The organism is Yersinia rohdei ATCC 43380, assembly GCF_000173775.1.
GTDB classification, from domain to species: Bacteria; Pseudomonadota; Gammaproteobacteria; order Enterobacterales; family Enterobacteriaceae; genus Yersinia; species Yersinia rohdei.
Genome location: NZ_ACCD01000025.1, coordinates 1 through 57,671 on the forward strand (window position 1 = coordinate 1; position 57,671 = coordinate 57,671).

Here is a 57,671-nt window from a genome sequence, read left to right on the forward strand (position 1 = left end):
AGCGGCTTTTTTAGCTTTCACTCGGGCAATGGCGGCGGCAACTGCAGCCTGGCGGGGATCAATTTCTGTGGTTGTTGCCGTGGCGTTGGCGGGTTGTTTTTCGGCCTGACGTGCTCTGGCCTGTGCCTTACGCGCTTCACGGGCGGCAATAGCCGCACTGTTATCTGGAGTTTGTCCGGCCACAACCTGAATCACTGAATCCCGCTTTTCTGGCTCCAGAGCCAAACGACTGACTGCCGCGTCCACGGTGTCTTTATCCACCTCTGTTAGCTTGACCGCCGCTTGTTTGTGGCGTAATTCGCGCGCCAGTTTTTCGCGCTGTAGGCGTGCTTGCTTAGCTTCAAAACGCGCTTTTGCTTCAGCGGCTCGGGTGCTTTCTAGATCGATCGCGCGAATTTCAGCTTTTTCCTGACGATAATATTGCACCAAAGGAATATTACTTGGGCAAACATAGGCGCAAGCACCGCATTCAATGCAATCAAACAAATTATGGTTGCGTGCCTTTTCATGTTCTTCGCCACGGCTAAACCAATAAAGTTGCTGCGGTAATAAACCCGCCGGGCAGGCATCGACACATAAACCACAACGAATACAAGCTTGTTCCGCCTCAGACAACCCCATCTCAGCCTCTGCAGGGGCCAAAATACAGTTACTGATTTTTACGATGGGCACATCAAGGCTGGGCAGAGTAAAGCCCATCAATGGGCCGCCCATAATCACCATCGGTTGGCTTTGCGGCTGAAAACCCGCCAAGGCCAACAAATGGCTGACGGGGGTGCCGAGTCTGGCCCAGAAATTTCCCGGTTTTGCTAAGGCGTCGCCCGTTAAGGTCACAACCCGTTCAATTAATGGCTCGTCATCAATAATTGCCCGCTTGATGGCGACAACCGTCCCGACATTTTGCATCAATACCCCAATAGAGGATGAATGCTTACCGAAGGGCACTTCCTGACCGGTCAGAATCTTGGTGAGCTGCTTGGCCCCACCGGAGGGATATTTAGTGGGAACCACCCGCAGCTGTATTTTATCCTGACCTTGTAGTGCTTGTTGCAGCGCCGCAATGGCTTCAGGTTTATTATCTTCAATGCCAATCAGCACCTGCTGCGGTTGCACCAGGTGGATTAAAATATGAATCCCGGTCACCACTTCTTCGGCATGGTCTTGCATCAGCCGGTCATCGGCAGTGATATAAGGTTCGCATTCCGCAGCATTAATAATGAGTGTGGTAACGCCGCTTAAGCCGCCTTGCAGTTTGCTGGCAGTGGGGAAACCCGCGCCACCTAAACCGGCAATCCCGGCCTGATGGATGCGGTCAAGCAGGGCGAGTTTATCCCGTTGCAGATAATCTGCCCAAGGTTGTTGTGCTCGCCAGCGGTCTTCACCATCAGGGGTGATATGCACACAAAGCTCCGCCAGACCTGAGGGATGCGCGGTGGTGTGGGGGGCGATGGCGCTAATGGTGCCGGATGTTGGGGCATGAACTGGCAGGGTGCGGCCCCGGCCAACAGTCAGCGGTTGCCCCTTTAACACCTGTTCACCTGCCGTAACGCACAATTCACCTTCTGGCCCCAGATGTTGCTGCAATGGAATTATCATTTGTGCAGGCAAAGACGCAATACGCATCGGTACCTGGCTTGATTGCAGCTTCATTTCCGGTGGATGGATGCCACCGTCGAAGTCCCAGATAAGGTTGTCAGGTTGACGGGCAGTAAACAGCTTAAACATGTTGCTCCACATCTATCATTTTTACCGGGATCATTTGCGATGCGGTTAACTGCGACGGCAGGTTTTTGACCGGAATGGTGTTTAAATCCCACTTCCAGTTAGCGGTGGTGGTCGCCACCGGGATCATTTCAATACAGTCGGTTGGGCAGGGAGACACGCACAGGTCACAGCCGGTGCAGAGGTCGGGCAACACGGTATGCATCGCGCGAGTGGCACCGACAATGGCATCGACTGGGCAGGCCTGAATACATTTAGTGCAACCGATGCAGTTTTCTTCATCGATAAAAGCGACTTTGCGCTGAGGATGGGCAGCCGTTTCATCCCCATCCAAGGGTTGTGGCTCGACGGCCAGCAACTCGGCCAGCTTCAGCATGACCTGTTCACCACCGGGCGCGCATTTGTTTATTTTCTCACTGCCACCGGAGACGGCTTCGGCATAGGGGCGACACCCAGGGTAGCCGCATTGACCACATTGGCTTTGCGGTAAAATCGCATCAATTTGTTCAACTATTGGGTCTTGTTCAACTTGAAAACGACGGGCAGCAAAACCCAGCACGACACCTGAAATCAGCGCCAATGTGCTTAATGCCCCTATAGCAATCCATAACGACATCATTAGAACTTCACCAATCCGGTAAAGCCCATAAAGGCCAGTGACATTAATCCGGCAGTAATCAGGGCAATGGACGAGCCACGGAAGGGCGCGGGCACATCAGCCACCGCAAGGCGTTCCCGAATCGCCGCGAACAACACCATAACCAGCGAGAAACCGGCGGCAGCACTGAAGCCATAAACCGCAGATTGCATGAAATTGTGAGATTGATTGACATTAAGCAAGGCCACACCTAATACCGCACAGTTTGTAGTGATTAACGGCAAAAATATCCCCAGCAAGCGGTACAGCGCCGGGCTGGTTTTGCGCACCACCAGTTCAGTAAACTGCACCACCACCGCGATAACTAAAATGAAGGACAACGTCCGCAAATAGACTAATCCCAGCGGCAGCAAAATAAAGCTGTTGACCATCCACGCGCACACTGAAGCCAGTGTTAGCACGAAAGTGGTTGCCAGCCCCATACCAATGGCGGTCTCCAGTTTTTTGGAGACACCCATGAAAGGGCACAGGCCAAGAAATTTGACCAGTACGAAGTTGTTTACCAAAACAGTACCGACAAACAGGAGCAGGTATTCAGTCATTGCGGAGCCTAAAAAAATAAAAGCCGCCTATTATCCAAAATTGGCGGCCTAACGACAACAGATGAAGTACAAGGTTATTGTCATTTTCCCTTATTTTATAACTGTTATTCGGCAAAATGATGCATTTCGGGCGGCCATTACTCCCCCAAGTCATTGAGTTACCTCAACTCCTTGGGTTTGTTTTGCTGCCGCCGCCCTATAATTCAAAATATGTTGGATAAAGGACGAAAATCGCACAATTACCTTATTTTTCGGTAAAAGTGTGTTTCACCCGCTGAGAACGCTTGAAATAGGGAACAAAAACAGCGGCGGCCAACAGCGGCCAACCCAAAGAACGCAAGGCAATATCATCGTTGATTGGTGAAAACGCGAACGCCTTCAGCGCTAATAATACGGTTAACAATAGCCACAGAATAAACCATTTAGGCAGGCGACATGAGCGGCTGCAAAATAGCCAAATAACCCACAATGTAAAAATCCACATTAATACCGTGGTAATTACCGAGAAATACCACTGCAGGGTAAACGCCTGAGAGTTAGCCAGCAGATATTCCCTGGATTCTGGTGTGAAAATGGCCATGGCATACAACACCAGCATCAAGCTGGCACTGAGTAATGTCACAATCAAATACGCCAGCGGGGCCAACAACCAGCCACCAATTCGTTGATATTCTTGCTTTTGAGACATAGTAAACCTTATTTATCTATCATGACTGCTGTGCATGGGGGCTAGCTTAACCCGCAAATGCGTCCTTCGTCATCTATATCAATATGGTAATAAGCTGGCAGGGTGCCAAGCCCCGGCATGGTCATAATATCCCCGGCATAAATGCGGACAAACCCGGCACCGGCGGATACTGCGGCGGCAGTGACCGGCAATACAAAATCCTGTGGCACATTTTTCAAACTGGGGTCTGCACTGATAGACAAAGGGGTTTTTGCCATGCACAGGGGCAAATGACCAAAACCGGCGGCGGTGATGGCGGCCAGTTGCTGGCGTGCTTGCGGGGTAAAACTGACCTCGCGCGCCCCGTAGTTATTCGCCAATAACTGTATTTTCTGCTCCAGTGACGCGCTATCAGGGTAAGGAAGTTTGGGTTCTGATGCCTCGGCACAGGCATTGATAACCTGCTGCGCCAGCGCGGTGGTGCCACTCCCCCCGTGGGCAAAAGCCTCACTGAGTTCACAGGCAAAGGCACCGGCAGACAGCGCATAATCAGTTAAAAAGGCCAGTTCCTCGGCACTGTCTTCGGGGAAGCGATTGACCGCCACCACCACCGGCAAACCATAACTCTTGGCATGATGAATATGCCATTTAAGATTGGCGCAACCTTGGCTCAGTAAGGGAATATTGGTGCGAAGGATCTCAGCGGGCAGTGGCTGGCCCGGCTTGATATCAAACACCCCGCTGTTGGCTTTGAGGCTGCGCAATGTCGCGACCAACACAATGCAGGCCGGGGCAATGCCGGATTGGCGATACTTAATATTAAAGAATTTCTCCATGCCCATATCGGAACCAAAGCCGGCTTCCGTCACTACATAGTCGGCTAACTGTAACCCCAGCCGGTCAGCCAGTACCGAGGAGTTTCCATGGGCAATATTGGCAAATGGCCCGGCATGGATAAGCACTGGCGTGTGTTCGCTAGTTTGCATTAAGGTTGGGTGGATAGTGTCCTTCATTAAGGCCGTCATCGCACCCGCGACCCCGAGATCCTCGGCAGTAATCGACTCGCCACGCAGGGACAGTGCCAAAATAATTCGGCCGATCCGTTGTCGCATATCTGGCAAGTTTTCTGATAGTGCCAAAATGGCCATCAATTCTGATGCGGCAGTGATTTCCACATGGTCATCGCGCGGCACACCTTGGGTTCCGCCACCCACCCCAACGTGAATATGCCGCAAGGCGCGATCGTTAAGGTCAACCACCCGTGGCCAGAGAATCTTTTGGATATCAATATCTAACAGTGGCAGGCCGGTGTGTTGACTAAATGCCGGCCCCAGCCGTTGTTCATGATAGAGGCGGGCATCCAGCGCGGCAGCGGCCAGATTATGGGCCGCACTAATGGCATGAATATCGCCGGTGAGATGCAGATTTAGTTTTTCCATCGGCAACACTTGCGCCGCGCCGCCCCCTGCGGCTCCCCCTTTGACACCAAAAACCGGGCCAAGGCTAGGTTGGCGAATACAGGCAACCCCGCGATAACCTAATTGATTTATCCCCTGACTCAGCCCAATGGTGGTGACGGTTTTACCTTCTCCCAAGGGGGTCGGTGTAATGCTGGAAACCAAAATCAGCTTACCTGTGGCATGACCGGGGCGTAATGCGCGGATATCGACTTTCGCCATATGGTGGCCATAGGGGATTAACTCATCTGCCGTCAGACCTAATTGTTGCGCAATATGCTGAATGGGTTGCAAGCTGGCATCATGATTCACAGTGGTTTGGCGGGCGAGTTCATCGGCAGTGGGGGAAATTAGGGCTGTCATGCTGGGAAAGTTCCTCTTATACCCGTCATTTTTCAAGATGCAGCGGTGTTGGCTGCCATCGGGTGGGTGTTTCAGTGATAAAACGGTGACAGTTAATCACGATGAATATAAAACACGGCGAAATTATCACACAAACTGTTAAGTCTGGGGCAATGCAAATCAATAAATGTGCAGTCAGCAGCAGTGCTAAACAGCAAGCCGGCGCAATTTATCTTGCTGAGCTTGAGAACAAGCTGACATTTTCAATGCCGAGTCTGGCGGGGCGACTGTCGCTATCGGCGCTCCAGCCACTTTCGCGGCCGCCTTCCTGCGGCACATTTCTACTCTCATCCACTTTTACTTTCATCCACATTGTCAGTCGCCTGAGTTTATATCCGCGGTGATTTTATTTTGTGTGTTTTTATTATCAATTGAATTCTTAAAATCGAATTAAAAGATATTTTGAGATGGAATACATTATAAAACCTTACTTTATAAAGGCGGTGTAGAAAAGGCGCGGTACAATTCCCAAGTTATATCTTGATTACATGAAAAATATCTGTTTTTCACGATGAAATAATAGGCAATATAATTTATGGAAAACCACGTTCATTCCTCTTTGGTTTGTGCTGCCCGATTACTTAGTTTAGCGGGTTTTAGTGCTGAGCCGGTAAAAGTCTTTAGGCAGAATACCCCCATTGATATGTCGACAATGGTCACCTTCAGGTTATTACAACAGCATTTATCCCAATTATCACGTTCCACACCCACGCGGTTTACCGTCAGAAAACAGCAATTAAATAAAATTAAAGCGGAACAACTGCCGCTGGCATTTCGGGATATGCAAGGGCGCTTTATCTTATTGGCCCGATTAAATGATGAACAGGCTTTGCTGCAGTACGCCGACAGCCAGCAACCCAAGATAGTCAGCCATCAGGAGCTAAGCGCCTTATGGAGCGGAGTGGTTTTCGTCTGTCGCCATTCGCGCTTTGATATTCGCTGGTTTATTCCGGTGTTACTCCGTCACCGAAAATCACTGACTCAGGTGCTGATATTGTCCTTAATGCTACAGTTTTTGGCCCTGATATCGCCGCTGTTCTTTCAAGTGATTATGGATAAAGTATTAGTTCATAATGCAATGACCACGCTTGATGTATTAATTCTCGTATTATTAGTGACGGGAATATACGAGGTGGTGTTGAAATTCTTGCGTGAATATATTTTTACGCACACCACCACCAGGGTGGATATTCTCTTGGGTGGGAAGTTATTTAACCATTTAATTAAATTGCCACTAAGTTATTTTAAGCAACGGCATGTCGGCAATATTGTCGCCAGAGTGCGGGAATTAGATAATATCCGTGATTTTATTACCGGCTCGGCCCTGACATTATGTGTCGATGTGGTCTTTACCCTGATTTTATTTATTGTGATGTGGTGCATATCGCCACTGCTAACCTTGATTGTGTTGGGCAGTTTACCGCTTTATCTGTTATTAGCCGCACTGAGCACTCGGCCACTGCAAAAAAAAGTCAGCCGGTTGTGTGGTTGCGCGGCGCAAAATGGCGCATTTCTTACCGAAACCCTCTCGGGTGTTGAAACAGTAAAAAGCCTGGCACTGGAACCGCAGATGCAGCAGCGCTGGGAGATACAAACGCGCGATTACGCCCAGGCAAATTTTCGGGTGCAAAATCTGCAAAATTTCAGCAGCCAAAGTGCCCAGTTGCTACAAAAACTGGCCGGTGCGCTGGTGATTGTCATTGGGGCGTATCAAGTGATGTCGGTACAGCTCAGCATCGGGCAACTGATTGCCTTTAACATGTTGGCAACACAGGCATTAATGCCGATGAGTAAGCTGGTGGATTTATGGCAACAGAGTGTGCGGGCGCAGGTCGGGCTGACACTGATTGCCGACATTTTGAGCTTGCCGATGGAACAGGCGGCCACCACTGCGCCAATGGATAGCCCTATTCGCGGTGATATCGTGTTGAAAAATGTCATTTTTCGCTATCGTCCTGACCTTGAGCCGGTGCTGCGCGATTTCTCATTATCACTGCGTGCAGGGGAGCACATCGGCTTGGTGGGGCCGTCAGGTTCTGGCAAAAGCACCGTAGCGCGGTTATTGCAGCGCCTGTATATCGCCGAACAGGGCATTATCAGTATTGATGCTTGCCCCATTAGTCATTTCTCCCCTAAAGGTTTGCGGCGGCAAGTTGGGGTGGTGATGCAAGAAAATCATCTGTTTAACCGCACGGTGCGAGAAAATATTGCTTATACCCGGCCCACTGCGTCTCTCAGTGAGGTGGTTGATGCCGCGGTGCTGGCGGGCGCTCACGCCTTTATTCTCGCGCTGCCGTTGGGGTATGACACCGTGCTGTCAGAGGGCGGTGCCTCTCTTTCCGGCGGGCAACGCCAACGTATCGCTATTGCCCGCACATTGCTGGCTAATCCCCGGGTATTGATTTTTGATGAGGCGACCAGCGCCTTAGATGATGAATCACAAGCTGAAGTGCAGAAGAATATGGCGCGCATTATTGCCAATCGCACCGTGATGACTATTGCCCACCGTCTTTCAACTGTGCGGCATTGCCACCGCATTGCGGTCATCACGCAAGGGCAGGTCACCGAGCTTGCCAGCCATGAGCAGTTGTTGGCACAAAACGGAATTTATGCCCAGCTGTGGCGACAACAGGCTGATTTTAGCTACGGGGAATCAAGATGAAATTAATGGATTATGTGGCTACATGGCCGTGGGTCAACGCCGTGAAAAATAGCTGGCGGCGCTATGCGGCGGCGGGAAAAACTCGCGATGAATATGATTTTCTGCCCGCCTATCTTGATATTGTCGAGCGCCCGGTGGCCCCGCTGGCAAGGCGTACCGCCTGGTTTTTGGCATTAACATTAGTGATGGTATTGGTTTGGTCAATTGTAGGAAGGCTAGATATTCATGCCTCTGCCAATGGCAAGGTGATTGTCTCGGAGCATTCGAAAGTTATCCAACCCTTAGAGCCGGGGATGGTGACCGCAATTCATGTGCGCGACGGTGACCGTGTCACGGCCAATCAGCTGTTAATCGAGCTCAATCCTATCGGGATTGATGCTGAAATAGACAATATAAAGCAACAAGCTATGCATCGCAGGCTAGAGGCGGCGCGCATGACTGCATTACTGACGGATACGCCGCTGGAGAATTTTAGGGTGCCCGCTGGCAGCCCTGATGAGATGGTTAACTCCGCTAAATCCCTGTTGATAAAAGAGTTTAATGGCCACAATGCCGAGCTGGCGCGCCAGGAGAGTGAGTTGGCGGTTAACCAGGCTCAATTGCAGTCCGCGTTGGTCAATATTGCCAACCAGAAAATCTTAATGAAAAACATTCATCAGCGGCTGCGGGCATTACAGACGCTGGCCAAATCGAAATCCATTGCGCAGGTGGAGCTATTGGTACAAGAGCGGGAATGGCTGAATGCGACGGCGGAAGCCAGCCGTTTTCAGAATGAATCCGCCATTTTACAGGCTAAGGCGCGTCATCTGACACAAACTCGCTGGCACTATGTGGCGGAAAAGAAAAGAGCCTATCAGGAACAATTAAATAAAAATCAGGAAGTTATCAATCAATTGCGACAAGAGCTGATTAAATTGAAGGAAAAACAGCGCCAGCAACGGTTGCGTGCTCCGGTCAGCGGCGTGATTCAACAGCTAGCGATACATACGCTTGGCGGCGTGGTCACCACCGCCCAACCGCTGATGGTCTTAGTGCCGGAAAACGCCCCCTTGGCACTGGATGTCATGATCCAAAATAAAGACGTGGGTTTTGTGCGGCCGGGGCAAGGGGTAGAGGTCAAAGTCGACAGTTTCCCTTATACCCGCTTTGGCACCCTGTCCGGCACGGTAAAACACATTTCTCAGGATGCAATGGAAGACCAACAGCAAGGGTTGGTGTTCCCGGCCCGCATTCAGCTTAACAGCGATACCCTGCTGGTGGAGGGCAAACCGGTGCGTTTGTCTGCGGGCATGGCGGTGAGTGTCGAAATTAAAACTGGCCGGCGGCGGGTGATTGATTACCTGCTCAGCCCATTGCAGCAGTATCAATCTGAAGCGATGCGGGAGCGTTGATATGACAACCTCTACCTCAAACCCAACTCAAGTTATTCCTGCATTAGCCGCATTGGCGCGTGCGGCTGGCTGTTTTGATCTTGCCGTCGAAGTCGCAGTGCTGGCCCATCAATTAGGTGTTGCCCCGGAAAAAATAGACAACATGGCATTGTGCCGCGCTGCGGGGTGGATTGGCTTGCGGGCCAGAGTCGTCAGCCAGCCCTTTGCGCGGTTGGCTCATCTGACATTACCCATCTTGTTCAGCAATGGCAGCGAGTGGTATGTGCTACTGGCGCTCAATGAGCAGGGGGCCATCATCCATGTGGCGACTGAAGGCCAGCAACAGCAAATAAGCTCGCAGGAATTGGCGCGTTTATGGCGTGGCGAGGCCATCTTACTCGCCAAGGCGGAGCCAACGGCACAACAGAACACCGCCTTTGGTTTTGGCTGGTTTATTCCAGTGATAACCAAGTATCGCCATCAGTTGCGCAATATTATTTTGGTTTCACTGTTATTGCAGGGCATTTTGCTGGTGACGCCGATGCTGTTTGAAACGGTGATCGACAAAGTGCTGGTCAGCCGTGGCGTGGGCAGTTTAATGGTGCTGGGCACGGCAATGATTGCTTTGGCGGTGGCAGAGCCCGGTTATACCTTTTTGCGCGGTTGGCTGTTCTCACATTTATCCAGCCGAGTGGGGGCGGAGCTGAATACCGGGCTTTATCGCCATTTATTGGGGCTGCCGCTGGGGTATTTTACCGCGCAACCAACGGGGCAAACTATCGCCAAAGTCCGTGAAATGGAGCAAATTCGCAGCTTCCTGACTGGTTCTGCTTTGACCATGCTGTTGGATTTACTCTTCGTCAGCACCTTTATCGCGGTAATGTTTTGCTACAGCACCATACTGACATGGATGGTTATCGGCTCTTTGCTGTGTTATTTGCTGTTTTGGTGGGCCGTCAGCGGGATGTTACGTAAGCGGGTGGAACGCCAGTATGAAGCCAGCGCGCATAACACCGCATTTCTGACCGAAGCCATCAGCGGGTTAGAAACCATCAAAACCTCCGCCACGGAGGCGTTGTTTAATCGCAGTTGGCGCGCGTCTCTGGCGGGGTATGTGCGGGCGTCATTTGCTTGCTCGCGGGCATCCAATATTGCGGAGCAAGGGGTTTCCCTGATCCATAAAGTGACTTCAGCCATTTTATTGTGGCGTGGCGTCACCTTGGTTTTGGCCGGGGAACTCAGCCCTGGGCAATTTATTGCCTTTACGTTATTCGCCGGATATGTCACTCAGCCTATCTTACGGTTGGCGCAAATCTGGCAGGATTTCCAGCATACCCAAGTGGCCCTCAAGCGCATTGGCACCATTATGGACAGCCCGGCTGAACCCGGCAGTGTGGGGTTATTATCCAACCATACAATGGCAGGCAGTCTGGCATTTAAACAGGTGCGTTTTCGTTATCAGCCCGATACCGCTGAAGTTATCCAAAACCTTAATCTGGATATTGCCGGTGGCGAGTTTATTGGCATTACCGGGCCATCAGGATGCGGGAAATCCACGTTGACCAAGCTGTTGCAGCGGTTATATACCCCGCAACATGGGCAGATTTTGGTGGATGGGCAGGATTTAGCCATTACTGATGCCACCAGTTTGCGCTGCCAGATGAGTGTGGTGTTGCAAGAAAGTGTGCTGTTCTCCGGCAGCATAAGGGACAACATTTGTCAGTGCCGACCCAGTGCGGATGATAACCACGTTGAGCAGATTGCGCGCCTGGCGGGGGCACACGATTTTATTGTGTCATTGCCGCAGGGCTATCAGACGCCAGTGGGTGAACGGGGCGGGATGTTATCTGGCGGCCAGCGCCAGCGGGTGGCATTGGCCAGAGCATTAATGGCCAATCCTAAAATATTGATTCTTGATGAGGCCACCAGTGCCCTGGATTATGAATCTGAGGCCGCCATTATGCGCCAGTTACCGGAAATTATTCGCGGGCGCACGGTGATTTGTATTGCGCATCGGCTAAATACCTTGCGGTTATGTCATCGGATTTTAGTTTTAAAAGAAGGTCAGGTGGTAGAGCAAGGGAGCCATCAGGCGTTGTTGGCACAGGCGGGGGCGTATGCAAAATTATGGCGGTTACAAACGGCGTGAACAGCATGTTTAATCGCGGGATAGCAAACCCATTATGTTAAATATTTGCAGGGGCGGGGCCGCCCCTTTGGTATATTCCCCTTCAATCAACCGGTGCAGAAGACTGAAGGGGATAACTTCAACTTAATGTTTTAGATGGTAATAAACTTCATTCCACCGGATTTCATTTTTAAATGACGGTAAGGTGGTGTCGTTATCAATAAGCAAGAATTCGATGCCGTGCATTTCAGCATACAAACGCAACTCATCAACCCCAATAGCTTGTGAGAACACGGTATGGTGTGCGCCACCGGCGACTATCCAGGCTTCGGCTGCGGTTGCCAGTGAGGGCTGGGCTTGCCAGATGGCGCGGGCCACCGGTAATTTAGGCAGTGGGTGCGGCTGTTCGACGGTATCAACCACATTGACCAATAAGCGGAAGCGGTTACCCATATCAATCAGGCTGGCATTCAGTGCCGGGCCTGCGGGGGTTGAGAAAATTAACCGCGCGGGATCGGCCTTGCCCCCAATCCCCAAATGTTGCACATCCAGCAGTGGTTTCTCTTCTTTAGCAATCGACGGGCAGACTTCCAACATATGGGAACCCACCACCAGATCATTGCCCGGCTGGAAGTTATAGGTGTAATCCTCCATAAAGGACGTGCCGCCTTTCAGGCCGGTGCCCATCACTTTCATAATGCGCAGCAGTGCCGCGGTCTTCCAATCACCTTCACCACCGAAACCATAGCCTTGTTGCATCAGGCGCTGCACCGCCAGACCCGGTAATTGCTTCAGGCCGTACAGGTTTTCAAAGTTAGTGGTAAAGGCTTTAAAACCGCCTTGTTCGAGGAAGCGCTTCATGCCTAACTCAATGCGCGCGGCATCGAGCAAGTTTTCACGTTTATTCCCATTGAGTTTCACCGCATCCGTCAAGCGGTAGCTGGCTTCATACTCTTCAACCAGAGTATCAATATCCGCTTGACTGACGGCATCCACGACCTGCACCAAATCGCCGATCCCGTAAGCATTTACCGAGTAACCAAACTGAATTTGCGCGGCGACTTTATCGCCTTCTGTTACGGCTACTTCGCGCATATTATCGCCAAAGCGCGCCACTTTCAGTTGCTGGCTTTCTTGTTTGGCTGCGGCGACGCGCATCCACTGGCCAATGCGCTGATGGGCGACTTTATCCTGCCAATGACCGGTTATCACGCTGTGTTGCTGGCGCATACGTGCGCCGATAAAACCAAACTCGCGGCCACCGTGGGCGGTTTGGTTTAAGTTCATAAAGTCCATATCCATGGTATCCCACGGGATTTGGGCATTAAACTGAGTATGGAATTGCAGCAGCGGTTTATTCAGGATACTCAAGCCACCAATCCACATTTTGGCCGGCGAGAAAGTATGCAGCCAGGTCATTATGCCAATACAGTCTGTCGCGTAGTTTGCTTCGCGGCACAGGGCGGTGATTTCATCTGGCGTGGTAACCAGTGGTTTCAACACCAGTTTTACCGGTAAACCGGCTTCGGTGTTTAAGCTGTTGACCACCTGATGGGCATTATCCATAACTTGTTGCAGGGTTTTAGGGCCATACAGGTTCTGACTGCCAATCACAAACCACACTTCTGACTGTTTGAATATGTCCATCTGAGACTCCGTTAAATAAGTGAGTGTTCGGTATTAAATCAGTGCTTAGCTTCAATTGCCGGTGCGTAGTGTGGTTCAGCGGATAAACACCACTGCTGATAGCGTTGATAAAGTTGTTGATAACGTGCAACTTGTTCGGCGTTTGGTGTCAGGGTGCGCTCAATCTTACACGCCATTTGGCTTTGTGCAGCAGGAACATCAGCAAACACGCCTGCAGCAACCGCGCCAAAAATGGCGGCCCCCAGCGCACAACATTGATCAGAGGCGACTATCTGTAGTGGCCGATTCATGACATCGGCACAAACCTGCATGATAACTGGTGATTTCCGCGCAATCCCGCCTAATGCCAGCACGTTCTCGACCGGAATATCTTGCTGTTCAAAGCATTCCATAATGGCGCGAGCACCAAATGCCGTGGCGGCAATAAAGCCACCAAACAGCGTCGGGGCATCGGTTCCCAGATTCAGGTCGGCAATCACCCCCTTGAGGCGCTGATTGGCATTTGGGGTACGGCGGCCATTAAACCAATCCAATACCACCGGCAGATGGTCAAGAGAGGGATTTTTGGCCCATTCGGTGGTGAGTGACGCCAGCAGGGTGGATTCAATCTGTTGTAGCTGAGGCTGTAATTCGGGCTGTGCCAATGCGGCCTGCTGCAATGGCCAACTCAATAAACGGCTAAACCAGGCGTACATATCGCCAAATGCCGATTGGCCGGCTTCCATACCAATCCAGCCCGGCACGACACTGCCCTCGACTTGCCCACAAATCCCGGCAATGGCCCGCTCACCGACTAACTTTTCATCGGCGATTAAAATATCGCAGGTCGAGGTGCCGATAACTTTGACCAAAGTATAAGGTTGCGCACCGGCACCGACAGCGCCCATATGGCAATCGAAAGCCCCGCCGGAAATCACCACAGTTGCCGGTAACCCCAGGCGCTCCGCCCATGCAGCGGTAATTAACCCCACCGGACGTTCGGCGGTATAGGTGTCAGTAAACAGCGGGTAATCAAGCTTGTCGACCAGACAGTTATCCAGTGCCGCCAGGAATTCGCGTGGCGGCAATCCACCCCAAGAAGGGTGCCACAAACTTTTATGCCCTGCGCTGCATCGGCCTCGTTGAATATCCTGCGGGGCGGTGGTGCCAGAAAGTAACGCCGGGATCCAATCACACAGCTCAATCCATGACACCGCAGTATCACGCACCGCTTTATCTGCGCGACTAACATGCAAAATTTTGGCCCAAAACCACTCAGAAGAGTAAACCCCGCCGATATAACGCGAATAATCGGCAAACTCGCCACTGCGACATAAGCGGTTGATTTCTTCTGCTTCTTCAATGGCGGTGTGATCTTTCCACAACACGAACATGGCATTAGGGTTATCAGCAAAATCAGGGCGCAGCGCCAGTATCTGGCCTTGTTCATCAATAGGGGCCGGTGTGGAGCCGGTGGTATCTACCCCAATACCAACAATATGTTGACGTTGCGTTTCCGACAGGCGGCTAACCACCTGACGAATGGCTTGCTCCATCGCTTCTATATAGTCGAGGGGATGATGGCGAAACTGGTTGTGTGCTGCCTGACTGTATAGCCCTTTCTGCCAGCGAGGGTAATAGACCACTTCGGTATCTATCTCGCGGCCATCTTGGCAATCCACCGCCAATACCCGGACAGAATCACTGCCAAAATCCAACCCGAGCGCGATAGCGCTATTTTTCGATACTGGTCTAACGTCGCCTGTCATGGGGTTGCTCCTAAGGATTGCAGAAAACAAGAATTCATTGGCAATAACCATAGGAGTGAGTGACGGCAAGTCGTGAGGAGCCAATAGCTGGAAGTATGCACTTTTCTGCTTCCTACAGCGATTTTGTGATGCCAGTCAAAAGTTGCAGCGAGGTTAAATTCGCTGAATATATGGATTATCAAACTGTAATCCTTGGATGTGATAGCGCTCTACATTCTGATGCGTAATTAACGTTAAAACTGTCATCGTCTTACTGGGTGTGGTCAGGTTAGGTGGCTTTCAATAAAGCCTATAACTGCACTACAGCTAAAAAATAACACTGATAACGTTTCCACTGAAAATCGGTTGATTAGGGTGGGTGACGATTAAATAAACAAAAAAACTCTCTTCCTACAAAAACAGTCCGGAGAACACTATGCATAAATTAACTAAGGCGCTGGCAGTGGTTGGGTTAGCGGCAGTTATGTCACATTCAGCTATTGCTGAAAGCATGAAACTGGGTTTTTTGGTCAAGCAGCCTGAAGAGCCCTGGTTCCAGACCGAATGGAAGTTCGCCGATAAAGCAGGGAAAGATTTAGGTTTCGAAGTGATAAAAATCGCCGTACCTGACGGTGAAAAAACACTGAACGCGATTGATAGCCTGGCGGCCAGTGGCGCGAAAGGTTTTGTTATTTGTACGCCAGATCCAAAACTGGGGCCGGCCATCGAAGCTAAGGCGCGCAGTTATAACCTCAAAGTGATTGCTGTTGATGACCAATTCGTCAATGCCAAAGGCAAACCGATGGAAAGCGTGCCATTGGTGATGATGGCCGCGACCAAAATTGGTGAGCGCCAAGGGCAAGAGCTGTGGAAAGAAATGAATAATCGCGGCTGGCAGCCGGGCGAAACCGCAGTGATGGCGATTACATCAGATGAGCTGGATACCGCTCGCCGCCGCACCAGCGGTTCGATGGACGCGCTGAAAGCTGCGGGCTTCCCAGAGAAACAAATCTATAAAGTCCCTACAAAATCTAACGATATCCCTGGGGCATTTGATGCGGCTAACTCCATGTTAGTGCAACACCCAGAAGTGAAAAACTGGCTGATTGTCGGGATGAATGACAACACCGTGTTGGGTGGCGTGCGCGCGACCGAAGGTCAGGGCTTTAAAGCACCGAATGTGATTGGTATTGGTATTAACGGCGTGGATGCGGTGAGCGAACTGTCCAAAGGCCAGGCCACCGGCTTCTATGGTTCTCTGTTACCAAGCCCAGATATTCATGGCTACAAAAGTATTCAGATGTTGCATGACTGGGTCACCAAAGATGTTGAACCGGCTAAGTTTACTGAAGTCACGGATGTGGTACTTATCACCCGCGATAACTTTAAAACTGAGTTAGAGAAAAAAGGCTTGATGTAATTTCGCACAAGCGAAAGCCATTGGCGCACTGGGGGCTGGCTGAGGCTGGCCCCAATTAACCACACAGTTAACTACACAGTGCCACCCAACTTTATAAGGGAGCCATCATGTCAGCACTGCATTCTGCGTTACAAGCCGAGCTGGAAGCCGAGCAGTCACCTTATCTGGCTTTTTGTGGCATCGGAAAAAGTTTTCCCGGTGTTCAAGCGCTGGATGATATCAGTTTTACCTGTCAGGCCGGGCAAATCCATGCCCTGATGGGGGAGAATGGCGCGGGGAAATCAACGCTGCTAAAAATTCTCAGTGGTAACTATTCGCCGACCAAGGGCGAGATCCACATTAAAGGTCAGCCGGTTAATTTCACCAATACCACCGAAGCGCTCGACGCGGGGGTCGCCATTATTTATCAGGAACTGCATTTGGTTCCAGAAATGACAGTGGCAGAAAATATCTATTTGGGCCAATTGCCTGCCAAGATGGGCATGGTTAACCGTAAATTACTGCGCTACGAAGCCAGTTTGCAGCTTGCTCATTTGGGGCTGGATATTGATCCCGAGACGCCACTGAAATATCTCTCCATCGGCCAATGGCAGATGGTGGAAATTGCCAAAGCGCTGGCCCGCAATGCCAAAATTATTGCCTTTGATGAGCCAACCAGCTCGCTCTCTGCCAGAGAAATTGAACAACTGTTTCGGGTGATCCGCGAATTGCGCGCTGAAGGGCGGGTTATCCTGTATGTCTCGCACCGCATGGAAGAAATCTTTGCACTGAGTGACGCCATTACGGTGTTCAAAGATGGCCGCTATGTGCGCACCTTTGATGATATGGCGCAGGTCAATAATGATTCACTGGTACAAGCAATGGTGGGGCGCGATCTGGGGGATATTTACGGCTATCAACCCCGTGAAATCGGCCCTGAGCGGCTCACCCTGCAAGACGCAAAAGCCATTGGGGTGAAATCTCCCATTAGTCTGACCGTCCATCAAGGCGAAATTGTTGGCTTATTTGGTTTGGTCGGGGCTGGGCGCAGTGAATTACTCAAAGGGATATTTGGTGGCACCAAACTGACCAGCGGGCAGATTTTACTGGATGGCAAAGCGCTGACAATCCGCTCACCGATTGATGCCATTACCGCCGGGATCATGTTGTGTCCGGAAGATCGCAAAGCTGATGGCATCATTCCGGTGCATTCGGTGCAGGACAATATCAATATCAGCGCCCGGCGCAAAACATTGACCGCGGGCTGTCTGATTAATCATCGCTGGGAGCGCGAGAACGCGGCACTGCGAATTCAATCTCTGAATATAAAAACCCCTGGCCCCCAACAGTTGATTATGAATCTATCTGGCGGTAACCAGCAAAAGGCCATTTTGGGCCGCTGGCTATCCGAAGATATGAAAGTGATTTTGCTGGATGAACCGACACGCGGTATTGACGTCGGGGCCAAGCATGAAATCTATAACGTGATTTATTCCCTGGCAAAACAAGGCATTGCCGTGCTGTTTGCCTCCAGTGATTTACCGGAAGTGCTCGGGCTGGCGGACAGAATAGTGGTGATGCGCGAGGGCGAAATTTCCGGTGAGTTAGAGCACGGTAATGCCACGGAACAGCAGGCGCTGAGTTTGGCGATGCTACGAACCCCAAATATAGCTACTGATGCCGCGCCTGCGGTCGCCTGATGGTGAGGAGATAAGATTATGTCCAGTGTGACTTTGAATTCTGATAAGAAAACCCCAGCAGCCCCCCAGTCACAGCCCCCGCAGGAGGCACCGGCGAAAGGCGGTTTCGGGCTATCCCGTATTTGGGACAGCTACGGGATGCTGGTGGTATTCGCGGTGGTGTTTATTGGCTGCATAATATTTGTGCCTAATTTTGGCTCCTTTATCAATATGAAAGGGCTAGGGCTGGCTATCTCGATGTCGGGGATGGTGGCGTGCGGCATGCTGTTTTGCCTGGCATCCGGTGATTTTGACCTGTCTGTAGCTTCGGTCATTGCTTGTGCGGGGGTAACCACTGCCGTGGTTATCAATATGACCGAAAGCTTGTGGCTGGGGGTTGCCGCCGGTTTGTTACTGGGGGCCTTGTGCGGGTTAATTAATGGCTTTGTTATTGCCCGGCTAAAAATCAATGCCTTGATAACCACATTGGCCACCATGCAGATTGTCCGTGGTCTGGCTTATATCATCTCTGACGGTAAAGCTGTGGGTATCGAAGATGAACGTTTCTTTGCCCTGGGTTATACCAACTGGCTTGGCTTACCGGCCCCAATCTGGATAACTATTGCCTGCCTGGCCTTGTTCGGTTTCCTGTTGAATAAAACCACTTTTGGCCGTAACACTCTGGCTATTGGCGGCAATGAAGATGCTGCCCGCCTGGCAGGGGTTCCGGTGGTGCGCACCAAGATTATTATCTTTGTGTTATCCGGTCTGGTGTCGGCGGCGGCAGGGATTATTCTGGCATCGCGGATGACCAGTGGTCAGCCAATGACCTCAATTGGTTATGAGCTGATTGTTATCTCGGCTTGTGTGCTGGGTGGGGTGTCACTCAAAGGCGGGATTGGTAAGATTTCCTATGTCATTGCGGGGATCTTGATTCTGGGTACCGTGGAAAATGCCATGAACTTGTTGAACATTTCGCCGTTCTCGCAATATGTGGTACGGGGTTTGATCCTGCTGGCGGCGGTTATCTTTGACCGTTACAAACAGCTGGCCAAACGGACGGTATAAACGCGCTAACGACAGAAAAGTCCATAAAAAGCCATTCTGGTTCACAGTTCTGTTATCTGTATCGGGCAGCGTAATTTCTGCCCGATAAACTGAAATAAGCAGCAGCGTTTGCATACATCATCGCAAAGGACTCCAAGGAGGCTAAATGTACCATCGAATGGTTCAGGAACCGCAACCCAATCCCTTGTTACCAGGCTACACCTTTAATGCCTATCTGGTCGCAGGATTAACCCCGATTCTGGCAGATGGACCACTCGATTTTTTTATCGACAGGCCGGGCGGTATGAAAGGCTATATTCTGAATCTGACCATTAAAGGTCAGGGCAAGATTTTTGACGGTGAAAATACTTTTTACAGCAATCCCGGCGACTTACTGTTATTCCCCCCCAAAGCCGCGCACTATTATGGCCGCTCACCTAACAGTGACTGCTGGTATCACCGCTGGGTCTATTTCAGGCCACGGGCCTACTGGGCCGACTGGTTGGAATGGCACAGCAAAACCCATGAGGTAGGGCGCTTATCTTTGCCAAACAATAACTTATTGCTGGAATTTGACCGGTTGTTTGCCAATATCGAACAAACGCAAAAATCGGGTCGCCGCTTTGGTGAAGAATTGGGCATGAATTTATTGGAGCGATTACTGCTGCGCTCAATGGAAGAAGACCCGCTTAGCCCGCAACGAATCATGGACCCACGGGTCATTGAAGCCTGCCAATTTATTACGGGTAATCTGGCCGGCGAACTGCGCATTGACGAAGTCGCGCGGCATGTGTGTCTGTCTCCGTCGCGGTTGGCGCATCTTTTCCGTGAGCAGGTGGGCATTAATATCCTGCGCTGGCGCGAAGATCAACGCGTGATTCGCGCGAAGTTATTGCTGCAAACCACCCAAGAGCCTATCGCCACGATTGGTCGCGTGGTGGGCTATGACGACCAACTCTATTTCTCCCGCGTTTTTCGCAAGCGTGTCGGGGTGAGCCCCAGTGATTTTAGGCGGCGCAGCATCGAAACCAACTATCCACAACGCAGTCTGCGCCAACCAGAATGGCACGGAAATTCTGAGGCAATAGTGCGGATTTAATTCCGCCAGCCTTCATATGCAAAATTACCTCTTGTGGCGTGAATCATCATGGTGTCAAATCAATACCCTTCGCCTTTGACGCCACAGGGGGTTAGCTCCCACCGGCGACGCCAATGAATTGGCTATCATCGCGCTAACGCCGAGCAAGAGGAAAGCAATAATGGCTGACAACATAAAAGTAGGTTTATTGGGCTACGGCTATGCCAGTAAAACATTCCATGCGCCGCTGATTATGGGCACGCCGGGGCTGGAACTGGCCGGTGTTTCCAGCAGTGATGCGAGTAAAGTTCATGCCGACTGGCCATCAATGAACGTGGTTGCTAATCCGCAAGCATTATTTGATGACCCCAGCATCGACCTTATCGTTATCCCGACCCCCAACGACACCCATTTCCCTTTGGCGCAACAAGCGCTAGCCGCCGGTAAACACGTGGTGGTGGACAAGCCTTTTACCGTGACACTGTCACAAGCTAACGAGCTAAAAGCGCAGGCAGATAAGGCCGGTTTACTGTTGTCGGTGTTCCACAATCGCCGCTGGGACAGTGATTTCCTGACACTAAAAACCTTGTTGGCGGAAGGTACGTTGGGGAAAGTGGCTTATTTTGAATCTCATTTTGACCGCTATCGCCCGGAGATCCGCCAACGCTGGCGCGAGCAAGCCGGTGCTGGTGGCGGCATCTGGTACGATTTAGGCCCGCATCTGTTGGATCAAGCGCTGCAACTGTTTGGCTTACCCGACACCCTGTATGTTGATTTGGGCATGTTGCGCCCCGGTGCGCAGTCCGTGGATTATTTCCATGCGGTGCTCAGCTACGCCGATAAACGGGTCGTGCTGCATAGCACGGTGTTGGCGGCAGCAGAAACGGCGCGCTATATCGTTCACGGCCTGCAAGGCAGTTACATCAAATTTGGCTTGGATCCGCAAGAGGATCGGCTAAAGGCCGGTGAGCGTTTACCTCAGGCCGATTGGGGTTATGATATGCGCGATGGCATCGTGACACTGTCACATGATGGCGTGCTGGCGGAAAAACCTTTACTGACATTGCCGGGCAATTATCCTGCGTATTACGCGGGAATTCGTGATGCTATTTTGGGAACGGCGGAGAATCCGGTGCCAGCATCCGAAGCCATTAAGGTGATGGAATTAATTGAACTGGGTATCGCCTCAGCGCAACAGAAAAAAGCGCTGCCGGTGCCGTCGGGCAGCTGATGGTTATCCCGGTAGCGCCAAGGGGAATAAATACCCAAGAGCTTGGTGTACCGAAAGGCCGCCAGTGAGCAAATCCCGATGAGCTTACTTAGGTAAGTGATTCGGGTACGAGAGCACAGCTAACACCCCTGTAGCGCCAAGGGGAATATACTGCCCAAGAGCTTGGTGTTACAGGTAGGCAGCCAGTGAGCAAATCCCGATGAGCTTACTTAGGTAAGTGATTCGGGTGCGAGAGCGCAGCTAACACCCCTGTAGCGCCAAGGGCGCAGGGCAAAGGGCAAAAGGAAGACAGTGACATGCCTTGGTTATCCCGTTTACAAATAGATAAATTTTTACTCGTACTGATTTTAGTCGTCATTCTCGCCTCTATTTTCCCCTGTGAAGGGGACGTTAAAGTAGGGTTCGAATACCTGACGACAGCGGCCATCGCCTTATTATTCTTTATGCACGGAGCCAAACTCTCGCGTGCGGCGATTGTCTCGGGGATGGGGCATTGGAAGTTGCATCTGGTGGTGTTCCTAAGCACCTTTGCGCTATTCCCGCTGCTGGGTTTGGGCATGAATGTGCTGGTGCCTGGCGTATTAACGCCAACCTTGTATTTGGGTTTTCTCTACCTGTGTGCATTGCCTGCTACGGTTCAATCTGCCATCGCCTATACCTCGGTGGCGGGGGGGAATGTGGCTGCGGCAATATGCAGTGCCTCGGCCTCCAGCATTCTTGGGGTATTTTTATCCCCGATTTTGGTAGGCATGTTGATGCAAACGCAGGGCGGAGAAACCGAGACTTTGCATGCGATTGGTTCTATCGTGATGCAATTAATGGTGCCCTTTATTGTCGGCCATTTATCACGTCCATTAATTGCTAACTGGGTTGAACGCCATAAAAAGATCGTCAATATCACTGACCGGTCATCAATTCTATTGGTGGTTTATGTGGCATTCAGTGAGGCGGTAGTTGAGGGGATTTGGCATCAAATTGACGGCTGGTCACTGCTGGCAATCGCGGTTTGCTCAATGGTATTGCTAACCTTGGTGATAGTTATCAATACCTTGGCCGCGCGCTGGCTGGGTTTCAACACCGCAGACGAAATTACCATCGTGTTCTGTGGTTCGAAGAAAAGCCTGGCCAATGGGATCCCAATGGCTAACGTGCTGTTTCCGGCCTCGGTGGTGGGGGTTATGGTATTGCCGCTGATGATATTCCATCAGATTCAATTGATGGTTTGTGCGGTATTGGCACAGCGCTATGCTAAACGTGTGGCACGCGAAAATACCGCAGCGCTCCAGCCAGTGGCTGAAGACCGCAAATAATCACCTTGCGTGATATAAACTATATACCTTGATATAAACTACATACCTTGATAAAAACGCCCGTACTTCAATGAAATACGGGCGTTTTTTATCTTTTTGGCGCAACAATAGAGGAACCCAGCCGCTGATTAATTGCGGACTTTATCCCGCAGCGCCTGTTTTTCTGCTTCAGTAATAAAGGCCATCGTCAGGCCATTTTCCTGTGCTTGACGAATTTCTGACTGGGTCAGGCCAGCCGCCGGGGCAGCAACCTGATATTCATTGGCAATCTCAATACCCTGAACCGCTGGGTCATCAGTATTGATGGATGCCAACACCCCGTGGCGCAGGAAGATGGCTAACGGATGAGTGGCCAAAGAGGCCACGGTGCTGGTTTGAATATTGGATGTCAGGCAGGATTCAATACCAATTTGGTGCTCAGCCAAATAATCCATCAGCTTAATATCTGCGACGGCTTTAACACCGTGCCCGATACGTTCTGCCCCTAACTCACGGATAGCCTGCCAGATACTTTCCGGGCCAGCGGCTTCACCGGCATGGACGGTAATACGCAAACCGGCATCACGGGCGCGAGTAAAGTGGCTCAGGAACAGCCCACCGGGGAAGCCCAGCTCATCACCGGCCAAATCCAGTGCGGTGATGTTATCTCGATGAGTCAGCAAGGCATCCAGCTCTTGTACGCAGGCCTGTTCGCCAAAAGTGCGGCTGAGGATACCAATCAGACGAATATCAATATCAAAATCCCGACAGCCGGACTGGACGCCGTCAATCACGGCCTCCACCACACCGGCGACCGGCAACTGGTGTTTCATCGCCATATAGAAGGGCGAAAAACGCAGCTCCGCATAATGCAAACCCGCAGTTGCCGCATCTTCGACGTTTTCATACGCCACCCGACGACAGGCATCCAGTGAACCCAACACCGCCACGCCCCAATCCAGTTTTTGCAGAAAACTGACTAAATCGGGTTCCGTTTTCGTGATTTGCACATGCGGGCGTAGAGCTTCTAACTCATTGGCAGGTAAAGATAAATTAAACTGGCGACCCAAGTCTAAAATAGTTTGCGCACGGATATTGCCATCAAGGTGGCGATGAATGTCGGTCAGCGGAAGGCGGGAATCAATCATATTGTGCACTCACACGTTGGGGGAATGGTTGTGGGTAAAGTGCCGAGTAGTATAAAAACAAATGGATGAAAATATCCACCCTGTTGCATAAAAAAGTGATGTTAATCACGTTTTGTTTACTGGGTATTCAGCCTGCGAAGCATAAAGAAAGGCGGCACTGACAGCCGGTTTTTTGGCTCTGAGAGTCTTGCCTGTTGCTTGGTGCCCGCAAACTGACGCGTCGATTAATTATCAATAAGTCAACAAACGTGGCCTTGCCAGGGGAGGCCACATTCTTAGCTTTATATTTTCAGCCGACAACGCGTTGTCATCGGCTGCGCCAGATTATTGACTCTGCAACGCCCGGATACCGCTAATCAGTTTATCCATACCGGCTTCAACTTTACTGCGCGAGCAACCCACATTAAGGCGCAGGAAACCGCGGCCTTCTTCGCCATAAGTGAAACCGGGCATGATGGCGACTTTCTGTTGTTCGATCAGCACATTTTGTAATTGATGATCGTCCAGAGCCAACGGGCGCAAATCAATCCATGCCAAATAGGTGGCCTGAGGTGGCTGCCAGTTTAAGCTTGGGAAGGCGGAATTGAGCCGCAGCGCGACATACCTCAGGTTGTCTTGCAGGTAACCGCGCAGCTCGTCTAACCAAGGCGCGGCTTGCCGGTATGCGGCAATATGCGCGACGATGGCCAAGACCGCCGGAGACGAAAGGCCATCACGGCCCTTTAACATCTGGCTGTAAATATCACGGGTTTCGCTGTCACTGATAAAACCATAAGCGCCAGTTAGTGCAGGAATATTAAAGGTTTTTGAACCGGAGGTTAACAAAGCCCAAGGAGTTTGCCCCACTTGGCTCCAGGGGGTGTGGACTTGATTGCCCCAGGTCATGTCCATGTGAATTTCATCGCTGATGACTTTCACCTGATGACGTTCACATAATTCCGCCATCTGCGCCAGTTCTGCGGCTGACCAGACTTTACCGGTGGGATTATGCGGGCTACACAGCAACAAAATTTTGGTTTGCGGACGAGCCAATAAGGCTTCTAAATGGGCCATATCACATTGCCACTGATTATCTATTTTATGCAGCGGACAACTGAGCAATTGGCGTTGATTACCCAGAATAACTTTGTAAAACGCATCATACGCCGGGGTATGGGTGACGACAAAATCACTGGGCGCAGACCAGCAGCGGATGAGCTGAGCCACCATATAGATGACAGAGGGGCCGTAGACCGCCATCGAGGTATCAATGTGACAATGAAAACGCTGCTGATACCAATGGCGAATTGCACCGAGAAAATCCTCATGCTGCCAGCGACTGTAGCCCAGCACCCCGTGTTCGAGGCGCTGATTCAGTGCGTCCAAAATGACCGGCGCGGTAGGAAAGTCCATATCCGAGATAGTAAAAGGCAACAGGTCTGCCGCACCAAAACGGTCAGCAATAAAATCCCATTGGGTACACCAGGTGCCGTGGCGATCGACCGGCGTGGAGAAATCAAACATCAGTATCTCGCTCATAAAAAATGGAAATTATAACGGGCACTCAGCCCCTTTAGCGTGATGACCAACCCAGGCATATTTGTGCGCCGATTAAGGTTGTCGGTCATCTGGGGGCACGGAGTCCCCCAGTATGCTTAGCAGGCTTTAGTGTTAGGCTGTTGCCAACTGACCGTTCGCTATCAGTGAGTCTAATTCATCTTTCACCGATTGCACTTGTGGGCCAATAACAACTTGCAGATTGTGGTCGTTGAGCTGAATAACCCCAATGGCCCGGTTGGCTTTTAGCGCTTCTTTATCTACCAGATTCATGTCTTTAACTGACAACCGTAACCGGGTGATGCAGTTATCCAGTGAGACAATATTATCCGCTCCTCCCAGTGCCGTTAAGATAGCAGGGGAGTTATAGCCAGATTTACCGGTAACTGCGCCACTGGCGGCTTTTTCTGCATTACTGCTGGCAGCGGTTTCACTCTCACGGCCAGGGGTTTTGATATTGAAGTGCTGAATAGCAAAACGGAAGATAATGTAGTAGGCCACAAACCAAATACTGGCGACGACCGGCACCCAATACCATTTGGTTGCTGTGCCATGCAAGATGCCGAATACCACGAAATCAATGATATTGCCGTCAGTGTTACCGATGGTGACACCCAGTAACGCCATGACGGTAAAGCCCAGCCCGGTGAGAATGGCGTGGATCAAATATAAGAAAGGCGCGACAAACAAGAACAGGAATTCCAGCGGTTCAGTCGTGCCACCAATCACACAGGCCACCACACCGGAAATCAGCAAGCCTTTAATTTTATGCCGGTTTTCAGGTTTGGCACAGTGGTACATTGCCAGTGCAGCTCCTGGCAAGCCGCCCAGAAATGCCGGCATTTTACCTTGCGACAAGAAGCGCGTGGCGCTTTCAGAGAAGCCGGTGGTGGTTGGGCAAGATAATTGCGCCTGGAAGATGGTTAATGCCCCGCTAACACTGTGGCCACATACCTCCATAGTGCCGCCAGCTTCAGTAAAGCGAATCAATGCCACCAAGATATGGTGCAAGCCGAAGGGCAATAACAACCGCTCGCCACTGCCGAAGATCATCGGGCCAAACATCCCCGCGCCATTAATCAACCGGCCCAGTCCGTTAATCCCGGCGGCAAACCACGGCCAGATAAGCGGGATCAACAACCCAACTAACCCGAGCACCACGGTGGTCACAATTGGCACAAAACGGGTGCCGCCAAAGAACGCTAATGCATCAGGCAGGCGAATGGTATTGAAGCGCTCATGCAGCAGGTAAACAATGATGCCGACGATGACCGCGCCCAGGATCCCGGTATCAATAGACTGAATCCCTAAAATATTCTGAATATTATGGGTTTTCAGTACCAAGGGATCGGTTGTCGGTAACACGCCGCTGGTGGTGAGATAAAAGTTGGTTGCCAGGTTCAGCACGGCAAAACCGACGAAACCGGCGAAAGCCGCAACGCCTTTATTTTCACGCGCCATACCTAATGGGATGGCGATAGCAAACATGACCGGTAAGAAGCTAAAAGCAAATGAGCCAACTTTACTCATCCAGGTAAATAATAGCTGGAAGGCAGGGTGACCAATGGCCGGTAACAGGGTGATGACATCTTTACTGCTCAGTGAACTGCCGATACCCAGCATGATCCCGCAGAAGGAGAGCAAGGCGACGGGCAGCATGAAGGTTTTTCCTAAACTCTGAAAAAACTCCCACAGCGTGATTTTTTGTTTTTTTACCGCTGACATAGTGACTCCTGTACTTAAAATACCTGATGTTAGAATGATGGGGCTAAAAAGACGTTAGCTGGCTATTGGGTTAGCCTTCATCGCGACGGATCGCGTACCGGTTTAAAGGTTAAACAAGATAAAACGTTTAACCCAGATAATATGAGCGGCAAGTCACAATTACGGATCCTATTTCTGTATTAGAGTAAAACATCAGATTAAACGTTTAACTTGGCGTATTTTGTGGGATGAGAATGGCGCGATAGCGGTAACATGGCACCAGCTGTATTGGACTTCGTGCTGAGGTACGAAGATTGACCAGACCTAGTTAACAATGCTTATCAACGGTTATGACAATTAAAAAAATCACAATTACCGATGTGGCGAAATTTGCCGGCGTCTCAGTGGCGACGGTTTCGTTAGCGATTAGTGGTAAAGGACGTATTTCTCCGGCCACCTCTGAGCGGGTGAATCAGGCGATTGAACAACTGGGTTATGTGCGCAACCGTCAGGCCGCCCAATTACGCGGGGGGGAGTCTGGTGTGATTGGTCTGATCGTCCGTGATATTGGCGATCCTTTCTACGCCGAAATGACGGCGGGCTTGAGTGAAGCGATTGAAGCTGAAGGTAAACTGTTGTTCCTGACCCAAAGTGGCCGCGACGGCAAAGGGCTGTTACGCTGCTTTGATACGCTCATTGACCAAGGCGTTGATGGGTTGGTGTTGGGCGGCGGCGCCAAGCGGGAAATGGGGCTGCGAGAGAAGGCGGCGGAACATGCTATCCCGCTTATCTGTGCTGCGCGCTCGAATGTGCTCGATGGCGTGGATGTGGTTCGCCCTGACAATATGCAAGCCGCTAAAATGGCGACTGAATTTCTTATCGACCGTGGTCATCGGCAAATTGCCTATTTGGGAGGCCATTCGCATTCTTTGACGCGAGCGGAGCGGTTAGGCGGTTTTTGTGCCACTCTGGTGCAATATGGGCTGCCATTTCGGTCAGAATGGGTTGTTGAGTGTGATAGCCAGCAACAAGCCGCTGCTGATGCCGCCGAAAGGTTATTGCGCCATCACCCCAATGTGAGCGCCTTGGTTTGCCATCAAGCCTCGACCGCGCTGGGGGCCTATTTTGGTATCCTGCGCACCGGCAGAACCATTGGCAGCGCGGGGGTAGATACCTATCTTGACCAGCAAGTGGCCTTGATTGGTTTTGGCGATGTGCCCGCCGCAGAACTCACCGAACCGCCACTCACCTTTATCACCAGTTCGGCCCGAGAGATTGGTTACAGTGCCGGGCAACGGTTACTCCAGCGCATTGCCGGGGTGGATTTACAGCTGCAAAATGTCATCTTGCCGCCAGTGTTGATCCGCCGAGGTTCGGCTTGATTAACCGCGATCTGCTGATTTACTTTGATTTTTCTGACGTATAATTGGTGCCGTGGGGGCGTAGCCAACAGCCGCAGCGCCCTCTGGGGGCCATCACCCCGAGTGACTCTGTCAGCTAATGTTAGTTCTCATCAACAAAAACGGAGCCCTTAGGCTCCGCTTGGTACAGCAATCTAACTCAATCTAACGGCTTATTGGGCCGGCACTTCCGGTGCTACAGGTGCTTCCGGCGCTTGTGGTGCGACCGGGGCTTCTTCTGGTTCTGCGCCCGTATCTTCTGGCTCAGGTGCGCCGCCGAACATACCGAACAGGCCAAAGAATTCTGGCAGTGACATTTTCTGACCGTTCAAATCGACTTGGTTATCAGCAAAGTGGAAACTGCTGCTAATGACATCATCTTTGGTGGTGGTCAGTTTAAACATTTGCCCCATAGCGGCAATGCCTTGTACCTGCTGCTGGGCCATTTTCGCGGCTTCTTCCGGGCTGTAACCTTGCAGACGTGCTGCTTGGGTGGTCAACTCAGTGGCCATTGGCATCGGGATAGTCAGCGTCGCATCGACTTTTTTCACTGAACGCGCTAAGACTGGCGCACCATTGTCTTTGGCCAGTGCCGGGTCAGTAAACGCCAGACCCAGGGTAAAGGTACTTTCACCTTTGGCATTTTTCCAGCTCAATGGCGCGATGCTGATGGTTGGGTTGCCTTTCATTAACGCTGGCAGATTAGCCATTAACATTTCGGTCATTTGTTGCTGATAAGCTTCAGTATCCAGATTTTCACCGGCCTGCACCGCCAGCATCACTTGCTGATTATAGGCGCTGGTGAATTGTTTCAGGCTTTGACCATCCAGATTATTGAAAGCGAAGGCCAACTTGCCGGAACCAAAATCATTACCTTGAATTTTCAATGCATCCAAGGTGTAGGTCAGCTTACCGTTTAAGTCTTTTTCGGTTTCGCCTAGCTGGGTATTCAGATTAAAGCCAACCAGTGTGGCGGTGTCCTTGCCATCAACGCTGAAACTGATTTGCTTGATAGCCAGTTGTTGATCACCAATGCTGAGATCAAACTTGCCCATGTTGCTGTCGCTTTTCAGCGTCAGACCTTGCAGACTGAATTGCTCCAGTTGATCCCAATTATTTTTGGTGGCGAAAACCAAATTATCCGCGGTGCCGCTCATATTCACTTTACGCAGATCACGGGAAACATCGGCATCAATTTGCGCACCAGAGAATTTCATGCTGGTGGTGTCTTTCTGATACTCAATAGGAATAAAGGTAATTGCTGATGAGGTGTCACCGCTGTAGGCAATGCGAGAATCCGCAGTAAAAGGTGATTTGCCTTTAGTCACTTCAAACAGTTTTTTCAATGCTGGGGTATTAGCAAGCTCGGTATGCACCGATGCCATACTTGGGATCAGATTGAATTTTTTCAACTGAGCAAGAGGGAATGGGCCGTGATCGATAGTTTCAATAAAGGCCACTTCGTCGCCATCTTTTAGCGCTTTCTCACCAGCAACAGTGCTATCCGCTTGTAATGTATAGCGAACCTGGCTGCTGAAGATACCGCGCTGATAATCTTTATACGCGAATATCACACCGGCTTTGGGCAACAAGGTTTTTATCTGACCGTTTGCATTGTTAACCAATTCACCCATACGTTGTTCAATCAGTTTGCCGGTATACCATGAGGCCCCAGTCCATGCTGCGCCAAGTACCACAATGACGCTGACAGCCACTAACGATTTTTTCATTGTTCTGTTCATCCTTTTCCAATACACCAAATTCACTACGTTAAACGCGGTATGAGTAACAAGTTAAATAACATTCAAAAGGGTGCTTAAAAACAGCACCCTAGAAGAATATAGACTCAGAGTAGACTTACACAAATATTATTGCGACCAATAACGCTTATTCAGCCGACGATAAAAGTAATAATGTGGCTAAAAACGCCACTGAGGGCCATAGTTATCAATCGCGCCACTCAGAAATCACACTATCTCAAGCTTAAAAGACCCGACATAGACAACAAAATAGCTCACTTCGTTCACCCTTGGTTATAAACCCGGGCAATTGAGCCTTCCCCTTGTATCGTTACGGGTGATTCATTAGCCGCAATAAAGCAGGACTCACCGGCGCGCAAGGTCAGGGTTTGCTGCGCTTTTTTCACCACCGCCTGACCCTGGACACAAAATAGAATGGCCGCACTCTGTTGTGCTAACGCCTGTGGTTCGGGCGTTAAGCTATGCAGGGAAAATGCAAAATCCTCCACCGGAATGGGGAATACTAATTCATTACCTTGGCGCAGCGGTGTGGTCAGTAAGGTATTTGCAGGTTTAGGAATAAATTGCAGATTCGCCATTAACTCAGGAATATCAATAAACTTAGGTGTTAGCCCGGCGCGTAACACATTGTCTGAGTTTGCCATCACCTCCAGCGCCACACCTTGCAAATAGGCATGCGGAGTTTCGGCATACAGAAACATGGCTTCGCCCGGTTGCAAGGTTACCACATTGAGCAGCAAGGGGGAGAACAGGCCACTGTCATCAGGATAGTAGCGGGAAATACTGCGAATAGTATCCCAAGGCTCACCCAACTGATTATTTAAGGCGGCTTTCAAGATCCCCAACGCGCGAGTTTTCACGTCACCCGCCATACTGAGCAAGCTGGCAAATAAGGTGGCTAAATGTTCAGTATTAGGTTCGCGCAGGAAGGCGGCGATAGCCGGATGTGCTGCGGTCAACGGCTGAAGCAATGTTTCGATATCTTCCAGCGTACGAAAACCATTCATCGCCTGGAAAGGTGTCAAGGCATATACCAGCTCAGGCTTATGGTTGGCATCTTTGTAATTGCGCTCGGCGGCATCCAGTGGAATACCGGCTTTATTTTCCTTGGCAAAACCAATTTCGGCGGCGGCTTTGCTCGGATGAACTTGAATCGACAGCGGTTGGGCGGCACAAAGCACTTTGAACAGGAAAGGCAATTCGCCAAAACGCGTAAAAACATCCTGACCTAAATTAGCCACGGGATCCTGCGCAATCACCTCACGCAATGAATGCCACTGGCCGTTAGCATCCAGAACTTCAGAACTGCTTTTGGGGTGCGCGCCCATCCACAACTCAGCCATAGGTTTAGCGTCTGGATTGGCAATGCCGTAAAGCTCCGTGAGAGCATCGGTGCTGCCCCAGGCATAGTTTTGTACCGCATTTTTCATTTTTTGCATGTTTACTTTCTGCCGATTGTAGGGAGGTGTAATGAAATTTAAGCACAAACAAACTGTTTTAATGGTTAATTCAGCGAAACTTCATTGCGTTACCAAGCAATCTCCCTGATAAAAATAGTCCCTTAGTAAACAATGCGGATAGAGGGGTTGCAAGTGGTAATGCAATTCGTGTTACTCGGGGTATAACAAAATGAGAGAAATGCGAATCAATCGCATAAAAACAGTGCCAACTATGCCATAGTTGTTGCATACCCTAATGGGGGCTACAGACCCACGTGCTACGACCTATCTCAAATTGATGTTCACAATGCTAAGGAGACAGTGATGGTGACCACCCGCAGTGAAAAAGACTCTATGGGGCCTATCGATGTACCGGCCAGCCAATTATGGGGCGCGCAAACCCAGCGTTCACTGGCGCATTTCCACATATCGCAAGAGAAAATGCCAAGGGAGCTTATCCATGCCTTGGCGCTGACCAAGCGGGCGGCGGCGCAAGTCAACATGGATTTGGGATTGCTGCCGGCCGAACGGGCGAAGGCCATTATGCGGGCCGCAGACGAAGTCTTGGATAACTGTCATCCCAATGAATTTCCACTTTCTATTTGGCAGACCGGCTCGGGTACCCAAACCAACATGAACATGAATGAAGTGTTGGCGAATCGGGCCAGTGAGCTGTTAGGCGGCGAGCGGGGGAATAACCGGCTGGTGCACCCTAATGATGATGTCAATAAAAGCCAAAGTTCTAATGATGTATTCCCAACAGCAATGCATGTTGCCGCAGTTATTGGATTGCGGGAGCATTTGCTGCCAGAACTGAAAATATTGCAGCAGACACTGGACGAGAAAGCCCAAGCGTATCGCGATATCGTGAAAATTGGCCGGACACATTTGCAAGATGCCACGCCGCTGACACTGGGGCAGGAAATCTCGGGCTGGGTGGCTATGCTTGCTCATAATGTGAAACACATTGAGGCCACACTGCCGCATCTGTATGAGTTAGCGCTGGGGGGCACGGCGGTCGGGACGGGGCTAAATACGCATCCTGAATATGCCGTGCGGGTTGCTAAAGAGATTGCCACCTTGACTCGACAACCTTTTATCACTGCGCCAAATAAATTCGAATCATTAGCTACTTGCGATGCATTGGTTCATGGGCATGGTGCATTGAAAGGATTAGCGGCATCACTGATGAAAATTGCCAATGATGTGCGCTGGTTGTCTTCTGGCCCAAGGTGCGGGATTGGTGAAATTGCCATTCCTGAAAATGAACCGGGCAGCTCTATCATGCCGGGTAAAGTGAATCCGACACAATGTGAAGCCATGACCATGTTATGTGCGCAGGTGATGGGTAACGATGTGGCGGTGAATATTGGCGGGGCATCGGGCAACTTTGAATTGAACGTATTCCGTCCGCTGGTTATCCATAATTTCCTGCAATCTATCCGGTTACTGGCAGACGGCATGAGTGGCTTTAATGCGCATTGTGCGGTAGGAATTGAACCCAATCGTGACCGCATTACACAATTGCTGAATGAGTCACTAATGTTAGTCACTGCGCTGAATACGCACATTGGTTATGATAAAGCGGCTGAAATAGCCAAAAAAGCGCATAAAGACGGGCTAACCCTTAAAGCGGCGGCCTTAGCATTAGGTTATCTGACGGATGAGCAGTTTGATGAATGGGTTAAACCGGAGGAAATGGTTGGCAGCATGAAATAACGCCTTTCCACGGGGTAACTTTGCGCCGAGACTGATGCTCGGCGCTTTTATATCCATTAAACTGCGTCACTAACAACGAAGCATTTCAGTAATTATTAATTTAATATCAATCTGTTAACGGCTCTTCTTCAATATATAAATGCAACCGTGGGACTAACAACCGCAATGGTTTCGCCTTGGGTTTATATTTATGCTTAATTTGGCTGACATCATAATCGGTTAACTCACCTAATTTTGGCCACTCCTGCTCTGATTGCGGTTGGCAAAAGGCAATTAATGGCATAGGGCAGGGGTGTTGCACCTGTTTTTGTTGGTTCTGATACCAGACCCGCGCAATGGGTTGCACTTTTACCGGCCGCTTTATCTTCAGCCGCGCATTCTCTGGCAAGCGCTGCACATCATTGATTTCCATACTGATTAACTCCATCCATTGTTCGCGACTCAATGGCGGCACCGCGCGGCCTGCATTCAGGCTTTTATCTAGCTGCAACAGTATTTCTTCGCGGGTCACATTCTTAATAATATGTTTATTGGCCCAACCAAAGCGCACTGAACTGGGGTTAATTAGCGGGGTAATAGTGCGATAAGTATTTAAAGTGATTAACCCGTGTAAATGGGTATGCACAAACTCAAAACGCTGCTCACTCGGCAAACCTGATTCGACGGTAATAATATGTTCCAGCTCAGTTTTTAATTGATTAACCTGCAACAGGCTTTTTTCACAGGCGCTTAATTGCGCATCGGTAACCGAAAAACAGAGCACCCCGGGTAGGCGCACGGCGGCTTTGCTACTCACATGCTGCCCTTGATGATGAATAAACAGGCGCTGATAATGTTGCAAGGCCAGGTCGCGGGCTTTATTTCCTACTGTAGCACTCACCGCAATGCGCTCAATAGGTTGATGTTCAGTGCCTTTCTCTATCTCCGGCAGGGAAAAAACCCGGGCGGCCAGCAAAGGTAATTCCTCTAATTGCTGGTGGAGCTGCTGTAAGGCAATTTCCAGGGAAGAAAAACGACTATTAAGCCGCTCAATTAAATCATATTTAGCCATTATCTTTCCTGAACACCTCTATTTTAGTTACAACATACAGTATGTTATAGCAGTAAAAACCCCCCTCTGAAAGCCCGATGTGGCTATCAATCAACGGGAATATACCGCTAACGCAATTCTGGCAAGGAAGATAGGGGGTATCCATAAACAGAGATACCCGCCAATCACCGGATTAAGGTAAATGAGACAACAGTATTTTTGTGGCTGCGGCTAATACATCGCGTCGCGGTTTGGCGTCTTTTTCGCGCTGGGTAAAGTAGATAACTAACACTATCGGCGCGGCCTTAGTGGGCCACAGCACCGCAATATCATTCGTGGTGCCATAGTCTCCGGTGCCGGTTTTGTCGCCAACTATCCACTCAGCAGGTGCACCCGCACGAATAGTTTCACCTCCGGTGGTGTTACCTTTTAACCACAGCGCCAGCTGTTCCCGCTGGGCGGCGGGCAGTGCATCACCCAGCACTAAGGCATTCATGCTGGCGGCCATTGCCGACGGGGTCGTGGTATCGCGCGGATCATTTGGCAGGGCGCTATTTAACTCCGGCTCCAGGCGATCCAATCTAAAGGTTTGATCGCCAATGCTGCGTGCAAACTGGTTAACAGATTCAACCCCACCCAGCTCCTGAATTAATAAATTCGCTGCTGTGTTATCACTGTATTGAACCGTTGCGGCACATAACTGCGAAACTGACATCCCATGAGCCAGATTTTTGCGCGTGATGGGGGCATAAGATAATAAATCGCGCTCATGATAGTGAAGGTGTTTATCCAGTAATTTTGGCTGTGATGCACTTTTATTTAATACCGCCGCGGCCAGTATAAATTTAAATGTACTGCAAAATGGGAACCGTTGAGTGCCGCGATACTGAATTTTTCGGCCATTACCGGTATTAATGACTGTGATGCCTAAAAGCCCCTGTGATTGCTGTTCAAGCTCAGCCAGTTGTTTATCTAATGATGTAGGTAAGGTGGCCGCCCAAGCGGGCAGGGCAAAATTAACCAAGGGGAGGGTAATACCCGCTAATAATAATGAGCGTCGTAGCGGTGAGTGTTTCATCCTGAATCTCGCAATTAAATAAACTACCGAATAGAAAGGCATTATAGCGAGGATGGCGGTAAAGCTAAAATAGGATTTTATGATGTTATCAAGGAGAAAAGCTAAATATCAGGATGTCGGGGCAGGGTGAATCTTTCAAACTGCCGCAATATTAATGTGTTTGCGGCAGCTTGAAAGGCGCGAAAGATATCGCTATATCAAGCTAATGCTTTAGCTTTAAGCTGTTGGTATTCGCCTTCGGTAATAGTGCCTTCATCCAATAATTTCTTGGCATCTGCAATTTGCTCGGCAGGTGATTTACCGGCCACATGACGAATATATTCATTGGTATCAGAGACTGATTTTTGCACCGATGCACGATAGCGCTGTGCCATGCCTTTGCCTCGGGTAATGAGATACACCAAAGAGGTGAGCAACGGAATAAAGAGCAGGAACAGAATCCATATGGCTTTATAGAACCCGCCTAATTCGTGGTCTCTAAACAAGTCAGAAATCACCTGGAACAAGATAAGCAAGTAGGCGATAAAGAAGAAAATTGAAAAGGTGGTTGCCAGAATATCCCAAAGACTCAAAAAGTGCGCAGTCATACGTTCTCCTGATAGTAAATAAAGTAAGAAAATAGCTATTGTAATAACATTCCCAAATATATTGCGTAGTCACTCATGCTATTAAGCTTAACCTTAATAATTAGTACATTAGTCAGAAAACGTCAACTCGCCGCTCGAGGTTAATATGCGCTTACGGCGAGAATAAAAATTATATCCGGCTGGCTTCCGGCAATTTGCGTAATTGTTGCCCAACATACAACGCGATCAGCAGCAGGGTAGCAATAAAGACCACCACACCTGTCCAGCCTAAATTAAGCCAGAAAATCCCACCTAATGTTCCAGCCACACTTGAACCGGCATAATAACAAAAGAGATACAGCGACGACGCCTGTGCTTTTGCCCGGCGAGCACGGCGGCCAATCCAACTACTGGCTACTGAGTGAGCGGCAAAAAAACCGGCAGTAAAAATCATCATGCCAATAAAAATGGTTATCACCGGTGAGAAGCCCGTAATAATCACTCCAACTAGCATCATTCCTATTGATGCCATTAATATTGGCCCACGGCCATAACGGCTGGTGAGAGCACCTGCTTTAGGTGAGCTATAAGAGCCGGTCAGATACACAATGGATAATAACCCCACCACCGCCTGACTAAGATAATAAGGTTGGGTCAACAACCGGTAGCCAATGTAATTAAATAGCGTCACAAAGCTCCCCATGATCAAAAAGCCTTCGGCAAATAACAGTGGCAATCCTGAATCGCGCCAGTGCAGTTTGAAATTGATCATTAAGGTGCGCGGGCGCAACGAGGTCGGGCGAAAGTGTTTTGATGCCGGCAGAATACGCCAAAACATGCATGCCGCCGCTAAAGCAAATAAACCAATCACCGCCAGTGCAACCCGCCATGAGAAAAAGTCACTCAGCACGCCGGTTATTAATCGGCCACTCATGCCGCCGATGGAATTACCGCTAATATATAACCCCATAGAGAGCGCGACAAAACTCGGGTGGATTTCCTCACTCAGGTAAGTCATCGCCACGGCGGCCACGCCGCTTAAGGACAAACCAATTAATGCGCGCATTAACAAAATGCCATGCCAACTGCTCATAAAAGAGCAAATTAAGGTGCAGATGGCGGCCAGCATCAGCGCGACAACCATAACCGACTTGCGGCCGATGGCATCAGAGAGCGGCCCGGTAAACATCAGCCCAAAAGCCAGCATTCCGGTGGCGGCGGAAAGAGATAAGCTGCTGCCCGCCGGCGAAATAGCAAAATCTTGCGATAACAGCGGCAAAATGGGCTGGACACAATAGAGCAGGGCAAAGGTGGCCAGTCCGGCAGAAAAGAAAGCCAGGGTCACGCGAATAAATTCGGGGGTACCACGTTGAATATAAGGGCGTTTAGTGAGGCGAGACACTTTGGGTGCTGTCTCATCGTTTGCTGCGGGCGACGGCGCTACGGAGTCCGTAGGGCGTAAAGAGGTGTTCACGGTATTTCCTTATCAATGTACTCGCCAGCGCTGATTGGCACGCCTTGGGTACCACACAATCACAACAGCCATTTTCTGGCATTCTCAAGGGCCGCAGCCTTTGAGTTATGCACTAAAGAGAGAATAGGAATTGCGGAGTTTTTTGTCTAATATATTAATCATTACAAATAAGACGTTAAACATATCAATGAGGTTGAATGAGTATAGAACTCAGGCACTTACGCTATTTTATTGCGGTAGCAGAAGAGTTGCATTTTGGGCGGGCAGCCGAGCGGTTGCGTATTTCTCAGCCACCACTGAGCCAGCAGATTCAAATTTTGGAACAGCAAATTGGGGCTAGGTTGCTGGCGCGCAATAACCGCAATGTCAGCCTGACACAGGCGGGCGCACTGTTTTTAAAAGAGTCTTACCAGATATTGTCACAGGTCAATGCCGCCGCCGAACACGCCGCGCGGCTGCATCGCGGAGAATCTGGCGAACTCACCATCGGTTTCACCTCATCCGCGCCCTTTATCAGTACGGTGTCGAAGAATTTACAGGCATTTCGCCAATTACATCCGCAAGTGCATATAAAAATGCGCGAAATGAACACCAAACAGCAAATTGAACCCTTATTGGATGGGCGGCTGGATGTCGGCGTGATGCGAAATACCCGCTTGCCCGAGGCGTTACAATACCGGTTACTGCTGCGGGAGCCTCTGGTGGCGGTTGTCCACGAAGATCATCCGTTAGCCGCCTTACCGGCGCGGCAGGTAAAATTTAGTGCATTAGCGGAGCAACCTTTTGTGTTCTTCTCGCGGGAAGTGGGGACGGCGCTGTATGACGAAATTCTTACTCTGCTAGCCCGCGCGGGCATCACCCCCTACATTACGCAAGAAGTCGGGGAGGCGATGACCATCGTCGGGCTGGTTTCCTCCGGATTAGGGGTCTCTATCTTGCCCGCCTCTTTTACCCGGATAAAAGTGGATGGGGTAAAATATTTACCTCTGGCTGAAGCCAGTGCCACCACTGAGGTATGGCTGGTCAATCATAAACATCGCCCGGTGACAGCGCCCGCCGAAGCATTAATCCGCCTGATGGTTGCCTCACTAGAACAGAAATCCTTGCATGAGGAGCAAGCTGAATAATCTGCGGCGGGCAGGCGGTTTTAATTCGTATAAATAATCGCCAGCGGGCGAGAGAATATCGGGGATTATGTGCGGCAAATCACATAACTAATCAAATAGTTGACGCCATATATTAAAAGCCCCAACATAAGCCAATAATCTTTATTTAGAAGCGCGAAAAATACTCGGTGGCAGAGAAGGAGCCGGTTTGGTGATAACGGATGGACAGCCTGGGCATATTGATCAAATCAAACAAACCAATGCAGGGGCCGTGTATCGGCTAATTGATTTGTTCGGCCCGATATCGCGTATTGAACTGTCTAAAAGGGCGCAACTGGCCCCCGCCAGCATCACAAAAATTGTGCGGGAACTGGTTGAAGCGCATCTGGTAAAAGAAACCGAATATCAAGATGTCGGCAGCCGTGGGCGGCCAGCGATTGGTTTGGTGCTGGATACCGACGCCTGGCATTATCTTTCTGGCCGCATTAGCCGTGGTTATATTACCCTCGCACTGCGCGACCTCAGCAGTAAACTGGTGGTCGAAGAGCAGATTTCATTACCTGACAGCCACCCCGAACCGCTGCTAAATCGCATTCTTAACGAAGTCGATCAATTCTTTATCCGCCACCAAGACAAACTTGAAAGACTCACCGCTATTGCGATTACCATGCCCGGTATTATTGATGCGCCGGCAGGTATCGTGCACAGAATGCCATTTTATGACGTGGATGAAATGCTACTGGGCCCGGCATTGGAACAACGCACCGGATTGCATGTTTATCTGCAACACGATATTTGCGCCTGGACGATGGCAGAAGCCTTATATGGGGCTTCCCGTGGTTGCCAAAATGTCATTCAGGTGGTGATTGACCATAACGTCGGGGCCGGCGTTATCACCGCAGGCCGGGTGTTACATGCCGGTAGCCGCAGTGTGGTTGAAATTGGCCATACCCAAGTCGACCCTTACGGCAAGCGGTGTTATTGCGGTAATCATGGGTGTCTTGAAACCGTTGCCAGCATTGAAAATATGTTAGACATTGCCCAACAGCGATTACAGGGTTCAATGAGCTCGTTATTACACCGCTCGCCGCTGAGTGTGGACTCGTTATGTGATGCGGCGTTGGCGGGCGACCCATTAGCAACAGATATTATTCTGGGGGTTGGCCACAGTGTCGGGCGAATTATTGCCATTATGGTCAATTTATTTAATCCGGAAAAAATTCTGGTCGGCTCGCCGCTAAATAAGGCGGCATCAATTTTACATCCAGCCATCGCCTCTTGTATTCGTCAACAAGCATTACCGGCTTACAGTGAGAGTATTCTGGTTGAGCCGACGGCATTCTTTAATCAGGGAACTATGCCAGGTGCTGCTTTAGTAAAAGAAGCATTATATAACGGCTCGTTACTGGTCAAATTACTGCAAGGTTAACGTCATCCCTAATAATTAAGAGTTAATTATTAGGGAGTATTGGCGGCCTATTTCCTCTTATTATTTGCTGCTCCCATTAAAAAACTGAATCAGTTAAGCAAAACATTGCGCTAACGCAAGCTGTTCATGGCTGGCATCGCCTAGACTTTTATCCATGTTGCCAATTTCGCTCATATTATATGAGAAGAGGTGAGTCGATGCGGCCAGATTGCGGAGTATTATTATGTTAACGCGTGTATTTGTGACGGGTACTGATACAGCTGTGGGTAAAACCGTGGTGTCACGGGCATTACTTCAGGCTTTAAGCCAAGAGGGAAAAACTGCCGTAGGCTATAAGCCGATAGCCTCGGAGAGTAAAGAAACGCCGGATGGCGTACGCAACCAGGATGCCTTAATCTTACAAGCGTCATCATCTATTGAAGTTGATTATCAAGAAGTTAATCCCTATCCACTGCTAGGCGATGTTATTCATGCCTGCACGGACACCTTGATTGACTACAATAAAATGACCGCAGGATTGCAGCAATTATCCGCGAAAGCGGATTATGTGGTCGTAGAAGGTTCGGGCGGCTGGAAAGTCATGATGAATGACCAACGCTGTTATTCTGACTGGGTAGTACAAGAACAATTACCGGTTATTTTAGTTGTCGGAATTAAATTAGGCTGTATTAACCATGCATTATTAACCGTCCAAGCGATTATTAATGATGGATTGCCCTTATTAGGCTGGGTGGCTAATCGTATTAATCCTGGATTGGCACATTATGCTGAAACTATTGCCCTGTTACGCGAACGAATCCCCGCGCCACAGTTAGGGCAATTACCTTATCTGCCCCATCCAGAACAAAAGCCGCTGGCTAAATACTTAGATCTCGCGGCAATTAATCGCTAATCTATTTATGAGGTTGTTACATAGAATTGCAGCATAATAGTTTTGTTGATTTAATATTTGCCGTACCTTAAGTTATTAATCATTCATTTTAACGTGAATGATATACAGAAATAGGGCGTAACCAGCGGGCAATGGTGGTTGAAATAACACAAGCTAACAGTAGCCCAGGCAGCAGGGTATATTCGCCGGTCATTTCACACACCATCAGTGCGGACATAATCGGGGCATGTGTGGTGGCGGCAAGCAAGGTTGCCATCCCGGTCAATGCCATCAGCAACGCAATATGCTGCCCCCAAAGACTGTCACTGACGTTGGGTAATCCGGCCAGCATTTGTCCACATAGCATCCCCAACGCCGCCCCGACAAACAGTGTCGGGGTAAATACCCCGCCGGGCGCGCCGGAGCCACTGCTTGCCAACACCGCCAATAACTTACAGATAAGGATGCCGGCAATCAATAACGCCCCCGGTGGAACCGTCAAAAATGACTGCACCACACTGTAGCCATTGCCCCAGACCTCAGGGAAAATCAGCGATAACCCCCCGACAATCATTCCCCCCAGTGCCAGTTGCCACGGCGGCGATAGATTCAATGAACGAAACGCCGTGCCGCTGGCGGTCATCCCTTTCAGAAACACCGGCCCACAACATCCGGCAAACAGACCCAATAATGCCATCAACAGATACTGTATTGGCCAGGGGGAAGGCAGCGTCTGCACTTGATACAGCGTTTCCTGACCGCCCTGCAACAGATTGGTCGTGAGCAATGCGGTCACCGCTGCAATAACTACCGGCCCCAGCGAGGCCAACATCAAGGTGCCAAACAGAATTTCAGCGATAAACAGGCTACCGGCCAGTGGCGCATGGTAGGCGCTGGCCATCCCCGCGGCGGCCCCACAGGCCACCCAAAGTTTCCATTCTTTCGGCTTGGCATAGCGCTGAGCAAAAACAGACGCAAACAGGGCGGCTAACAACACCATCGCGCCTTCGCGACCAATGGCACTGCCGCTGGATACCACTAATAATGATGCCAAAGATTTTACCAGACTGGCAGAAACATCTAACCGACCATCACCGGTTTCGATGGCTTCCATATAATCGGTGGGGGCACTGGGTTTTCGGTGCTGATAACGCTGATAGGCCCACAATAATGCCCCGGCAGCCAAGCCCCCCAAGGCTGGAGTCAACGCCCGCCGCCAGCCAGAAATGGAAGAGGCGGCGGCCACCAAACTGCCATCAGTACGGGCGAATAACAGCCATTCCAGCCCCAACATCGCCTGATGGAATAACCACACAATCAAGGCTGACATCATGCCGAGCAGGATAGAGATAAGCAATCGGCGCACCATGGCGCGGGAGTAATGCAAATGGAGAGGGCGTTTCATACCAGCCAACCAACGGGCAGTAGATTACTGGTCATCCCAGGAAGGCCCCAGGAAGAGTGGGTAAAATAACAAGGCGCACCCCAAGGTACGCCCCAATAATGATTCAGACATTACTCGCCATTAGTGATGCGGGTATAAACAATTTTCTGAGTATCATTCTCACAGTGCCCAACCACCAGCCCACCGGCTTGCTCAACCTGATCATTCGGGACGATATCCAGTTTAAAACCGGACTCAGGCACTCCATTCTTGATGATTTTTTGGGTAATATCTGCCTTCACACTCTCGCAAGAGGCCAGGGCAGCTAAGGGTGCCAAAGAGAGCAGCAAGGTACTGATAATAAGCGTTTTTTTCATCATAAAATCCTTATGTGGATGAATGGCTTTTCTAATGTATTGATTATTAAGCACTGTCTAAATACTAGCTCAGATTGGCATAACCTCAAGCCCCGCAGAGCGGCGGTCATCCATTACGGATTAATTTTGCGACCGGACAACCTATCCAAACAACGCTGGGTATTAGGTTCCCAATAGGCGTTAAGATTTTCGCTACGATCACAGTTATCTTTCATATCTTCCGCGTGGTCGTACTTATCAAAATTCTTTTCTACCCGGTTATTCACTTTACCCCGCAGACGTTGATTCTCATCCCATTGCTGCTGGCTTTGGCGGGCTTGTTCTTTAGACATCGGGTCATTGTTACCACCGACAGAAACACAAGTGCTGCCCTGAGTGCAGTTGGCCGACTGCGCCATGGCTGGCGCTTGCCAGGTGAGAGGCAACACCAGCGCGGCGACCGGGAGCAATGCACGCATCAGACGTGGCAGGCTATTTATCTTCATCGTCTTAAATCCTTTATGAGTCGGTGATGTTAAATCATCATGTAAATTAGTGGCTCGCATCAGCGGATATAAAAATTATATCATTGCTCGCCGCATATACACAGTGTGTGGCAGTCTTGTTTAAGCGCCGTAGAGTAACCTGATATGTTTTCTAATCCCATCCGTTAAAATCTGGCATTACCTTATGCCGATATATATGAAAAACCATATATATAATTGACAATTACATTGGCGGGACTAAGATAACCACAGCATTTCGCTCTGGAATTCTCCTTATGACACTCACGCCATTACAGTTGTTCAAAAATTTAGCCGATGACACTCGCCTGAATATCATCTTGCTGTTGCGCGCGTCCGGTGAGCTCTGTGTTTGTGAGCTTTGTCAAACCTTACACCAATCCCAACCCAAGATTTCCCGCCACTTAGCGATGCTAAAAACGGCGGGGGTGTTACAGGATCGCCGCACCGGGAAATGGATCCACTATCGGCTATCACCGCATATGCCTGCTTGGGCGGCAGCAGTCATTGAGCAAGCTTATCTCAGTCAACAAGATGAAATTCTGTTGTTGGCAAACAGCCATGAAACGACACGCGGCAAGGCCGGTTGTCTCTAATTCATTTAAAAAAACCACCTCATATATCTGTTTTTTCATATTTAATTGGAAAGGATAAATGTGTCGGCATAACACGTCTGCGCCTGCTGGCGACTGACGTTTAACTTATCAATAGTCACAGGGCAGGCAATATCTGGCCCTTGCGGGGGCGTTATGTTGTTGGCAGGTGCGATTTTTGTCCTAACTTTGGTACTGGTTATCTGGCAGCCCAGAGGTCTGGGGATCGGTTGGAGCGCGATGCTTGGCGCGATACTGGCGCTACTGACCGGTGTCGTACACATCGGGGATATTCCGGTGGTCTGGCAGATAGTCTGGAATGCAACCGCGACTTTTATTGCGGTAATCATTATCAGTCTGCTGTTGGATGAATCCGGATTCTTTGAATGGGCGGCACTGCATGTTGCTCGGTGGGGCAATGGCCGTGGCCGCGTACTCTTTACTTACATCATTTTACTCGGCGCGGCGGTGGCGGCACTGTTTGCCAATGATGGTGCGGCACTCATCCTGACCCCCATTGTCATGGCGATGTTATTGGCGCTGGGGTTCAGCCGTGGCGCGACCTTAGCCTTTGTCATGGCAGCGGGATTTATTGCCGATACCGCCAGCTTGCCACTGGTCGTTTCGAATCTGGTCAATATTGTCTCGGCTGATTTCTTTCATCTTGGGTTCACGCAATACGCGGCGGTAATGGTGCCCGTCAACCTGGCCGCCATTGCGGCGACGCTGGCTATGCTGCACCTGTTTTTCCGCCAAGAAATCCCCACTATTTATGATGTATCGCTGTTGAAAGCGCCCAAAGCGGCTATTCGCGATAGTCGCACCTTTAAAACCGGCTGGTTAGTGCTGGTGCTGCTGTTAGTGGGTTTCTTTGCCCTGGAACCGCTCGGAATACCTGTCAGTTTGGTCGCCGCCGTCGGGGCCGTGATTCTGTTGGCTGTCGCGAAGAAAGGCCAAGCCATCAACACCGGTAAAGTGCTGCGCGGCGCACCCTGGCAAATTGTTATTTTCTCACTGGGCATGTATCTGGTGGTGTATGGCCTGCGCAATGCGGGGCTCACTCACTTCCTTTCCACTTTGCTAAATCAACTGGGGGAACAGGGGTTATGGGCAGCGACATTTGGCACCGGATTCCTGACGGCGTTCCTGTCTTCTATCATGAACAATATGCCGACCGTATTAGTCGGGGCGCTGTCGATTGATGCCAGCTCAGCGACTGGCGTGATTAAACAGGCGATGATATATGCCAATATTATCGGCAGTGATCTGGGGCCGAAAATCACCCCTATAGGCAGTCTGGCCACCTTATTATGGCTGCATGTGCTGTCTCAGAAAAATATGACCATCACTTGGGGTTATTACTTCCGAGTCGGTATTATCATGACAATACCGGTGCTGCTGGTCACACTGGCGGCATTAGCGCTGAGGCTATCAATACCGCTGTGATTGTTGTTTAAAAACAGTATTTAATCACTAACCTCGCTAAACACAGTCAACGAGGGTAAGAGAGCATCCAGATGAGCAATATCACTATTTATCATAATCCGGCCTGTGGCACATCGCGCAACACGCTGGCGTTAATCCGCAACACGGGTACTGAGCCTGAAGTTATTTTGTATCTGGACACGCCACCCAGCCGTGCAGTATTAGTTACACTGATTGCGGACATGGGGATCCGCACTCGGGCGCTATTGCGTACCAACGTCGAGCCCTATGCGCAATTAGGACTGGCAGAAGAACGTTTCAGTGATGAGCAACTGATTGATTTTATGTTGCAATATCCCATTTTGATCAACCGGCCGATAGTTATCACCCCTCTGGGGACTCGATTGTGTCGGCCTTCAGAGACCGTGTTGGCGATTTTGCCTGATGCACAACGTGGCGTTTTCACTAAAGAAGATGGCCAACAGGTTGTCGAAGCACCGGGCAAACAGAGAGAAAAATAAAGTGCGCCAGGTTGGGTGCCGGGTAAAATACCCGCTGAATGGCGAGCAGCGGTAAGACGCTGAAGCATGACAGCATAACGGCATGCAGGAGACTTGGCTGCAAAGACCATGACCCCATAACCGATAAAACACTGAGATCTGAACGTGTTAAAAACATCGTTACTTTTTTTTGTCACCGCATTGGCGGAAATCATGGGCTGTTTCCTGCCTTATCTATGGCTGCGCAAAGGAGGGCCTCTCTGGTTATTGCTCCCCGCCGCGGCCAGTTTGGCGCTGTTTGTTTGGCTATTAACCTTACATCCGGCGGCCAGTGGGCGGGTGTATGCCGCATACGGCGGAGTCTATGTGGTAACGGCACTCATATGGTTACGGCTGGTCGATGGCATCAAACTTTCGGTATTTGACTGGGTGGGTGCGGGAGTTGCTCTGGCGGGTATGCTCATTATTGTGGCGGGCTGGCGGGTTAATTAACGGCAGGGCGCTTAGCACCCAACCGCTTGATTTTGTAATCTTTACCCTTCGCGATGAATATTCAGCCCGGCAAAGGACTGACTGACCGGCATCATTTCCAGTGAGTTAATATTCACTCGGGCGGGCAGCGTGGCGACCCAATACACCGCCTCCGCAACATCTTCGGGTATCAGCGGGTTAGCGCCATCATAGGTTTTATTCACTTTCTCGCCATCGCCTTTAAAGCGCACCGCAGAGAATTCTGTGCCCCCGACCATGCCAGGTTCAATGTCGGTCACCCGGATATGGGTGCCATGCAAATCCGCCCGCAGCCCCAAGCTAAATTGTTTCACAAAAGCCTTAGTCGCGCCGTACACATTACCGCCAGCATAAGGCCAGTTAGCGGCAGTCGAACCAATATTAATGATATGACCGACATCGCGCTCCACCATTGCCGGCAATAAGGCGCGAGTCATATTCACCAAACCTTTGGTATTGGTATCAATCATCGTGTCCCAATCTTCAACATTGGCTTGATGAGCCGGCTCCATCCCCAAGGCTAAACCGGCATTATTCACCAGCAAATCGATATTTTTCAGCTCTGCTGGCAAGTCATCGATGACGTTCTGAATGGCGGCACGATTTCTCACATCTAAACGCACTGTATGCAACAGTGCACCCAGCTCGGCTTTTAATTCATCCAACCGCTCCTGACGACGGCCGGTGGCAATAACCTGATGGCCGTGGTGGATAAATTTACGCGCGATGGCCTCACCAAAACCGGATGTTGCGCCAGTGACGAAAACAATCATATGCATTCCTTATTTTTCGTTGCCAATAACATCATTAACTTACTCTCGAGCCTGACGGGAAGCCAACAGGGGTTAGCGGTCAGACGGCTGATACACCACATCAACAGGTTTTGCCTGTCATCGTTTGGCCGGCTTCTTGCGCACTGCATCGCCCGCATCCCGGCTCAGGGTAAAGGTATCTACCACTGATAGTAATGCGACCAGCCCAATAACCACAAATGCTATCTGGAAATTTTCCAGCGGAATTGTTCCGTCGCGATAAGGATGAAACCACTCCGCTATCCGCAACGACAAGGCCCCGATAGCAATCCCCAAGCCCACAGCCAACTGTTGCGCCATATTAGACAAGGTATTCGCTCCGGCCATTTTCGGGGCGGGAACCTCAGAAAAGGCTAAGGTATTCAAGGCAGTAAACTGCATTGAGCGGGTAAGTCCACTGATAAAAAGTAAGATAATAATCAGGATATGAGGTGTTGTTGGGGTAATGAGCGCACAGGCCAATAAGGTGGCGGCATTTAGCAGGCCATTCACCAGCAGGGTCGGGCGGAAACGAAACCGATACAAGATAGCCGAGGTAAAGGGCTTCATCGCCAGATTGCCCGCAAACACAGCCAACACCAACAAACCGGCACTAAAGGCACTCAAACCAAAACCAATCTGGAACAATAACGGCAGCAAAAAGGGCACGGCACCAATCGCCATACGGAACAAACCGCCACTCCAAATAGTGACGCTGTAACTTTTTATCTGCAACGCCCACAAATCAATTAAAGGAAAAGCCTGCCGTTTACTGTGATAAACGGCGAGGGTGCCCAATAGCAGACTACCGATCAGGCAAGCCACAGGCACAGATCGCGCCACGCCTTGGTGATTAAATAATTCCAGACCCAACATCAAACTGAAGCAAGCCGCACCGGTTAATAAAAATCCTAGTGTATCGAACGGTGTTTCTTTCTGCGGCGACTCTGACGGAATAAGCCGCCAGGCTAGCCATAACCCGATTATCCCCAGCGGAACATTGAGAATAAAGATCCAATGCCAGGAGGCATAGGTGGTCAGAAAACCGCCCACCGGGGGGCCAAGAATGGGGGCGACTAACCCCGGCCAAGTAATAGTGGCAATGGCTTTAATCAGATCCGTTTTAGCGGTATTACGCAACACAATCAACCGGCCCACGGGCACCATCATGGCGCCGCCCAATCCCTGTAATATTCGCGCGCCGGTGAAAGCCATTAAATTCGTGCTCAATGCGCACAACACCGAAGCCAGGGTAAATATCACCATTGCTGCCGCGAAAATATTCCGTGCACCAAAGCGATTGGCAATCCAACCACTGGCCGGAATAAACACCGTCAGAGTGAGAATATAGGCCGAAATCCCAATATTCATATCGATGGGATGCACGTTAAATGCAGCAGCCATTTGTGGCATTGCCGTCACAATCACCGTGGCATCAAGATTTTCCATAAAAAAAGCGCCCGCCACCAACAGCGGCAGCGCTGAACTGCGTAGCGCCGCCTGGCTCATGATGAGGCTCGCAGAGTAGGTAGGCAGTTGATTGATTTAAATGGAGATAAACAGAAAAGTACAAAAAATGAAATCACGGTTCAAATCCGGATAATCTAATGACATATTTTGAGCATACCGGATTAGGCGGGGATTAAAAAGAAAGATTGCAGGTGACGCTGTCACAAAGAAAGGGTTTATTTTCTATGACGAAAATAAAAAAAAGGGCTGTTTATAGCATGACAACAGCCCGTTCTTTATTATATTGCTGGCCGACTTATTGTTACTTTTTCTTATACACATCAGCTGTAGCGTGGATCTTACTATCAGTATTCGCAGAGGTGATTACATAATATTGCCCACCCAGCTCATCTGCTTTTTTGGACAACTCGGCTTTAGCATCCATAGGCGCTAACTCACCGGAGGTGACAATATTACCCACTTTTTCATATTGCCCTGGGTTATTATTGAGGTCTTCTTTGGTTAATAATTCGGCTGAAATAGCACCAGCAGAGAATGCACCCAATACCGTCAGCATCGTCAGTGTTTTCAATAATTTCATAGTATTCCTCTCATTAAATATAGATAAAAACTCTCTCCAACCGACTTAAGTATTGTTCTAAAAGGCTGTTTTAGCCAGCTGACAACAATTTATAGTTACAGTTTGACTTAATGCCATTTAAACGCAGACATTAGAAACACTTAGCGCCTAAGACATTAACCCAGCGCCGGGATAATAGGGGGGTGATAGGGGGCATTTTCTACTGGGATGGTGAGCCACTGAACCGGATATGAGTATTTCTTGCCTGATTTAGAGCCCCGGAAGGGTTGCATTAGAACTAAAAATATGTATGATTGACTAATCAATCAACTAAGGTAACGCTATGGCCAGACCACTTGACGAGGATAAACGTAAGGCAATTCTTGCCGCCGCACTGCGGGTGATTTCTCAGCAGGGATTGGGGGCGACCACCGCCTTGATTGCCAAGGAGGCGGGTATCTCTAGCGGCTCTCTTTTTACCTATTTTCCGGATAAAGTGACGCTGTTAAACCATCTTTACACCCATATTAAAACCGATGTTGCCAGCGCACTTATGCAAGATTTCCCATTGCAGGCTAGTATAAGAGACAAAGCACGGCATGTCTGGACTGCGTACATCAACTGGGCGCTTGACCACCCGCAACAGCGCGGTGCGTTACAGCAACTTTCGGTCTCCCGGGTGGTAACACCGAGTACGCGTGAACAATCCAAACGCATGTTCGATCCCGTGAACCAGATGCTGGCACAGCTTGGCGAGCAGGGAGCCTGTGATAATGTTGATTTTATCACCGCCGTGATGGCTTCACTTGCGGAATCGACGCTGGATTTTGTGGTCAATGATTCAAAAAATGAACAGGAACTTATCACTACAGGTTTCAGCATGTTCTGTCGAGCAGCGGGGATTTAAGCTGCTTTTCCTACTCATTAAATGACTGACTAGTCATTCATTATTAAGTAACCAATATTAAGGAGTCGATTATGTCACATCAAGTTGCACTAATAACCGGTGGCGCGAGCGGTATTGGCAAAGCCACAGCACTGAAACTGGCAGCACAAGGGATAACCGTGGTTATCAGTGGGCGGCGTGAAGATCTGGGGCAAGCCGCGGTAGAAGAAATCAAACAAGTTGCTACCGATAATGCGCAAGTGCGTTTTATTAAAAATGACGTCACTCAGGAACAAGACGTTAAAGAGATGATTGCTGCCATCGTCCGTGAGTTTGGTCAACTGGATATGGCGGTGAATAACGCGGGGATCTCAAATGAAACCGGCACCATTGTTCAATCTGATACCCATAAATTTAACGCCATGATCGACACTAACCTGTTGGGGCTTTACTACTGCATGAAGTACGAAGTCGAGCAAATGGTGAAGCAGGGCAAAGGTGCTATTGTCAATCTGGCTTCTATTGCCGGGCTGAATGGCATACCTTGGGCAGGGACTTACGCGGCGACCAAACATGCGGTTGTTGGCCTGACAAAATCAGCAGCACTTGACTATGCGACTCAGGGAATTCGCATCAATGGTGTGGCTCCGGGCGCGATCAAAACCGACATTATCGCCGCCCAACTTGATGGCAGTGACGAAAACTATAACGAAGATATCATCAGCGCCATGCATCCGATGAACCGACTCGGTAAACCGGAAGAAATCGCGAATGGTATCAGCTGGTTATTGTCTGATGAAGCCAGTTTCGTTACCGGGCACATTCTCAATATTGATGGCGGTTTTCAGGCCAAATAACCGGAAGGTGACTCTGGCAACAGTTCCGTCAGCATCATGTTAATGCCATCTTGCTGGAGTCGATAGCTATGTTTGCGACTTTTATGCTGTTCGACTCCAGCACTCACATAAGGACAGTTAACTCGCCATGAAGATAATTATTTTTGGTGCCAGCGGTATGCTTGGGCAAGGGGTAGTACGGGAATGTTTACTGGCAGCAGATGTCAGTGGCGTCGCGGTTGTTACTCGCCAGGCATTAGCCATCAGCAACCCAAAACTACAGCAGATTGTGACGCCCGATCCGACCAAATTCTCCCTTAGCCGGGAAGATATCCGTCAATATGATGCCTGTTTCTTCTGCCTTGGGGTCAGTGCTACGGGCATGACAGAAGAAAAATACCGTCAGCTAACCTATGAGTTGACGCTGAATGTCTCGTCTCAATTACAACAGGCTAACCCGGCAATGGCTTTTATTTATGTTTCCGGTGCCGGAACCGACAGCAGCGAGCAGGGGAAAGTCATGTGGGCGCGGGTCAAAGGTAAAACTGAAAATGCGCTTTTGAAACTGGGGTTTGCTCACGCGTGGATGTTCCGTCCCGCGATTATTCAGCCGCTCAATGGTGCTCGATCCAAAACTGCCAGTTACCGAATTTTTTATCAACTGTTAACGCCGTTGTTCCCATTACTAAAATACTTGTTTCCAACGGCCATCCTGACCACCGAGGATATGGGGAAAGCGATGTTAAATGCCGTCCGTTATGGCTATGACAAACCTATTTTGGAAAAGGGTGATATTAGCCAGCTGGCTAAGGCCGGTGGCGAACAAAACTGATCGTAAGAGGCACTTGTGTATATCAATTCGTTACCTTTTTAGCTATTATCAATGTATAGCATTTTGTTACCATAAGGAGGATGTTATGCAGCGTACCATTCGTAAACCCACTCGCGACAAGCAAATTAACGTCCGAGCTACCGAAGAAGAGCGTGCAGTAATCGACTATGCTGCGAGTTTGGTCAATAAGAACCGAACCGACTTCATTATTGAGAAGGTTGTTCATGAGGCACAGAACATCATCCTGGATCAGCGTGTATTCGTCCTTGATGATGAACGCTATCAGGCATTCATTGAACAGCTTGAAGCTCCGGTGCAAAATGCAGAAGGGCGCAAACGCTTAATGGATGTGAAGCCTGAATGGAAATGATCATTACCGCGCCAGGACTGCTGACAGAAGAGCATATTCTCCAGCCGTTCGACTGCGGAAATGAGGTGCTGAGTGACTGGTTGCGCCGTCGAGCCATGAAAAACCAGCTCCAGAATGCCTCCCGTACTTTCGTTATCTGTCTGGACGGTACAACGCGTGTGGTGGGTTATTACTCCATTGCAACCGGCTCAGTCAGTCACGCCAATTTAGGTCGTAGCCTTCGCCAGAACATGCCAGATCCCGTGCCAATCGTCCTGCTGGGACGTCTGGCTGTCGATGTTTGTACCCAGGGCCATCGCTTTGGCAAATGGCTTCTTAATGATGCCGTGATGCGAATTTCTAATCTGGCAGACCAAGTGGGTATTAAAGCCATCATGGTGCATGCGATAGATGATCAAGCGAGAGCATTCTATGAGTACTTCGGTTTCGTCCAGTCGCCTATCGCTTCGAACACACTCTTCTACAAGATTTGAGTTTCCTTGAACAATCTTATCCTGAACAGTCTGATTGGCCGCGTTCCATACGGCCTTTAGTTTCTGAACTGTTGGCACATATCAGCTCGATTACCAGATCATAAAGTACCCCTAAGGTGACATTTCTATCTGGGTAAAAAGTGACATTACTATATGGTGCTAATAATATCGGTGCGTATAATGTGCCACACGTTATGTAGAAAAGCCGCCTGCGAAAATAGAATCCCGCAGGCGGCTCTTTTACATAACGTCATTGTACGAACCAATCAGGGTTTTAGCTTATATTTTTGACCATTAATAATCTTCTTAATCAATTCAAATGCAGCAGGTGAGTATTTGTGAACTCCTTCCTTTCCTGTTTTAACCAAAACATGATAATTATTATCGGATGATTTAATATTATAACCTGTCTCTTTATGTACTCTTTCCAAAACCTTATGGACGTAGTGCCATGACCCCATATCAAGCAGCTTGGCTAGGTCGGATATTGTATAAGGATAGCTTGCATTCAATGCCTGACCGTTGTTAAGTTCTGCTATACCATAAAGTTTTGCAAGCACATTATCATGTTCAGCTATGTTCCTGAGCATTTCAAAATCGTATGGAAGCTCTTGTTTTACAAGTGATTGTGATGCAAAGGTGTACGTTCTGGCGAGTAATGCTCTTACCAATTTTGGGTTGACACTAATTTCTGGTGTGTTCGACGAGAGAGCATCATAAATCCAGCCGAAATCGTTGGCATAAATTACTTTTATTCGAATGCTTTTATTCTCACCGACGCCAATCAAAATTTCCTTCTGATGCGAACCAGTGCCTTCGCAATCTTGACTAAAGGAAACTAAATAAATATTAGGGATTAACACATTGTTCGGTGAAATTATTTCGTCAATATCAGATAATATTGCCTTAATATTTTCATCATTAATGCTGTAGCCGATAAAAAATAGAGGATGCTCTACAAAATATGTTAATAATTTTGCGCTAATATATTTTTTACGTTTATAGAATTCAATATAGTCTTCGTTAGTTATTATTATGCTTTCAGGTTCCTTACTACTACCGTGAATTTTCATGATTTCACCGTAGGTAGTATAATTAACAGTTACAACATTATGACCAACTATAGGCTGGTAATTATCAAACACCTTTTCAAGTAGATCGTCATAATTCGTTGTAATTATTGCATGTGGTCTTACTTTTTTTAATTTTTCAATTTCTTCGGTGTATTCCATTGCTGAAAAATTAACCGAATCAGACAAATTATTCAGCAATGATGCAATTTCGTGCTTTATATATATATCTTTAGAACTTTTACCGTTGAAATATTGTTCGGGATAACGAGTCGTTCCAACATCCCATGCCCATTCGGCGTAAGATTCTGAAAAATCACTAGCAATCAATGGCTTGTTATCATTTCGTGTCTGATTGTAATAACCATATGGCCGATTGATTAACGGACAAGTTTCAGCCAGATACTTTAACAGATTCTCCCAATCCGGGGCTTTTAGGTAGCGTTGAGATATTCCTGCACCCATAAAGAGGATGGGCTGCACCTGTAAACCTTCGAGACATGATTTTATATCTTCAATTATTTCTGTCTGATATTCAGAGAAGTCCATACGTTAGCCTTTTGGATGTTGAATACTATGGCCGTACACTGCCGCGAAGCGGTTCGGGGTTCTGTGACACCCGAACTTTAGTATGATAACCCGTACTATCGATCCCATCCAGTCCTGCAAAACGGGTTTTGCTTTTGGTAGCCTCAGAAGCGATTTAAGCGTCTGACGGTCGAAGACGAATAGAACGTACCAGCGATTTGTTTTGATGCAGTTGTAGCGACCCTGAAGCCTAACAACTTCAGGAAACCGGATTCGTTTTGCGGCAAGAGACGAGTAAGGTTATGAGCCATCGCGTTACCGTAAAATTTATCCGGCCTGTGTCGTCGCAGACGTTTTGCCATATCTTAGCCGGTGCCGCAGTAACATGGCCATCCGCTCAGCATAATCGCTTACAAGCTGCATCTGTGATGATAGAGCAAAGCACCGGCGTTGTCGCATCAGTCCAAGTCATGGCCACAGAACCCTTAAATTCCGCCTATCTGTATATAGGTGCGTATAATGTATATTATGTTAAATTGAATTTATAACACCAGATGCGATACCTCTCTAAGGATTACACTCAACTTTGCCGGTAATCCGTGATTATCTCGGTCTCAGGTATTGCTATCCATCCTCAGACCGAGGCAACCAAAACGGCCAACTCACTCCCTACCCCATTTTCGACCGGTAACGCTACGTGAAATCTGAAAAGTTAGCAGCCTGATTACCCGTCAGATTTCGTCTGGCGACAGACATAAAAAAAACCGCATTTATGCAGACCTGCTGTTGAAATCAAATCATGCAGATTTCTGTGAATGCAAGGTTAAAGAAAACTGCGTCAATCCGCAGGGGCTGAAATAATCAGCAGTGTCATCTGACAGCAAAAAGCCAGCGACATTTTATCGGTCGGCTGGCTTTGTATTTTTGCACTCATGCACTCAGAAATAATTACTCTTTAGCGATAGGCGTTTCGCTGATGACAGGTTTGATATCCCCTTGAATCTGCTTGATACGTTGTTCGGTTTTTTGCACGGCCTGTGCATCACCCAGCAGCGTATAGGTCAGGCTGAACACCGTGCTCTGTCCGGGCTGTAGCTGCTTGACGCGGCCTTGTTCACGTTCAATCGTAACCGGATAGGCGTAGTTTGTGCCCGGCTCGATCCCCGTAACATAACCCTGCTTGAGGGTGTCGGTATTTTTCCACATCGTCAGTAACGGCAACTGATGGGTATCAAATTCGATCGATGCGCCCTTATCGCCCGCGCGGTTAATCACTGCCGCCAAGGATTTACCCTGACTGTCAGCCAGCGGTTTGATATTAAACACCATCTCATCAAAATCTTTGGTCGGCCCCGCATAATTTTGCCACTCTTTCATGCCTTTTTTCGCGTATTCATTGAAAGGGGTCACCTCTTTGTACGGTGCGATAAAACGTGCGCCCTGTTCAAGGATAGGGGTACCAATATTGCTGTGATAGATGATTTGATAATCGTGGGCGTAATCAGCCAGATTGGTGAGCGTGTCGTGAATGGTGAATGCGTCACTGCCGGGGATATAGCGTAACTCGGTCCAGGTTTCAAAATTGACTTTTTTGAAACTCTTCTCTTCCAGCAAACCACGCACCGTAATTTCATACGGCGCTTTTTCACTGACATGGATCTCGACTTTTGAAGCCGGTGTGTTTCCAGCACGGCCATGCAAGGTGTAAAGCATACCTTCACTGCTGACGGGGTGCCCAGTCCACTCATAACCGCAGCGCACCATCATCTCATTGAACCCTTCCAACCAACCGACGCCGTTGCGGCTTTCCAGATTAATAAACTGTGGATTCACCACCTCTTTTACTGGGGAATCCCAGCCCAGACGGACGTTATTCCCTACAACATGCAATAAATCCATGCCCCGGGTTGGGCTAAGCGCAATGGTCAGGCCTTTGCTGGTAATCGTAATGACTTTTGAGCCTTCCTGCTTACCGCCGTGCAGCACTTTTTGCTCGATGCTGAAGTTGGCATCCTTTAGCTTCAGTCCTTCACTGGTGATCTGCCAGTTTCCCTTCTCCACGCTGTTTTCAGCATCCGTCAGCACGTAGGTTTGTGCGGCTGCCTGCCAGGAACAAAACGCCATAACAATGCTGCCAACCAGTAATTTCTTCATCAATAACTCCTTTTTTGCTGAATGGTTTCATCTAGCTTATGCAGCAGGCTACAAATCTTTCAGCAACTAAAATGTGAGATCTATCACTTGATGAAAAAAAGGTCATTTTTATCTATTTTATCGTGATAAAAATCACTTTAAATGATGATTCGAATTATTTATTACATTGGCAATGTGATTAAAAACAACATCTAGGTGACACGTTTCAGCTAAATATTTTCTTTTACCTTTCTCCTTTTTTGTCTCCTAGGGGTCAGTTTGGCGATCGGAAATTATGGTACGTTAAGCCTGTTTTTTGAGCAGACATGACGGGCAGCGGACGTTACGGCTAGACAGCATTGGTTTGGATCAGTAGGAATCGAGGTTATGGTTGCTCAAAGCAGATGAAAAATCATAATAGATTGAATTTAAACGTTATTTTTACTGCGATCGCGCTGTGTGAATTCTGTTAGGTTAACAGTGCCTCAGGGTTGCAGAATTCACCCAGACACATCAAACATGGCCTTCCCTGCCCTTTATCTGCATTCTGGCCCAGAGTTCGGCGCTGAAACTTGGCCGGGAAATCATCAGGCCAGGGGGCGAATGTGACTTATCACCCAGACTGACATAACTCTCAGGCCCGCCAGATGAAATCAGTCCTCATTCATCTGGAACAATGGGAAGCTGTTGTTTAGTATGTAGGTATTCTGCCAAGGCTATCAGTAAATCCAATATTCATGAAAAAACTCATTAAACGGCTGGAGATCATTAAAAGTGCGATTGAGCTTGAAGATGACGATATTATCCGCCACCAACTGCCCTATCTTAAACATGAAACACAAGATGCAATCCTGTGTTTTATCGCCACCTCGATTGAGCAAGGTAAGTTTACTGCGGCCTTAGAGGCGATTTCGGCGTGGCTAAGTAATAAACAAGGTGTCGCCCAGTGGCAGAATCTTGAATTAGCCGCCTGTAAACTGGAATTAAAAGCGCTGGAAGAACAATTGCGCGAGTTAATTGATAAACGCAATGAACGCATTCAGTTGCTGGATGATTTTAACGATCTCTATTTAGTGCGCCTGGGCCCGTTAATGAAGCAGATCTTGCATTTGCGTAAACAGTTAGCGGAAAGCACCCTGCGAAAAGCCGAGGCAGAAGCTCGCCGTCGGGAGCGCGACTATCGTAACTGCCAACAATATATCGCGCAGGCCATTGATGAACTGGCGGCATTAAAACAGCGCTGGCTAGAGGTGACGGTGCTTTCCAGTGACACGGTGGCGCTGCGCAAACAAATTCAGCAACAAACTGAATTGATCACCGCGTTGTTGGCGGAAATTAAACAACTGGAAAACGGGTTCAGCACCCGCGATACCGAATCTACCCGTCAGGCCCGCGAAGAGGCGAAAGAAAAATACGAGAGTTATCAAGAGCAACAGCAGGATGCGGAACAGCGCCACGACAAGGAC

49 protein-coding genes (1 of these 49 running past the window's edge) are annotated in these 57,671 nt (G+C 49.4%); 24 read left to right on the top strand and 25 right to left on the bottom strand.

The window, feature by feature from the left end:
* From rsxC to YROHD0001_RS20500, 6 genes are all read right to left on the bottom strand, one after another.
* Positions 1-1,725: electron transport complex subunit RsxC (rsxC, locus tag YROHD0001_RS04265; RefSeq protein WP_032817548.1), on the bottom strand; the 1,725-nt coding region annotated here is incomplete at its 3' end.
* Positions 1,718-2,341 (bottom strand): electron transport complex subunit RsxB, encoded by a 624-nt coding sequence (rsxB, locus tag YROHD0001_RS04260; protein ID WP_004715854.1) that lies wholly within the window; start codon positions 2,339-2,341, stop codon positions 1,718-1,720. The genes rsxB and rsxC, both read right to left, overlap by 8 nt.
* Positions 2,341-2,922, bottom strand: coding sequence for an electron transport complex subunit RsxA (gene rsxA / locus YROHD0001_RS0118400; RefSeq protein WP_032817551.1), 582 nt, complete (start codon positions 2,920-2,922; stop codon positions 2,341-2,343). The genes rsxB and rsxA overlap by 1 nt, the downstream gene beginning before the upstream one ends.
* A gap of 244 nt (positions 2,923-3,166) precedes the next feature.
* Positions 3,167-3,610 (bottom strand): DUF2569 domain-containing protein, encoded by a 444-nt coding sequence (locus YROHD0001_RS04255; protein WP_004715855.1) that lies wholly within the window; start codon positions 3,608-3,610, stop codon positions 3,167-3,169.
* Positions 3,611-3,651: 41 nt separating this feature from the next.
* Positions 3,652-5,409 (bottom strand): formate--tetrahydrofolate ligase, encoded by a 1,758-nt coding sequence (locus tag YROHD0001_RS04250; protein ID WP_004715856.1) that lies wholly within the window; start codon positions 5,407-5,409, stop codon positions 3,652-3,654.
* A 208-nt stretch (positions 5,410-5,617) separates the two neighbouring features.
* Positions 5,618-5,761: a hypothetical protein gene (locus YROHD0001_RS20500; RefSeq protein WP_004715857.1), complete on the bottom strand. Its 144-nt coding sequence runs from the start codon at positions 5,759-5,761 to the stop codon at positions 5,618-5,620.
* 222 nt (positions 5,762-5,983) lie between these two features.
* Between YROHD0001_RS20500 and YROHD0001_RS04245 the strand changes: the two genes are divergently transcribed.
* The 3 genes from YROHD0001_RS04245 to YROHD0001_RS04235 are packed head-to-tail and all read left to right on the top strand — an operon-like array spanning position 5,984 to position 11,629.
* The gene (locus YROHD0001_RS04245; RefSeq protein WP_004715858.1) at positions 5,984-8,110 is read left to right on the top strand and encodes a peptidase domain-containing ABC transporter; all 2,127 of its coding nucleotides are present in this window, start codon (positions 5,984-5,986) and stop codon (positions 8,108-8,110) included.
* Positions 8,107-9,501: an HlyD family type I secretion periplasmic adaptor subunit gene (locus tag YROHD0001_RS04240; RefSeq protein ID WP_032817555.1), complete on the top strand. Its 1,395-nt coding sequence runs from the start codon at positions 8,107-8,109 to the stop codon at positions 9,499-9,501. The genes YROHD0001_RS04245 and YROHD0001_RS04240 overlap by 4 nt, the downstream gene beginning before the upstream one ends.
* 1 nt (position 9,502) lies before the next feature.
* Positions 9,503-11,629 carry a type I secretion system permease/ATPase gene (locus tag YROHD0001_RS04235; RefSeq protein ID WP_004715860.1) on the top strand — a complete coding sequence of 709 codons (2,127 nt, stop codon included), beginning with the start codon at positions 9,503-9,505 and terminating at the stop codon, positions 11,627-11,629.
* A 123-nt stretch (positions 11,630-11,752) separates the two neighbouring features.
* Here the strand turns inward: YROHD0001_RS04235 and araA are convergent, their stop codons facing one another.
* Both araA and YROHD0001_RS04225 read right to left on the bottom strand, forming a co-directional pair.
* Positions 11,753-13,255 (bottom strand): L-arabinose isomerase, encoded by a 1,503-nt coding sequence (gene araA, locus YROHD0001_RS04230; protein ID WP_032817557.1) that lies wholly within the window; start codon positions 13,253-13,255, stop codon positions 11,753-11,755.
* A gap of 38 nt (positions 13,256-13,293) precedes the next feature.
* Positions 13,294-15,003: a ribulokinase gene (locus YROHD0001_RS04225; RefSeq protein ID WP_032817559.1), complete on the bottom strand. Its 1,710-nt coding sequence runs from the start codon at positions 15,001-15,003 to the stop codon at positions 13,294-13,296.
* A gap of 415 nt (positions 15,004-15,418) precedes the next feature.
* Here YROHD0001_RS04225 and YROHD0001_RS04220 point away from each other — a divergent pair, with 415 nt between their 5' ends.
* The 6 genes from YROHD0001_RS04220 (at position 15,419) to YROHD0001_RS04195 (ending at position 22,726) form a co-directional block, all read left to right on the top strand.
* Positions 15,419-16,402 carry an arabinose ABC transporter substrate-binding protein gene (locus tag YROHD0001_RS04220; RefSeq protein ID WP_004715863.1) on the top strand — a complete coding sequence of 328 codons (984 nt, stop codon included), beginning with the start codon at positions 15,419-15,421 and terminating at the stop codon, positions 16,400-16,402.
* 107 nt (positions 16,403-16,509) lie between these two features.
* Positions 16,510-18,081 (top strand): L-arabinose ABC transporter ATP-binding protein AraG, encoded by a 1,572-nt coding sequence (araG, locus tag YROHD0001_RS04215; RefSeq protein WP_004715864.1) that lies wholly within the window; start codon positions 16,510-16,512, stop codon positions 18,079-18,081.
* Between the two features lie 18 nt (positions 18,082-18,099).
* Positions 18,100-19,128: an L-arabinose ABC transporter permease AraH gene (gene araH, locus YROHD0001_RS04210; protein ID WP_004715865.1), complete on the top strand. Its 1,029-nt coding sequence runs from the start codon at positions 18,100-18,102 to the stop codon at positions 19,126-19,128.
* Positions 19,129-19,273: 145 nt separating this feature from the next.
* Complete coding sequence (gene araC, locus YROHD0001_RS04205; RefSeq protein ID WP_032817561.1) at positions 19,274-20,206, top strand: arabinose operon transcriptional regulator AraC; 933 nt, start codon at positions 19,274-19,276, stop codon at positions 20,204-20,206.
* A gap of 160 nt (positions 20,207-20,366) precedes the next feature.
* Entirely contained in the window at positions 20,367-21,416 is a 1,050-nt protein-coding gene (locus YROHD0001_RS04200) for an oxidoreductase (RefSeq protein WP_032817563.1), read from the top strand.
* A 296-nt stretch (positions 21,417-21,712) separates the two neighbouring features.
* Positions 21,713-22,726, top strand: a complete 1,014-nt coding sequence (locus YROHD0001_RS04195) for a bile acid:sodium symporter family protein (protein WP_004715869.1) — start codon at positions 21,713-21,715, stop codon at positions 22,724-22,726.
* A gap of 128 nt (positions 22,727-22,854) precedes the next feature.
* On the opposite strand, the gene add is transcribed toward YROHD0001_RS04195, so the two are convergent.
* The 3 genes from add to malX all read right to left on the bottom strand — a co-directional run bounded on the left by add (position 22,855) and on the right by malX (position 27,114).
* Positions 22,855-23,853: an adenosine deaminase gene (gene add / locus YROHD0001_RS04190; protein ID WP_004715870.1), complete on the bottom strand. Its 999-nt coding sequence runs from the start codon at positions 23,851-23,853 to the stop codon at positions 22,855-22,857.
* A 324-nt stretch (positions 23,854-24,177) separates the two neighbouring features.
* Complete coding sequence (locus YROHD0001_RS04185; protein WP_032817583.1) at positions 24,178-25,356, bottom strand: MalY/PatB family protein; 1,179 nt, start codon at positions 25,354-25,356, stop codon at positions 24,178-24,180.
* Between the two features lie 147 nt (positions 25,357-25,503).
* Positions 25,504-27,114, bottom strand: coding sequence for a maltose/glucose-specific PTS transporter subunit IIBC (gene malX / locus YROHD0001_RS04180; RefSeq protein ID WP_004715872.1), 1,611 nt, complete (start codon positions 27,112-27,114; stop codon positions 25,504-25,506).
* A 329-nt stretch (positions 27,115-27,443) separates the two neighbouring features.
* On the opposite strand from malX, the gene YROHD0001_RS04175 reads away from it, so the two are divergent.
* Entirely contained in the window at positions 27,444-28,475 is a 1,032-nt protein-coding gene (locus tag YROHD0001_RS04175) for a Mal regulon transcriptional regulator MalI (protein ID WP_004715873.1), read from the top strand.
* Between the two features lie 191 nt (positions 28,476-28,666).
* Here the strand turns inward: YROHD0001_RS04175 and YROHD0001_RS04170 are convergent, their stop codons facing one another.
* Both YROHD0001_RS04170 and manA read right to left on the bottom strand, forming a co-directional pair.
* A complete protein-coding gene (locus YROHD0001_RS04170; RefSeq protein WP_004715874.1) occupies positions 28,667-30,223 on the bottom strand; it encodes a YdgA family protein in 1,557 nt (518 codons plus the stop codon).
* A gap of 293 nt (positions 30,224-30,516) precedes the next feature.
* A complete protein-coding gene (gene manA, locus YROHD0001_RS04165) occupies positions 30,517-31,692 on the bottom strand; it encodes a mannose-6-phosphate isomerase (RefSeq protein ID WP_004715875.1) in 1,176 nt (391 codons plus the stop codon).
* Between the two features lie 324 nt (positions 31,693-32,016).
* On the opposite strand from manA, the gene fumC reads away from it, so the two are divergent.
* Positions 32,017-33,411 (top strand): class II fumarate hydratase, encoded by a 1,395-nt coding sequence (gene fumC / locus YROHD0001_RS04160; RefSeq protein ID WP_004715876.1) that lies wholly within the window; start codon positions 32,017-32,019, stop codon positions 33,409-33,411.
* Positions 33,412-33,517: 106 nt separating this feature from the next.
* On the opposite strand, the gene tus is transcribed toward fumC, so the two are convergent.
* The 4 genes from tus to YROHD0001_RS04140 form a co-directional block, all read right to left on the bottom strand.
* Complete coding sequence (gene tus / locus YROHD0001_RS04155) at positions 33,518-34,462, bottom strand: DNA replication terminus site-binding protein (protein WP_004715877.1); 945 nt, start codon at positions 34,460-34,462, stop codon at positions 33,518-33,520.
* A gap of 172 nt (positions 34,463-34,634) precedes the next feature.
* The gene (bla, locus tag YROHD0001_RS04150) at positions 34,635-35,519 is read right to left on the bottom strand and encodes a class A beta-lactamase (protein WP_004715878.1); all 885 of its coding nucleotides are present in this window, start codon (positions 35,517-35,519) and stop codon (positions 34,635-34,637) included.
* A gap of 197 nt (positions 35,520-35,716) precedes the next feature.
* The gene (locus tag YROHD0001_RS04145; protein ID WP_004715879.1) at positions 35,717-36,106 is read right to left on the bottom strand and encodes an SHOCT domain-containing protein; all 390 of its coding nucleotides are present in this window, start codon (positions 36,104-36,106) and stop codon (positions 35,717-35,719) included.
* Between the two features lie 169 nt (positions 36,107-36,275).
* Positions 36,276-37,559, bottom strand: coding sequence for an MFS transporter (locus tag YROHD0001_RS04140; RefSeq protein ID WP_032817565.1), 1,284 nt, complete (start codon positions 37,557-37,559; stop codon positions 36,276-36,278).
* A gap of 197 nt (positions 37,560-37,756) precedes the next feature.
* On the opposite strand from YROHD0001_RS04140, the gene YROHD0001_RS04135 reads away from it, so the two are divergent.
* The 3 genes from YROHD0001_RS04135 (at position 37,757) to bioD (ending at position 40,986) form a co-directional block, all read left to right on the top strand.
* Complete coding sequence (locus YROHD0001_RS04135) at positions 37,757-38,686, top strand: LysR family transcriptional regulator (protein ID WP_004715882.1); 930 nt, start codon at positions 37,757-37,759, stop codon at positions 38,684-38,686.
* 190 nt (positions 38,687-38,876) lie between these two features.
* Positions 38,877-40,094, top strand: a complete 1,218-nt coding sequence (gene mlc, locus YROHD0001_RS04130; RefSeq protein ID WP_004715883.1) for a sugar metabolism global transcriptional regulator Mlc — start codon at positions 38,877-38,879, stop codon at positions 40,092-40,094.
* Positions 40,095-40,317: 223 nt separating this feature from the next.
* The gene (bioD, locus tag YROHD0001_RS04125; RefSeq protein WP_004715884.1) at positions 40,318-40,986 is read left to right on the top strand and encodes a dethiobiotin synthase; all 669 of its coding nucleotides are present in this window, start codon (positions 40,318-40,320) and stop codon (positions 40,984-40,986) included.
* Between the two features lie 88 nt (positions 40,987-41,074).
* Here bioD and clcB read toward each other — a convergent pair whose 3' ends face one another.
* The 3 genes from clcB to YROHD0001_RS04110 all read right to left on the bottom strand — a co-directional run bounded on the left by clcB (position 41,075) and on the right by YROHD0001_RS04110 (position 43,211).
* A complete protein-coding gene (gene clcB, locus YROHD0001_RS04120; protein ID WP_032817568.1) occupies positions 41,075-42,370 on the bottom strand; it encodes a voltage-gated ClC-type chloride channel ClcB in 1,296 nt (431 codons plus the stop codon).
* A gap of 110 nt (positions 42,371-42,480) precedes the next feature.
* The gene (locus YROHD0001_RS04115; RefSeq protein ID WP_032817570.1) at positions 42,481-42,726 is read right to left on the bottom strand and encodes a DUF1161 domain-containing protein; all 246 of its coding nucleotides are present in this window, start codon (positions 42,724-42,726) and stop codon (positions 42,481-42,483) included.
* Positions 42,727-42,839: 113 nt separating this feature from the next.
* Entirely contained in the window at positions 42,840-43,211 is a 372-nt protein-coding gene (locus YROHD0001_RS04110) for a DUF1283 family protein (RefSeq protein ID WP_032817572.1), read from the bottom strand.
* A gap of 275 nt (positions 43,212-43,486) precedes the next feature.
* Between YROHD0001_RS04110 and YROHD0001_RS0118410 the strand changes: the two genes are divergently transcribed.
* From YROHD0001_RS0118410 to YROHD0001_RS04095, 4 genes are all read left to right on the top strand, one after another.
* Positions 43,487-43,825 (top strand): metalloregulator ArsR/SmtB family transcription factor, encoded by a 339-nt coding sequence (locus YROHD0001_RS0118410; protein WP_032817574.1) that lies wholly within the window; start codon positions 43,487-43,489, stop codon positions 43,823-43,825.
* A gap of 153 nt (positions 43,826-43,978) precedes the next feature.
* Complete coding sequence (locus YROHD0001_RS04105) at positions 43,979-45,268, top strand: arsenic transporter (RefSeq protein WP_004715889.1); 1,290 nt, start codon at positions 43,979-43,981, stop codon at positions 45,266-45,268.
* Positions 45,269-45,339: 71 nt separating this feature from the next.
* The gene (gene arsC, locus YROHD0001_RS04100; protein ID WP_004715890.1) at positions 45,340-45,768 is read left to right on the top strand and encodes a glutaredoxin-dependent arsenate reductase; all 429 of its coding nucleotides are present in this window, start codon (positions 45,340-45,342) and stop codon (positions 45,766-45,768) included.
* A gap of 144 nt (positions 45,769-45,912) precedes the next feature.
* Complete coding sequence (locus YROHD0001_RS04095) at positions 45,913-46,239, top strand: YnfA family protein (RefSeq protein ID WP_004715891.1); 327 nt, start codon at positions 45,913-45,915, stop codon at positions 46,237-46,239.
* A gap of 41 nt (positions 46,240-46,280) precedes the next feature.
* Here YROHD0001_RS04095 and ydfG read toward each other — a convergent pair whose 3' ends face one another.
* The 3 genes from ydfG to yahO form a co-directional block, all read right to left on the bottom strand.
* Positions 46,281-47,030, bottom strand: a complete 750-nt coding sequence (gene ydfG, locus YROHD0001_RS04090; RefSeq protein WP_004715892.1) for a bifunctional NADP-dependent 3-hydroxy acid dehydrogenase/3-hydroxypropionate dehydrogenase YdfG — start codon at positions 47,028-47,030, stop codon at positions 46,281-46,283.
* A 117-nt stretch (positions 47,031-47,147) separates the two neighbouring features.
* Positions 47,148-48,557, bottom strand: a complete 1,410-nt coding sequence (locus YROHD0001_RS04085) for an MFS transporter (protein WP_004715893.1) — start codon at positions 48,555-48,557, stop codon at positions 47,148-47,150.
* 262 nt (positions 48,558-48,819) lie between these two features.
* Positions 48,820-49,098: a DUF1471 family periplasmic protein YahO gene (gene yahO / locus YROHD0001_RS04080; RefSeq protein ID WP_004715894.1), complete on the bottom strand. Its 279-nt coding sequence runs from the start codon at positions 49,096-49,098 to the stop codon at positions 48,820-48,822.
* 322 nt (positions 49,099-49,420) lie between these two features.
* On the opposite strand from yahO, the gene YROHD0001_RS04075 reads away from it, so the two are divergent.
* From YROHD0001_RS04075 to YROHD0001_RS04055, 5 genes are all read left to right on the top strand, one after another.
* The gene (locus YROHD0001_RS04075) at positions 49,421-49,984 is read left to right on the top strand and encodes a TetR/AcrR family transcriptional regulator (protein WP_004715896.1); all 564 of its coding nucleotides are present in this window, start codon (positions 49,421-49,423) and stop codon (positions 49,982-49,984) included.
* Positions 49,985-50,055: 71 nt separating this feature from the next.
* Positions 50,056-50,820, top strand: a complete 765-nt coding sequence (locus YROHD0001_RS04070) for a glucose 1-dehydrogenase (protein WP_004715897.1) — start codon at positions 50,056-50,058, stop codon at positions 50,818-50,820.
* A gap of 127 nt (positions 50,821-50,947) precedes the next feature.
* Positions 50,948-51,631 carry a Rossmann-fold NAD(P)-binding domain-containing protein gene (locus YROHD0001_RS04065; protein WP_004715898.1) on the top strand — a complete coding sequence of 228 codons (684 nt, stop codon included), beginning with the start codon at positions 50,948-50,950 and terminating at the stop codon, positions 51,629-51,631.
* Between the two features lie 85 nt (positions 51,632-51,716).
* A complete protein-coding gene (locus YROHD0001_RS04060) occupies positions 51,717-52,001 on the top strand; it encodes a type II toxin-antitoxin system TacA family antitoxin (RefSeq protein WP_004715899.1) in 285 nt (94 codons plus the stop codon).
* On the top strand, positions 51,992-52,474 hold the full coding sequence (locus YROHD0001_RS04055) for a GNAT family N-acetyltransferase (protein WP_081452069.1): 483 nt from the start codon (positions 51,992-51,994) through the stop codon (positions 52,472-52,474). Before YROHD0001_RS04060 ends, YROHD0001_RS04055 begins: the two co-directional genes overlap by 10 nt.
* A gap of 266 nt (positions 52,475-52,740) precedes the next feature.
* Here YROHD0001_RS04055 and YROHD0001_RS04050 read toward each other — a convergent pair whose 3' ends face one another.
* Positions 52,741-54,093, bottom strand: coding sequence for an SIR2 family protein (locus YROHD0001_RS04050; protein WP_004715901.1), 1,353 nt, complete (start codon positions 54,091-54,093; stop codon positions 52,741-52,743).
* 927 nt (positions 54,094-55,020) lie between these two features.
* Positions 55,021-56,226 carry an aldose 1-epimerase family protein gene (locus YROHD0001_RS04045; protein ID WP_004715902.1) on the bottom strand — a complete coding sequence of 402 codons (1,206 nt, stop codon included), beginning with the start codon at positions 56,224-56,226 and terminating at the stop codon, positions 55,021-55,023.
* Between the two features lie 716 nt (positions 56,227-56,942).
* On the opposite strand from YROHD0001_RS04045, the gene YROHD0001_RS04040 reads away from it, so the two are divergent.
* Positions 56,943-57,671 carry the 5' portion of a coiled-coil domain-containing protein gene (locus tag YROHD0001_RS04040; RefSeq protein ID WP_004715903.1) on the top strand. Its footprint extends 447 nt past the window's final position, so only the first 729 of its 1,176 coding nucleotides appear in the window; the start codon lies at positions 56,943-56,945; its stop codon lies beyond the right edge, outside the window.

Coding starts and splice junctions, on each gene's coding strand:
- YROHD0001_RS04135 (WP_004715882.1), top strand. CDS start 37,757: ATGAGTATAGAACTCAGGCACTTACGCTATTTTATTGCGGTAGCAGAA.
- YROHD0001_RS04240 (WP_032817555.1), top strand. CDS start 8,107: ATGAAATTAATGGATTATGTGGCTACATGGCCGTGGGTCAACGCCGTG.
- malX (WP_004715872.1), bottom strand. CDS start 27,114: ATGTCAGCGGTAAAAAAACAAAAAATCACGCTGTGGGAGTTTTTTCAG.
- YROHD0001_RS04065 (WP_004715898.1), top strand. CDS start 50,948: ATGAAGATAATTATTTTTGGTGCCAGCGGTATGCTTGGGCAAGGGGTA.
- add (WP_004715870.1), bottom strand. CDS start 23,853: ATGATTGATTCCCGCCTTCCGCTGACCGACATTCATCGCCACCTTGAT.
- rsxB (WP_004715854.1), bottom strand. CDS start 2,341: ATGATGTCGTTATGGATTGCTATAGGGGCATTAAGCACATTGGCGCTG.
- YROHD0001_RS04185 (WP_032817583.1), bottom strand. CDS start 25,356: ATGTTTGATTTCTCCACGCCGGTCGATCGCCACGGCACCTGGTGTACC.
- YROHD0001_RS04055 (WP_081452069.1), top strand. CDS start 51,992: ATGGAAATGATCATTACCGCGCCAGGACTGCTGACAGAAGAGCATATT.
- YROHD0001_RS04195 (WP_004715869.1), top strand. CDS start 21,713: ATGCCTTGGTTATCCCGTTTACAAATAGATAAATTTTTACTCGTACTG.
- YROHD0001_RS04110 (WP_032817572.1), bottom strand. CDS start 43,211: ATGAAGATAAATAGCCTGCCACGTCTGATGCGTGCATTGCTCCCGGTC.
- YROHD0001_RS04235 (WP_004715860.1), top strand. CDS start 9,503: ATGACAACCTCTACCTCAAACCCAACTCAAGTTATTCCTGCATTAGCC.
- YROHD0001_RS04175 (WP_004715873.1), top strand. CDS start 27,444: ATGACAATTAAAAAAATCACAATTACCGATGTGGCGAAATTTGCCGGC.
- YROHD0001_RS04070 (WP_004715897.1), top strand. CDS start 50,056: ATGTCACATCAAGTTGCACTAATAACCGGTGGCGCGAGCGGTATTGGC.
- araH (WP_004715865.1), top strand. CDS start 18,100: ATGTCCAGTGTGACTTTGAATTCTGATAAGAAAACCCCAGCAGCCCCC.
- manA (WP_004715875.1), bottom strand. CDS start 31,692: ATGCAAAAAATGAAAAATGCGGTACAAAACTATGCCTGGGGCAGCACC.
- YROHD0001_RS04050 (WP_004715901.1), bottom strand. CDS start 54,093: ATGGACTTCTCTGAATATCAGACAGAAATAATTGAAGATATAAAATCA.
- YROHD0001_RS04255 (WP_004715855.1), bottom strand. CDS start 3,610: ATGTCTCAAAAGCAAGAATATCAACGAATTGGTGGCTGGTTGTTGGCC.
- araC (WP_032817561.1), top strand. CDS start 19,274: ATGTACCATCGAATGGTTCAGGAACCGCAACCCAATCCCTTGTTACCA.
- YROHD0001_RS20500 (WP_004715857.1), bottom strand. CDS start 5,761: ATGTGGATGAAAGTAAAAGTGGATGAGAGTAGAAATGTGCCGCAGGAA.
- YROHD0001_RS04220 (WP_004715863.1), top strand. CDS start 15,419: ATGCATAAATTAACTAAGGCGCTGGCAGTGGTTGGGTTAGCGGCAGTT.
- rsxA (WP_032817551.1), bottom strand. CDS start 2,922: ATGACTGAATACCTGCTCCTGTTTGTCGGTACTGTTTTGGTAAACAAC.
- YROHD0001_RS04225 (WP_032817559.1), bottom strand. CDS start 15,003: ATGACAGGCGACGTTAGACCAGTATCGAAAAATAGCGCTATCGCGCTC.
- YROHD0001_RS04170 (WP_004715874.1), bottom strand. CDS start 30,223: ATGAAAAAATCGTTAGTGGCTGTCAGCGTCATTGTGGTACTTGGCGCA.
- bioD (WP_004715884.1), top strand. CDS start 40,318: ATGTTAACGCGTGTATTTGTGACGGGTACTGATACAGCTGTGGGTAAA.
- YROHD0001_RS04200 (WP_032817563.1), top strand. CDS start 20,367: ATGGCTGACAACATAAAAGTAGGTTTATTGGGCTACGGCTATGCCAGT.
- tus (WP_004715877.1), bottom strand. CDS start 34,462: ATGGCTAAATATGATTTAATTGAGCGGCTTAATAGTCGTTTTTCTTCC.
- YROHD0001_RS04105 (WP_004715889.1), top strand. CDS start 43,979: ATGTTGTTGGCAGGTGCGATTTTTGTCCTAACTTTGGTACTGGTTATC.
- YROHD0001_RS04250 (WP_004715856.1), bottom strand. CDS start 5,409: ATGACAGCCCTAATTTCCCCCACTGCCGATGAACTCGCCCGCCAAACC.
- fumC (WP_004715876.1), top strand. CDS start 32,017: ATGGTGACCACCCGCAGTGAAAAAGACTCTATGGGGCCTATCGATGTA.
- YROHD0001_RS04075 (WP_004715896.1), top strand. CDS start 49,421: ATGGCCAGACCACTTGACGAGGATAAACGTAAGGCAATTCTTGCCGCC.
- yahO (WP_004715894.1), bottom strand. CDS start 49,098: ATGAAATTATTGAAAACACTGACGATGCTGACGGTATTGGGTGCATTC.
- araA (WP_032817557.1), bottom strand. CDS start 13,255: ATGGACATATTCAAACAGTCAGAAGTGTGGTTTGTGATTGGCAGTCAG.
- bla (WP_004715878.1), bottom strand. CDS start 35,519: ATGAAACACTCACCGCTACGACGCTCATTATTATTAGCGGGTATTACC.
- YROHD0001_RS04245 (WP_004715858.1), top strand. CDS start 5,984: ATGGAAAACCACGTTCATTCCTCTTTGGTTTGTGCTGCCCGATTACTT.
- ydfG (WP_004715892.1), bottom strand. CDS start 47,030: ATGATTGTTTTCGTCACTGGCGCAACATCCGGTTTTGGTGAGGCCATC.
- YROHD0001_RS0118410 (WP_032817574.1), top strand. CDS start 43,487: ATGACACTCACGCCATTACAGTTGTTCAAAAATTTAGCCGATGACACT.
- YROHD0001_RS04115 (WP_032817570.1), bottom strand. CDS start 42,726: ATGAAAAAAACGCTTATTATCAGTACCTTGCTGCTCTCTTTGGCACCC.
- YROHD0001_RS04145 (WP_004715879.1), bottom strand. CDS start 36,106: ATGACTGCGCACTTTTTGAGTCTTTGGGATATTCTGGCAACCACCTTT.
- YROHD0001_RS04045 (WP_004715902.1), bottom strand. CDS start 56,226: ATGAAGAAATTACTGGTTGGCAGCATTGTTATGGCGTTTTGTTCCTGG.
- YROHD0001_RS04060 (WP_004715899.1), top strand. CDS start 51,717: ATGCAGCGTACCATTCGTAAACCCACTCGCGACAAGCAAATTAACGTC.
- arsC (WP_004715890.1), top strand. CDS start 45,340: ATGAGCAATATCACTATTTATCATAATCCGGCCTGTGGCACATCGCGC.
- clcB (WP_032817568.1), bottom strand. CDS start 42,370: ATGAAACGCCCTCTCCATTTGCATTACTCCCGCGCCATGGTGCGCCGA.
- araG (WP_004715864.1), top strand. CDS start 16,510: ATGTCAGCACTGCATTCTGCGTTACAAGCCGAGCTGGAAGCCGAGCAG.
- YROHD0001_RS04085 (WP_004715893.1), bottom strand. CDS start 48,557: ATGAGCCAGGCGGCGCTACGCAGTTCAGCGCTGCCGCTGTTGGTGGCG.